The 57,671-nt window shown below is 62.7% G+C and carries 48 protein-coding genes (2 of these 48 only partly in view); 21 read left to right on the top strand and 27 right to left on the bottom strand.

All coding sequences use genetic code 11. The features are described 5' to 3' along the window. From waaA to AWB75_RS03495, 4 genes are all read right to left on the bottom strand, one after another. Positions 1–836, bottom strand: the 5' portion of a protein-coding gene (waaA, locus tag AWB75_RS03510) for a lipid IV(A) 3-deoxy-D-manno-octulosonic acid transferase (protein WP_061122757.1). It extends 496 nt beyond the left edge of the window; only the first 836 of its 1,332 coding nucleotides appear in the window; the start codon lies at positions 834–836; its stop codon lies beyond the left edge, outside the window. A 32-nt stretch (positions 837–868) separates the two neighbouring features. Next, positions 869–1,753 carry a Kdo hydroxylase family protein gene (locus tag AWB75_RS03505; RefSeq protein ID WP_061122672.1) on the bottom strand — a complete coding sequence of 295 codons (885 nt, stop codon included), beginning with the start codon at positions 1,751–1,753 and terminating at the stop codon, positions 869–871. 59 nt (positions 1,754–1,812) lie between these two features. Then, the gene (gene waaC / locus AWB75_RS03500; RefSeq protein ID WP_061122671.1) at positions 1,813–2,808 is read right to left on the bottom strand and encodes a lipopolysaccharide heptosyltransferase I; all 996 of its coding nucleotides are present in this window, start codon (positions 2,806–2,808) and stop codon (positions 1,813–1,815) included. A gap of 128 nt (positions 2,809–2,936) precedes the next feature. Continuing rightward, positions 2,937–4,337 (bottom strand): phosphomannomutase/phosphoglucomutase, encoded by a 1,401-nt coding sequence (locus AWB75_RS03495; RefSeq protein ID WP_061122670.1) that lies wholly within the window; start codon positions 4,335–4,337, stop codon positions 2,937–2,939. A gap of 468 nt (positions 4,338–4,805) precedes the next feature. Between AWB75_RS03495 and AWB75_RS03490 the strand changes: the two genes are divergently transcribed. From AWB75_RS03490 to AWB75_RS03470, 5 genes are read left to right on the top strand one after another with little or no spacing between them, the layout of a single operon-like run. Next, on the top strand, positions 4,806–6,071 hold the full coding sequence (locus AWB75_RS03490) for an oligosaccharide flippase family protein (RefSeq protein ID WP_061122669.1): 1,266 nt from the start codon (positions 4,806–4,808) through the stop codon (positions 6,069–6,071). After that, positions 6,068–6,874, top strand: a complete 807-nt coding sequence (locus tag AWB75_RS03485; RefSeq protein ID WP_061122668.1) for a glycosyltransferase — start codon at positions 6,068–6,070, stop codon at positions 6,872–6,874. The genes AWB75_RS03490 and AWB75_RS03485 overlap by 4 nt, the downstream gene beginning before the upstream one ends. A 57-nt stretch (positions 6,875–6,931) precedes the next feature. Continuing rightward, the gene (locus AWB75_RS03480) at positions 6,932–8,071 is read left to right on the top strand and encodes a glycosyltransferase family 4 protein (RefSeq protein WP_061122667.1); all 1,140 of its coding nucleotides are present in this window, start codon (positions 6,932–6,934) and stop codon (positions 8,069–8,071) included. A gap of 33 nt (positions 8,072–8,104) precedes the next feature. Further along, a complete protein-coding gene (gene galE, locus AWB75_RS03475; RefSeq protein WP_061122666.1) occupies positions 8,105–9,139 on the top strand; it encodes a UDP-glucose 4-epimerase GalE in 1,035 nt (344 codons plus the stop codon). 56 nt (positions 9,140–9,195) lie between these two features. Beyond that, a complete protein-coding gene (locus tag AWB75_RS03470; protein WP_061122756.1) occupies positions 9,196–10,305 on the top strand; it encodes an MraY family glycosyltransferase in 1,110 nt (369 codons plus the stop codon). A gap of 46 nt (positions 10,306–10,351) precedes the next feature. Here AWB75_RS03470 and AWB75_RS03465 read toward each other — a convergent pair whose 3' ends face one another. Continuing rightward, the gene (locus AWB75_RS03465) at positions 10,352–11,047 is read right to left on the bottom strand and encodes a dienelactone hydrolase family protein (RefSeq protein ID WP_061122665.1); all 696 of its coding nucleotides are present in this window, start codon (positions 11,045–11,047) and stop codon (positions 10,352–10,354) included. A 161-nt stretch (positions 11,048–11,208) separates the two neighbouring features. Then, the gene (locus AWB75_RS03460; protein WP_061122664.1) at positions 11,209–12,030 is read right to left on the bottom strand and encodes an alpha/beta fold hydrolase; all 822 of its coding nucleotides are present in this window, start codon (positions 12,028–12,030) and stop codon (positions 11,209–11,211) included. Between the two features lie 701 nt (positions 12,031–12,731). On the opposite strand from AWB75_RS03460, the gene AWB75_RS03455 reads away from it, so the two are divergent. Then, positions 12,732–14,153, top strand: coding sequence for a hypothetical protein (locus AWB75_RS03455; protein ID WP_061122663.1), 1,422 nt, complete (start codon positions 12,732–12,734; stop codon positions 14,151–14,153). Between the two features lies 1 nt (position 14,154). On the opposite strand, the gene AWB75_RS03450 is transcribed toward AWB75_RS03455, so the two are convergent. Further along, a complete protein-coding gene (locus tag AWB75_RS03450; protein WP_061122662.1) occupies positions 14,155–14,619 on the bottom strand; it encodes a hypothetical protein in 465 nt (154 codons plus the stop codon). Positions 14,620–14,700: 81 nt separating this feature from the next. Between AWB75_RS03450 and AWB75_RS03445 the strand changes: the two genes are divergently transcribed. Then, on the top strand, positions 14,701–15,027 hold the full coding sequence (locus tag AWB75_RS03445; RefSeq protein WP_061122661.1) for a hypothetical protein: 327 nt from the start codon (positions 14,701–14,703) through the stop codon (positions 15,025–15,027). A gap of 52 nt (positions 15,028–15,079) precedes the next feature. Here the strand turns inward: AWB75_RS03445 and AWB75_RS03440 are convergent, their stop codons facing one another. The 6 genes from AWB75_RS03440 to AWB75_RS36885 form a co-directional block, all read right to left on the bottom strand. Beyond that, entirely contained in the window at positions 15,080–17,308 is a 2,229-nt protein-coding gene (locus tag AWB75_RS03440; RefSeq protein ID WP_061122660.1) for a polysaccharide biosynthesis tyrosine autokinase, read from the bottom strand. Between the two features lie 84 nt (positions 17,309–17,392). Then, positions 17,393–18,580, bottom strand: a complete 1,188-nt coding sequence (locus AWB75_RS03435) for a polysaccharide biosynthesis/export family protein (protein ID WP_235011949.1) — start codon at positions 18,578–18,580, stop codon at positions 17,393–17,395. Positions 18,581–18,597: 17 nt separating this feature from the next. Continuing rightward, positions 18,598–19,977, bottom strand: a complete 1,380-nt coding sequence (locus tag AWB75_RS03430) for an undecaprenyl-phosphate glucose phosphotransferase (protein WP_061122659.1) — start codon at positions 19,975–19,977, stop codon at positions 18,598–18,600. A 135-nt stretch (positions 19,978–20,112) separates the two neighbouring features. After that, entirely contained in the window at positions 20,113–21,642 is a 1,530-nt protein-coding gene (locus AWB75_RS03425; protein ID WP_087086458.1) for a mannose-1-phosphate guanylyltransferase/mannose-6-phosphate isomerase, read from the bottom strand. Between the two features lie 142 nt (positions 21,643–21,784). Continuing rightward, the gene (locus AWB75_RS03420) at positions 21,785–22,783 is read right to left on the bottom strand and encodes a GlxA family transcriptional regulator (RefSeq protein WP_061122753.1); all 999 of its coding nucleotides are present in this window, start codon (positions 22,781–22,783) and stop codon (positions 21,785–21,787) included. Positions 22,784–23,427: 644 nt separating this feature from the next. Next, on the bottom strand, positions 23,428–23,898 hold the full coding sequence (locus AWB75_RS36885) for a hypothetical protein (protein ID WP_143746399.1): 471 nt from the start codon (positions 23,896–23,898) through the stop codon (positions 23,428–23,430). Between AWB75_RS36885 and AWB75_RS03410 the strand changes: the two genes are divergently transcribed. The 4 genes from AWB75_RS03410 (at position 23,887) to AWB75_RS03395 (ending at position 27,366) form a co-directional block, all read left to right on the top strand. Next, a complete protein-coding gene (locus AWB75_RS03410; protein WP_061122752.1) occupies positions 23,887–24,339 on the top strand; it encodes a GDP-mannose mannosyl hydrolase in 453 nt (150 codons plus the stop codon). The two genes, AWB75_RS36885 and AWB75_RS03410, sit on opposite strands and share 12 nt — an antisense overlap. Before the next feature lie 326 nt (positions 24,340–24,665). Beyond that, a complete protein-coding gene (locus AWB75_RS03405) occupies positions 24,666–25,733 on the top strand; it encodes a GlxA family transcriptional regulator (protein WP_061122657.1) in 1,068 nt (355 codons plus the stop codon). A gap of 39 nt (positions 25,734–25,772) precedes the next feature. Beyond that, positions 25,773–26,360, top strand: a complete 588-nt coding sequence (locus AWB75_RS03400) for a phosphatase PAP2 family protein (protein WP_061122656.1) — start codon at positions 25,773–25,775, stop codon at positions 26,358–26,360. A gap of 88 nt (positions 26,361–26,448) precedes the next feature. After that, positions 26,449–27,366: a LysR family transcriptional regulator gene (locus tag AWB75_RS03395; RefSeq protein WP_061122655.1), complete on the top strand. Its 918-nt coding sequence runs from the start codon at positions 26,449–26,451 to the stop codon at positions 27,364–27,366. Here the strand turns inward: AWB75_RS03395 and AWB75_RS03390 are convergent. The 5 genes from AWB75_RS03390 to AWB75_RS03370 all read right to left on the bottom strand — a co-directional run bounded on the left by AWB75_RS03390 (position 27,353) and on the right by AWB75_RS03370 (position 33,337). Further along, entirely contained in the window at positions 27,353–28,399 is a 1,047-nt protein-coding gene (locus AWB75_RS03390) for a glycosyltransferase family 9 protein (RefSeq protein WP_061122751.1), read from the bottom strand. The genes AWB75_RS03395 and AWB75_RS03390 overlap by 14 nt on opposite strands. A gap of 16 nt (positions 28,400–28,415) precedes the next feature. Next, positions 28,416–30,311, bottom strand: coding sequence for a polysaccharide biosynthesis protein (locus AWB75_RS03385; protein ID WP_061122750.1), 1,896 nt, complete (start codon positions 30,309–30,311; stop codon positions 28,416–28,418). A 12-nt stretch (positions 30,312–30,323) separates the two neighbouring features. Further along, entirely contained in the window at positions 30,324–31,349 is a 1,026-nt protein-coding gene (locus tag AWB75_RS03380) for an MraY family glycosyltransferase (RefSeq protein ID WP_061122654.1), read from the bottom strand. Between the two features lie 150 nt (positions 31,350–31,499). Next, positions 31,500–32,486 carry an NAD-dependent epimerase/dehydratase family protein gene (locus AWB75_RS03375; protein ID WP_061122653.1) on the bottom strand — a complete coding sequence of 329 codons (987 nt, stop codon included), beginning with the start codon at positions 32,484–32,486 and terminating at the stop codon, positions 31,500–31,502. Then, positions 32,483–33,337 carry a glycosyltransferase family 2 protein gene (locus AWB75_RS03370; protein WP_061122652.1) on the bottom strand — a complete coding sequence of 285 codons (855 nt, stop codon included), beginning with the start codon at positions 33,335–33,337 and terminating at the stop codon, positions 32,483–32,485. Before AWB75_RS03370 ends, AWB75_RS03375 begins: the two co-directional genes overlap by 4 nt. Before the next feature lie 252 nt (positions 33,338–33,589). Between AWB75_RS03370 and AWB75_RS03365 the strand changes: the two genes are divergently transcribed. The 9 genes from AWB75_RS03365 (at position 33,590) to AWB75_RS03325 (ending at position 44,344) form a co-directional block, all read left to right on the top strand. Beyond that, a complete protein-coding gene (locus AWB75_RS03365) occupies positions 33,590–35,011 on the top strand; it encodes a UbiA family prenyltransferase (protein WP_061122651.1) in 1,422 nt (473 codons plus the stop codon). A gap of 71 nt (positions 35,012–35,082) precedes the next feature. Continuing rightward, complete coding sequence (locus tag AWB75_RS39400; protein ID WP_407642113.1) at positions 35,083–35,826, top strand: haloacid dehalogenase-like hydrolase; 744 nt, start codon at positions 35,083–35,085, stop codon at positions 35,824–35,826. 17 nt (positions 35,827–35,843) lie between these two features. Further along, complete coding sequence (locus AWB75_RS03355; RefSeq protein WP_061122749.1) at positions 35,844–36,206, top strand: DMT family transporter; 363 nt, start codon at positions 35,844–35,846, stop codon at positions 36,204–36,206. Between the two features lie 300 nt (positions 36,207–36,506). Beyond that, positions 36,507–37,613 carry a glycosyltransferase family 87 protein gene (locus tag AWB75_RS03350; RefSeq protein ID WP_159462765.1) on the top strand — a complete coding sequence of 369 codons (1,107 nt, stop codon included), beginning with the start codon at positions 36,507–36,509 and terminating at the stop codon, positions 37,611–37,613. A gap of 212 nt (positions 37,614–37,825) precedes the next feature. Continuing rightward, a complete protein-coding gene (locus AWB75_RS03345) occupies positions 37,826–38,188 on the top strand; it encodes a DMT family transporter (RefSeq protein WP_061122649.1) in 363 nt (120 codons plus the stop codon). A gap of 25 nt (positions 38,189–38,213) precedes the next feature. Beyond that, positions 38,214–39,560: a glycosyltransferase family 87 protein gene (locus AWB75_RS03340; RefSeq protein ID WP_235011947.1), complete on the top strand. Its 1,347-nt coding sequence runs from the start codon at positions 38,214–38,216 to the stop codon at positions 39,558–39,560. Positions 39,561–40,218: 658 nt separating this feature from the next. Next, a complete protein-coding gene (locus AWB75_RS03335) occupies positions 40,219–41,379 on the top strand; it encodes a DegT/DnrJ/EryC1/StrS family aminotransferase (protein WP_087086456.1) in 1,161 nt (386 codons plus the stop codon). Between the two features lie 17 nt (positions 41,380–41,396). Then, complete coding sequence (locus AWB75_RS03330; protein ID WP_143746398.1) at positions 41,397–43,109, top strand: glycosyltransferase family protein; 1,713 nt, start codon at positions 41,397–41,399, stop codon at positions 43,107–43,109. Beyond that, positions 43,106–44,344, top strand: coding sequence for a glycosyltransferase (locus AWB75_RS03325; protein ID WP_143746397.1), 1,239 nt, complete (start codon positions 43,106–43,108; stop codon positions 44,342–44,344). The genes AWB75_RS03330 and AWB75_RS03325 overlap by 4 nt, the downstream gene beginning before the upstream one ends. Before the next feature lie 194 nt (positions 44,345–44,538). Here the strand turns inward: AWB75_RS03325 and cysC are convergent, their stop codons facing one another. From cysC to AWB75_RS03280, 9 genes are all read right to left on the bottom strand, one after another. After that, entirely contained in the window at positions 44,539–45,159 is a 621-nt protein-coding gene (gene cysC / locus AWB75_RS03320; RefSeq protein ID WP_061122645.1) for an adenylyl-sulfate kinase, read from the bottom strand. A 49-nt stretch (positions 45,160–45,208) separates the two neighbouring features. Next, positions 45,209–46,441, bottom strand: coding sequence for a glycosyltransferase family protein (locus AWB75_RS03315; RefSeq protein WP_061122644.1), 1,233 nt, complete (start codon positions 46,439–46,441; stop codon positions 45,209–45,211). Then, positions 46,438–48,102 (bottom strand): glycosyltransferase family protein, encoded by a 1,665-nt coding sequence (locus AWB75_RS03310; protein WP_061122643.1) that lies wholly within the window; start codon positions 48,100–48,102, stop codon positions 46,438–46,440. Before AWB75_RS03310 ends, AWB75_RS03315 begins: the two co-directional genes overlap by 4 nt. 273 nt (positions 48,103–48,375) lie before the next feature. Further along, positions 48,376–49,839: a hypothetical protein gene (locus AWB75_RS03305; protein WP_061122642.1), complete on the bottom strand. Its 1,464-nt coding sequence runs from the start codon at positions 49,837–49,839 to the stop codon at positions 48,376–48,378. A gap of 356 nt (positions 49,840–50,195) precedes the next feature. Next, a complete protein-coding gene (locus AWB75_RS03300; protein ID WP_061122641.1) occupies positions 50,196–51,281 on the bottom strand; it encodes a glycosyltransferase in 1,086 nt (361 codons plus the stop codon). A gap of 75 nt (positions 51,282–51,356) precedes the next feature. Next, complete coding sequence (locus AWB75_RS03295) at positions 51,357–52,436, bottom strand: glycosyltransferase family 2 protein (protein WP_061122640.1); 1,080 nt, start codon at positions 52,434–52,436, stop codon at positions 51,357–51,359. Further along, positions 52,433–53,518, bottom strand: coding sequence for a DegT/DnrJ/EryC1/StrS family aminotransferase (locus AWB75_RS03290; RefSeq protein WP_061122639.1), 1,086 nt, complete (start codon positions 53,516–53,518; stop codon positions 52,433–52,435). The genes AWB75_RS03295 and AWB75_RS03290 overlap by 4 nt, the downstream gene beginning before the upstream one ends. Positions 53,519–53,626: 108 nt before the next feature. Further along, positions 53,627–54,262, bottom strand: a complete 636-nt coding sequence (locus AWB75_RS03285) for a NeuD/PglB/VioB family sugar acetyltransferase (protein ID WP_061122638.1) — start codon at positions 54,260–54,262, stop codon at positions 53,627–53,629. A 1-nt stretch (position 54,263) separates the two neighbouring features. Further along, a complete protein-coding gene (locus AWB75_RS03280) occupies positions 54,264–56,885 on the bottom strand; it encodes a glycosyltransferase (protein WP_159462764.1) in 2,622 nt (873 codons plus the stop codon). A gap of 219 nt (positions 56,886–57,104) precedes the next feature. On the opposite strand from AWB75_RS03280, the gene AWB75_RS37600 reads away from it, so the two are divergent. Further along, on the top strand, positions 57,105–57,671 hold the 5' portion of the coding sequence (locus tag AWB75_RS37600; RefSeq protein WP_159462763.1) for a hypothetical protein. The gene runs 21 nt beyond the window's last position; only the first 567 of its 588 coding nucleotides appear in the window; it begins with the start codon at positions 57,105–57,107; its stop codon lies beyond the right edge, outside the window.

Here is a 57,671-nt window from a genome sequence, read left to right as displayed (position 1 = left end):
GAGACTTCATCGAAACGCTGTGGATGACGCGGCACCAGTATCAGCAACGCATCGGGCACGTTCAGCGCCGCGAACGCGCGCAAGACCAGCGTCTCCTCGCCTTCGCGCGTGCTCGCCGCTACCCACACGGGCCGCTCGCCGATCGCCGTGCGCCACGCCTGGCCGCGCGCGACGAGTTCGGGCGGCGCAGTCATGTCGAACTTCAGATTGCCGAGCACCGCGACGTTGCGCGCGCCGAGCGCGGTCAGCCGCTCGGCGTCGGACGGCGTCTGCGCGAGCACGCGCGAAAAACCGCCGAACACTTCGCGCGCCGCGCGCCCGAACTTCGCCGCGCGCCGGTACGAGCGTTCCGACATGCGCGCGTTCGTCAGCACGAGCGGCACGTCGGCGCGTTTGCATTCGTCGATGAGCGTCGGCCAGACTTCGGTCTCCATCACGATGCCGAGCGACGGACGCCACGCGCGCAAAAACCGCCGCACGAGAACGGGCAGATCGTAGGGAAGATAGCTGCGCAGCACGCGATCGCCGAACAGCTCGACGCCGGTCGCGCGGCCGCTCGGCGTCATGTGCGTGAGCAGGATGCGGGCTTCGGGATGCGCCTTCAGCAAGGCGTCGATGAGCGGCTGCGCGGCGCGCGTCTCACCGACCGACACCGCATGCACCCAGATGAGCGGCGCGAGGTCGTCGGCGCTTCTGCCGCGATGCGGCGGCACGCGCCCGAAACGCTCGCCGATATGCTCGCGGTAGCCGCGCTCCCTGCGCGAACGGATGAGGAGCCGCAGCACCGCGAGCGGCGCGACGATCCACCAGAGCGCCCGGTAGACGAGCCTCAGCATCGCGGCCGATGCGCTCGGGGAAGCCGCGCCGCTCAAACGAGCGCCCTGCCCTTCAGGCGCTCGAGAATGCCGAGCGGCGCGCATTCGGGACGCGCCATCGCCTTGACGGGCAAAAAGAACGTCTGCTCCATCATGAACTGGCCGGACATCACCGCGTGCGACGCCTGATCGGAGAAGCAGACCCACACCGAGCCGGGCGGGAACGGCATCGTTTCCTGCGGCGAAGTCTTCTGATAGGCGAGATCGGCCTTCATCGCGTCATGCAGATGCAGCATCAGATGGTCGTACGCCGAACGCTTCGACTTCGTGATGTGCAACAGATTCATGAGCCACGCCGAGCCGGGCGTCTGCGCCTTGATGCCGGGCAGGAAGCGCTTCGCCATGTCTTCGAACGGTTCGCCGACGCGCCACACGCGCGGCGCGCCTTGCGGATTGATGTTCGTGAACACGCGCAGGATGCGCTCGCCGTAGTTCGGGCGCGACGGGAAGGCATCCACGTGCAGGCGGCTGTCGTCCCTGCGCCACGACGTCTCGCGCGTTTCGACCTGATGCAGCCGCAAGCTGGTAGGCGCGACGCGCAGGTTGCCGTCGTACTCAGGGAAAAGCCCGTCGACGAGCGAGCGCGCATGATCCTGATATCGCTTGATGAGCGAGCGCACCGCCGACTGCATCACGTCGTCGCCGAGCACGCCGGCGAGCACGCCGCCATTGGGCGCGAGGCTGATGTTCTTGCGTTTCGGGTCCGCGATCTTCGGATCGAGCAGCGCGATCTCGCCGCCTTCGATCGGAAAACGCAGATTGGGAAAGTACAGCACCTTGCCGTTTTCGACGCCGGCAAGCAACGCCTCACGCGGCACGGACAGATTCTTGCCCTGCCAATCGCCCGATGCGACTTCGATGATTTGAGATTCCGTCATGTGTCTACGACCTTGAGTTACCGCGCATGACGCGCGTCGGGCACGCTATCACGGGCGCGCTACAGCAGGCCGAAGCCCGCGAGCGCGGTCTTGACTTCAGACAAAGTGGGGTGCCGGCTGGCGTCGCCCAGATTGACGACTTGCGGCGACCAGTAGCCGCCGGTGCGCCATGCGGTCGAGAAATTGTACAACTCGATGGTCGGGCGCTTCAGCGCCGCGGCAATGTGCACGAGGCCGGTATCGACGCCGACGGTCGCGGCCGCGCCGTCGATCAGGCCGACCACCGCCGGCAGCGAGAGCTTCGGCGGCACGATTGCGGCAGCGCCGAATTCCTTCGCGAGCTTTTCGCTCGTCGCGCGTTCGGCGTCGCTGCCCCACGGCAGCACGATCGACGCGCCGCGCGTCACGAGCGCCTGTCCGAGTTCGATCCACGCGGCTTCGGGCCATTGCTTGTCGGCGCGCGAGGTGGCGTGCACGAACACGACGTACGGCACCGGCAGGTTCAGCCCGAGTTCGGAGACGGCGAGCGCCGCGCGGCGCGTGTCGATGCCGAAGTCGATGTCGTCGGTCATCTGCGGCTTCGGCAAATCAAGCGCGGCCGCGACGAGCTGCCGCGTGCGCTCGACGACGTGCGTACGCGGCTCGATCGGCACGCGCCGGTCGTAGAAGAAGCGCACGGGCCATTCGTAACCCGCGCCGTCCGTGCGGTTGCCGAGGCCGGCCAGCGGCCCGCGCGCCCAGCTCGCGACCCACGCGGTCTTGATGAGCCCCTGGCAGTCGATCACGAGATCGTATTTCTCGGCGGCGAGTTCGCGCTTGAACTTGCCGATCTCGCGCCAGTTCGCGGGCGATGCGAACCCCTTGCGCCAGCGTCTGAGCGAGAACGGGATCGCGCGATGAACGCCGTGAACCAGTTCGACGAGACTCGCGAAGCTTTCCTCGACGAGCCAGTCGATTTGCACATCCGGATAGCGGCGGCGGATGTCGGCGATGGCCGGCATGTTGTGAACGACGTCGCCAAGCGACGACACGCGGACGATCAGGATCTTTTGCACGCTGGGATGGGGAGGCGCGGACGGACGCGCGGCGGTGTGAGCGGGAAAACGGGGATTTTAGCGCGGCGCGTGCGAAAAAGCGGCACGGTGAAAAACCGTGCCGCTTTGTCATCAACCGCCGAACCCGCTCAGAACGGCAGCTTCGCGTCCGGCTTCTCCGCCAGGATCACCCGGCGAAAATCCTCCTGAATCCGCTTCAGCGCCGCGTCGTTGTCCGCTTCGAAGCGCATCACGACGACCGGCGTCGTGTTCGACGAGCGCGCAAGCCCGAACCCATCCGGATATTCCACGCGCAAACCGTCGATGGTCAGCACGTCGTCCGCGCCGGTGAACTTCGCCGATTTCTGCAGACGCGCGATCAGCTCGAAGTTCTCGCCCTCTTCCAGCTTCAGTTGCAGTTCGGGCGTCGACAGCGAATTCGGCAGATCGTTGAGCAGCTTGCTCGGATCGGCCACGCGCGACAGGATTTCGAGCATGCGCGCGCCGGTGTAGAGACCGTCGTCGAAACCGTACCAGCGGTCCTTGAAGAACACGTGGCCGCTCATTTCGCCCGCGAGCGGCGCGCCGGTTTCCCGCAGCTTCGCCTTCACGAGCGAGTGGCCCGTCTTCCACATCACCGGCTCGCCGCCCTGCTCGCGCACCCACTTCGCGAGATTGCGCGTGCACTTCACGTCGTAAATGATCTGGCCGCCCTTGTTGCGCGACAGGACTTCCTGCGCGAACAGCATCAACTGACGGTCCGGATAGATGACCTCGCCGTCTTTCGTGACGACGCCCAGGCGATCGCCGTCGCCATCGAACGCGAAGCCGATTTCGGCGTCGGTTTCCTTGAGCGCGCGGATCACGTCCTGCAGGTTTTCAGGATGCGCCGGGTCCGGATGATGGTTCGGGAAGTTGCCGTCGATGTCCGTGAACAGCTCGACCAGCTCGCAGCCGAGCGCCTTGAACAGCTTCGGTGCGAGTCCGCCGGCCACGCCGTTGCCCGTATCGATGACGATCTTCATGCCGCGCACCGGCTTCACGTCGGACACGATGCGATCCAGATACATCTGCGACACGTCGAACTCGGTGTAGCTGCCCTCGCCCTGCGTGAGATCGTTGTCGACGATGCGCTTGTACAGGCCCTGGATCTGCTCGCCGTAGATCGCGGCGCCGCGCAGCACCATCTTGAAGCCGTTGTAGTCGGGCGGATTGTGGCTGCCCGTCACGACGATGCAAGAGTCCACGCGGCGCTCGCCCGACGGCAAGGGCAGCGGCACGCTCGCCGCGAAGTAGCCGACGGGTGTCGGCACCATGCCGATATCGACGACATCGACGCCCGCCGAGCGCAAGCCGTCCGCCAGCGCGCCGACGAGCTCGGGGCCGGAGAGACGGCCGTCGCGCGCGACCACGACCGAATCGCCGCCCTGCTTCCTGATTTCGCTGCCGAATGCCTGCCCGATGCTTTTCGCGACATCACGGTCGACCGTCTTGCCGACGATGCCGCGAATGTCGTATGCCTTGAAGATGGATTGGGATATTTGGCTCATGAGATGGCTACCTCTTCTGTATTAATTGATGTTTTCCGGCGATGCAGCCATGAGGCATGCAGGTCGTGACTGTCGGCGCGCCGGTCTTGCTGCGGGTAAGCGCGCGAACGGCTGCCAGATGACGTATCGAATTTTGCCTATGCGTGTGTCAAATCAATACGAAAGAAACAATTCGAAGCAAGTCGAAGCAAAATGAAGCGGAACCGCGGCAGCGGGCGGGCGTCGGATCGCACTTATAATCGCTGTCTTTCGTTGCTTTTCGCGGTCGCGCGCGCCGGGATCGAAACCCGGTTCAAGCCTGCGCGTTCATTCTAATCCAATGCTTAAACGCCCTTTCGCCTCGATGCCTTCGGATGAGGCGCGTCCGCGCGCAAACACACAAAACTTCACCGATGACGCGCGCCTTTCAACAGTCGATCAGGCTCGGGAAGCACGCGGCGTGCCCGGCACCTTGACAGGATCGGCCGAATGAAGGCGCTGACGCGCTCCGGCAATCCGGACGTCGCGCGGGCGCTCGCCAACATCGTATGGCTCGGCCTGGAGCGGCTGACGCAGATCGCGGTCGCCATCGTCATTTCGGGATTGCTCGCGCGCTACTTCGGCCCCGACGATTTCGGCAAGTGGCAATACGCGAACACGCTGCTGCTCGTGATCGCGCCGCTCACCTGGATGTGCGGCGCGGAGATTCTCGTGCCGACGATCGTCAACCGCCGCACCCCCGCCGACACCGGCGCGGTGCTCGGCAGCGCGTTCGTGCTGCGCATCGGCATGTCGGTCATCGCGCTCGCACTGACGTGGAGCTGGATCGCGGCCGGCGGCCCTGATCCGATGGTCGGCCTGATGCTCACCGGCCTCGTCGTCACGTTGCTGTTTCGCGATCCGCTCATCGGCGTGGTGAATTGCTGGCTGCAGAGCATGACGTACAGCAAGCCGCAGCTCATCGCGAGCATGATGGCCGCGATCGTCAAGGCGATGCTCGTCTTCGCGCTCGTGCGCCTGGCGGCGGCGCCGCAAAGCTTCGGCTGGCTCTGGGCGCTCGAAGCCGCGGCGATCGGCGGCGCGCTCGTCGTGTATTACATGCGCCGGCATGGCGGCAAGCTCGACTGGCGTTTCGATCGCGCGCTCTTCAGACATTTCGCGAGCGCGGGCACCGTGTTCTGGCTCGGGCTCATCTGCATGTATCTGTTTCTGAAGCTCGACCGGCTGATGCTCGCGCATCGCGTGTCGTTCGCGGAGCTCGGGCTGTATTCCGCCGCACAGCAGCTCAACGAAAACTGGATCACGCTCGCGCTGATGCTGTCGCAGACCATCGCGCCGGCGTTCGTCTATCGCGTGCAGGACGCCGCACGGCTCAAACGCAACCTCGTGCGCCTTTTCGCGATGACCGCCGTGCTGATGATCGCGGGCGCGGCCGTTCTCGACGCGCTCGCGGGCTTCATCATCGCGCGCGTGTTCGGCCCGAATTACGTGGGCGCCGCCGATATTTTCCGCTGGGCCGTGTGGCTTTCCGTGCCGGCGGGCATCGAGGCGATCGGCAATCTCGTCGTGCTGAAATATCAGGCGAAATACGTGCTGCTGGCGAAATGGCTCTTTGCCCTCGCGGTCGCGTTCGTCGTGAACGGGATCGCGATTCCGCGCATGGAAGGCTACGGCGCGCTGATCGGGCTGGCGGCCGGTTATCTCGCGGCGGCGGCGGTGAACTTCTACTACATTCGATACCGGCTGCGCGCATGAACGATCTATCCGACGTTGCGGTGTTGATGCCCGCGTTCAACGGCCAGGCCGATGTCGAGCGCACGCTCGCGTCGCTCAGGGAAACGAGCATGGTCCACGTGCTGATCGTCGATGACGGCAGCGCACCGCCGATCGTCGCGCCCGCGATCGGCGGCATGAACATCGACATTCTGCGGATGCCGAAAAACGGCGGCATCGAGCGCGCGCTCGAAGCGGGCATGACGGCGCTCGCCGCGCGTGGCATACGTTACGCGGCGCGCATCGACGCGGGCGATCTCGCAACGCCTGGCCGGTTCGCGAAGCAGCGCGCGTATATGGAAGCGCATCCGCGCGTCGCGGCGCTGGGCATGTGGACGCACGTGGTATCGACCGAAGGCGCGCCGCTCTTCGATCTGACGCCGCCGACCGAGCCCGCCGCGATCCGCCGCACGATGCTCGCGCGCACGTGCTTCACGCATCCGTCGCTGATGCTGCGTGTCGACGCCGTGATCGAAGCGGGCAACTATCGCGCGCAGTATCGCGCGGCGGAAGATCTCGATCTTCTGCTGCGCCTCATGCAGCGTCACGACGGCGCGAATCTGCCCGAGTTCGGCCTCTTCTACGAGCTGAACGAAAGCGGCATCAGCGCGACGAAGCGGCGCGCGCAGGTGATGTCGACGCTGCGATTGCAGCTTCGCTACCTGCGGGTGACGAATCCGCTCGACTGGGCGGGCGTCGTGAAGAGCGTCGCGCATCTGCTGCTGCCGTATCGCGCGTTGCGTGGCCTGAAAGCGCGGCTGCTGAAGCCTGCGTCGTCGGCATGACACTTTTTTTGTTTAGCCTGGCGTGTCATCGGGCGCGCGGTGAACCATGATTTCCGAATGACGAAACAACGGTCGAATCTTCGCATCGCCCTCGTGTGCAACACGGCGTGGGCGATCTACACCTACCGGCGCGGCGTGCTGCGCATGCTCACCGCGCTCGGCGCGCAGGTGACGATCATCGCGCCGCGCGATCGCACCTTCGAGCCGCTCATCGAAATGGGCTGCCGCTGCGTGGAACTGCCGGTGGCTTCGAAGGGCACGGACCCGCGTCAGGATTTGAAGACGCTCGGCGCGCTCTATCGCGAATATCGCGCGACGCGCCCGCATATCGTGTTTCACTACACGATCAAGCCGAACATTTACGGCTCGCTCGCCGCGATGCTCGCGCGCGTGCCGTCGATCGCAGTGACGACGGGCCTGGGCTACGTCTTCATTCAGAAGAGCCGCACGGCGCAGGTCGCGAAGCTGCTGTACCGTTTCGCGTTCCGCTTTCCGCGCGAAGTGTGGTTCCTTAACAAGGACGATCATCACGCGTTCAAGCATGAGAAGCTGCTCGCGCATCCGGATCGCGCGCGGCGTCTGCATGGCGAAGGCGTCGATCTCGACGAATTCGCGCTGGCGCCGCTGCCCGCGCGCGAGGATTTCGTGTTCATCCTGATCGGGCGTCTGCTGTGGGACAAGGGCGTGGCGGAATATGTCGAAGCCGCGCGCAGAATCCGCGCGAAGTTTCCGCACGCGCGTTTCCAGTTGCTCGGGCCGGTCGGCGTGGACAATCCGAGCGCGATCAGCCGCACCGACGTAGAGAGGTGGGAGGCCGAGCATATCGTCGAATATCTGGGCGAAGCGAACGACGTGCGGCCGCTCGTGGCCGCGGCGGATTGTGTCGTGCTGCCCTCGTATCGCGAAGGCGTGCCGCGCACGCTGATGGAAGCCTCGGCGATGGGCCGCCCGATCGTCGCCACCGATGTGCCCGGCTGCCGCGAGGTGGTCGAGCATGGCGTGAACGGTCTGCTGTGCGAGGTGAAGAGCGCCGACAGCCTCACGGACGCGATCGAGCGCATGCTGACCCTCTCCGCCGCCGAACGTGAAGCCATGGCGCAGCGCGGCCGCGAAAAGGTCGCCCGCGAATTCGACGAAAAAAATGTCGTCGAACGCTACAAGGGCACAATACATGCCATCACCGGCATTTCACTCTGATTTCAGCAATTTCAGCAATACGGAGAGCACAAGATGAATGACAACCAGTCGATGAAGGGCACGATTCTCGTCACGGGCGGAGCCGGCTTCATCGGTTCGCATACGTGTGTCGAATTGCTCGATGCGGGCTACGGCGTCGTCGTCATCGACAATCTCGTCAACAGCCGCGCGGAATCCCTGAAGCGCGTGGAGCGCATCACGGGTAAAAGCGTCGCGCTGTACGAAGCGGACGCGCGCGATGAAGCCGCGCTCAACCGCATCTTCGACGCGCACCCGATCACCGGCGCGATTCACTTCGCCGCGCTGAAAGCCGTGGGCGAATCGGTCGCGAAGCCGATCGAGTACTACAGCAACAACATCGGCAGCCTGCTCGCCGTGCTCGAGGTGATGAAGGCGCGCAACGTGCGCAACTTCGTGTTCAGCTCGTCCGCGACCGTGTACGGCGTGCCGAAGAGCGTGCCGATCGACGAATCGTTCCCGCTTTCCGCGACCAATCCTTATGGACAGAGCAAGCTGATCGCCGAGCAGATTTTGCGCGATCTGGAAGTCTCCGATCCGTCATGGCGCATCGCGACCCTGCGTTACTTCAATCCCGTCGGCGCGCATGAAAGCGGGCTGATCGGCGAAGATCCGGCGGGCATTCCGAACAACCTGATGCCGTATGTCGCGCAGGTGGCCGTCGGCAAGCTGGAGCGCCTGCGCGTGTTCGGCAGCGATTACGATACGCACGACGGCACCGGCGTGCGCGATTACATTCACGTCGTGGACCTGGCGCGCGGGCATATCGCGGCCATCGGCGCGCTGAAGACGCTGGATCGCAGTTTCGTCGTGAATCTCGGCACGGGGCAAGGCTACAGCGTGCTGGATGTCGTGAAGGCGTTCGAGAGCGCGTCGGGCAAGCGCGTGCCGTACGAGCTCGTGCCGCGCCGCCCCGGCGATGTCGCCGCCTGCTACGCCGACCCCGCTGCCGCCGCCGAACTGATCGGCTGGCGCGCGGAGCACGGCATCGAACGCATGTGCGCGGATCACTGGCGCTGGCAGTCGCAGAATCCGCAAGGGTTCGCGTAACAACGTCGCGGCGCTCGCGTTCGATGCGGCGCCGCTTTCTTCATCGGTTCCATTTCATGCTTAGTTTCGCGCTTGCTTTTCTGGTCTCGCTCTTCGTGACCTTGTTGATCGTGCGCTTCGCACACTTGCAGGAAGGCGTGCTCGGCGACACCGATCTCGCCGGCGTGCAGAAGTTTCACGCGCGTCCGGTGCCGCGCATTGGCGGCGTGGGCATCATCTGCGGGCTGACCGCTTCCGCCGTGCAATTGCGATGGGGCTATCCCGCCGTCTCGGGCGGCATTCTCGGCATCATCGCGTGCGGCTTGCCGGCTTTTCTCTCCGGGCTCGTCGAAGACCTGACCAAGCGCGTCTCGCCGCTCGCGCGCCTCATCTGCACGATGGCGGCCGCGGGCCTCGCGTACGCATTCCTCAACATCGCCGTGACGCGCATCAGCGTGCCGCCGCTCGATTTCCTGCTGTCCTACGCGGTCATATCGTGCGCGGTGACGGTGCTCGCCGTCGCGGCGCTCGCGAACGCGGTGAATATCATCGACGGCTTCAACGGCCTCGCGTCGATGGTCACGTTCATGATGTTCGCCTCGCTCGCCTATGTGGCGTTCCAGGTTCACGATCCGGTCGTGCTGTCCGGCTCGCTCATCATGATGGGCGCGGTGATGGGCTTCTTCATCTGGAATTTCCCCGCCGGGCTGATCTTTCTCGGCGACGGCGGCGCGTACTTCGCCGGCTTCATGCTGGCCGAGCTGGCGATTCTGCTCGTGATGCGCAACCGCGATGTCTCCGCGTGGTATCCGGTGCTGCTCTTCATGTACCCGATCTTCGAGACGTGCTTCTCGATCTATCGGAAGAAATTCATTCGCGGCATCTCGCCCGGGATTCCGGACGGCGTGCATCTGCACATGCTCGTCTACAAGCGTCTGATGCGCTGGGCCGTGGGCGCGAAGAACGCACATGAGCTGACGAGGCGCAATTCGCTCACGTCGCCCTATCTTTGGCTGCTGTGCCTCATCGCCGTGATTCCCGCGACGCTCTTCTGGCGGCACACGCTGCATCTGTTCTGTTTCGTCGTCGTGTTCGCGGCGACGTACGTGTGGCTCTACATGAGCATCGTGCGCTTCAAGTCGCCGCGCTGGCTGGTGTTTCGCCGGCCGCATCAAGCGAAGAAGTAAGCCGACGCCGCCCTCTTTCCGGGCGGCGTTTTTCTTTCCGCGCCGCTTACTTCAGGTGCTTTCTGAAGAACTCGGCGGTGCGGCCGTTGGCGAGTCGCGCGGCCGCCGCATCGTAATGCACGCCCTGGTTGCGCGCGAACGCGTGATGGCAGCCGGGATAGGTGAACGCCTCGACATTCGCGTGCCCCTGCACTGCGGCGAGCACGCGATTGCGCGCCTCCTCGTTGATGAACTCGTCGGCTTCGGCGAGATGCAGCATGAGCGGCACCGTGATCTTCGGCAGTTCGGCGAGGTATTGGTCGGTGCCGCCGCCGTAGTAGGAAACCGATGCATCGACATCGGTGCGCGCGGCGGTCAGAAACGACAGCAAGCCGCCCAGACAGAACCCGACGGAACCGATCTTGCCCTGCACTTGCGACAGCCCGCGTGCGAAGCCGATGGTCGCCGCGATATCCTCGACGCCCGTGTTGACGTCGAACCCGTTGTAGTACTTCATCGCCTGTTGCCATTCGGCTTCGGTCTTGTCGGTCAGGACGACGTTCGGCTCCTGCCGCCAGAAGAGGTCGGGGCACAGCGCGACGTAGCCCTGGCGCGCGTACTCGTCGCAGGTTTCGCGCATGTCGGCGTTGATGCCGAAGATCTCCTGAATGACGACCACGGCAGGCGCGGGCGTTTGCGCAGGATAGGCGACGTAGGCGTCGAAATTGCCGTCGGGCGTGGAGATGCTGAGCATGTCGGACATGGGGTCTCCTGTGTGGGTGAAGTACAGGGTCGCGGTATCGCATCGCTCCCAAGGACTCTATCGACTTCGCATTTCATGTTCAACGCGGATCATCCGGATAGCGGGGCGGGCAAGAACACCGGCATGCCTTCGCGAGTCCCTCTCGCTCCCGCTTTCCTGTCTCACGACTCGATGAACGCCAGCAAGTCCGCATTCACCTTATCCGCTTCCACGGTGCACATCCCGTGCGACCCGCCCGGATAAACCTTCAACGTCGCATTCTTCACGATCTTCGCCGCCTTCTGCGCCGCCGCGCCGATCGGCACGATCTGGTCGTCGTCGCCGTGAAGGAAGAGCGTGGGCACGTCGAATTTCTCGAGGTCGGCTGTGTAGTCCACTTCCGAAAACTGCTTGATGCACTCGTATTGCCCCTTGATGCCGCCGCGCATGCCCTGCAGCCAGAACAGGTCGATCACGCCCTGCGAAATCTTCGCGCCGTCGCGGTTATAGCCGTAGAACGGCGTCGTCAGATCCTTGTAGAACTGCGAGCGGTCGGCGGCGACACCCTTGCGGATGCCATCGAACACGTCGATCGGCAAGCCGTCCGGATTCGCCTCGGTCTTGAGCATGAGCGGCGGCACCGCGCCGATCAGCACCGCCTTCGCGACGCGCTTCGTCCCGTGCCGGCCGATGTAATGCGCGACTTCGCCGCCGCCCGTCGAATGGCCGACGAGCGTCGCGCCCGTCACGTCCAACGCGTCGAGCAGCGCGGCGAGATCGTCGGCATAGGTGTCCATGTCGTTGCCTTCCGAAGGCTGATCCGAGCGGCCGTGTCCGCGCCGGTCGTGCGCGATCACGCGATAACCCTTGGCCGACAGAAACAGCATCTGCGCGTCCCACGCATCGGCGTCGAGCGGCCAGCCGTGCGAGAACACCACGGGCTTGCCGCTGCCCCAGTCCTTGTAGTAAATCGCGGTGCCATCCTTCGTCTTGATCGTGCTCATCCGTTGAAATCCCTGGCTATCCAGCAGTTGGGAAATACGCCCCGTCCGGCGAGCGCGCTCGAACGAGCGTGCGTCAGAGCGGCAGTCGAAGTGTGAAACGCTTGTGTGACGGTGAGACGCGCGCCGGGCATGAAAGGCGCGCCTTGCGGCAAGAGCTTATTTGATACGCGAAAAACGGCGCGCGCGCCAGCATTGAATCGCCGGACGGCAAGGGATGAGAGACAGCACAAAGCAGCAGGTGACGGACGACGGCTCGTCACGGCGATGATCGCGAGTCCCCGGATGATCGAGCTAGTTCGATCGATCGGGTTCCCGGCATGCGTGTCGCGCCGAACAAGCCCATGCCGTTTCCCTTCTGCGAGGGCCGCTCGTTGACGTATGGCCCGCGCGGCTGACGCCGCGCGTCCTCGTGGGCTTGCTGTCCCGCAATCGCGGGTCACCTCGTATCGGCACGCGCACGCACATCGCACCTGTGGATTGGTCTCGCCGGATCATGCAGCATCCGGCCATTCGATCTTCGGTCCTCAAGTGCGGGGCGATCCGCCAGAATCACGTCCTTTGCGGACAGCGCAACACACGCACGCGTCTCTCTCCGCACATCCGATCGAAGCGCTCCCCGCGCAGCGTTATTTGGCGCACACGTGCACAACAGGGCCGCTGATATATTCGACGCACAAATAAAAGGGGTGCCCGGGGGCGTCATGCGCAACAAGTTCGCCGTCGTCTGGATCTGGCTCGTTCTGCTTCCGCTCGCCTTCGACATCAAGGGCGTCGCAACCGTCGACAAAATCATTCCGATTCTGCTCACCGTGACCTCGATGGGCGCGGCCTGCGCGGTCTTGCTGATCGCGCCGCGCTTCGCGCGCCGCTCGCGCATGCGCACGCTCGTCACTTCGCTGCTGCTGCTCACGGTCTTCGGCAGCGCCGCCACGCACGCGCTGCAAGGCAACGACGCGGGCAACTACGCGCGTGTGATCTTGCCGTTCCTGCTGATGCTGCTCGGCTACTTCGTCGGCTGCCGTCCGTGGGATTCGCAGCGTCTCGCGCAGATCGAGCGCGCGCTGGCCGGAGCGATGATCGCCTCGCTCGTCGTGAGCGTCGGCTTCGACGTGGCGATGGGCGACGGCATCGGCTACGCGGACGCTGGCAGCGTCCCTGTCACGTTCCTCTGCCTGCAGGCGCTGCTGCTGCATGAACTCGTCTTCGCGAAGCACTTTCCGAAGCTCACCGTCGCGCTGTTCGTCGCGACCATCGTCATCGAGTGGCTGTTCGTCACGCGCAGTCTGTTCGTCGGCACCTTGCTGCTCTTCGTGTATGCGACGTGGCTCGCCGCGCCGTCGATCCGGCATTTCTTCGGCGCGAGCCTGCGCGCCGTCACGATCGTGACGCTGCTCGGCGCGATGGCGGCGGCGTCGGCGTCGTTCTTCCCCGCCGTTGCCGAGCGCTGGTTGCCGGAGGTCTCGCTCGCGCAGGACGACGCCGCCATCGCGCGTCTCGCGGAGATGAAGGCTCAGGTGGATCAGGCGACGTCGTCGGCGCTATCGACGCTCGTCGGCATGGGCTACGGCCACGACTATCGTTACTCGCCTTCGACGCTGCGCGAGCCCGGCGAAGACAATGTCCCTGCGATCAAAAACTGGACCGCCGGCCACGACTTCTGGGTTTATCAGTTCTTCGCGGGCGGACTGCTGTTCGGTCTTGCGTTGCCGATCGCCGTGCTGTTGGCGCTATGGCGCGCCTCGATGGCTTATCGCGCGTGGCGGCATAGCGCGCCCGATGCGCGCCATCTTCCCGAACTCGGGCGCGCGCTGCTGATGCTCGCGGCGCTGCCCGCGACGTCGATCGGCGGCAATCCGCTCGGCAACGGCTTTGCAGCGATCGTGTTCGGCGTCGCGCTGGGCGTAGCCGTCGCAACGTATGCGCGCATCTCGAACGCGATGCAGATTCGCGCAGCCGGCGCGGCGGGCAAACAGCCGCAGCCCGCCTATCCGCACTATGGCGTGCCGCCGGACCCGCGCGCGCACGACGAACCGCTAACCGAGTTGCTGCCCGCGGCTACGTTGCCAGCGCAAGGTCCTGCTCAGAAACCGCCGGAGCGCGACTCGCTCGCGCCCAACGCCTGATTCACTGCGCGGGCAAATGCGCCCGCAGATACGGCGCGAAACCGTTCTGCACGGAAATGATCTTCGTCGCGCAGTCGTCGAAATCGGAGCCGCGCGCGCGTTCGTCTTCATACATGCCCTTGCATTGCGCGAAGAGCGAGATCGTCGCGCCCATGCCGTTACCGCTCGCGATGCGCGTCGCGGAGAACACCGGCTTGCCGGTGCCCGAAGGCACGTCCGTTTCGATCGCGGCATCGTCGGCGCGCGTCAGGCGTTCCTTCGAATTCTGCTCGACGTAGGTCTTCGTGAGCTTCCAGGCCGCATCGCACTGCGCGGCGTCGCGGCACGCGATGGTCGCATTGCGTTGCGCCGTATCGAGCGACTCCTGCGAGAGCAGGAACGTGCGTTCCTTCTGCTGCTCCTTCTCGACGGACGAGCATGCGGTAAGGACGATCGAAGCGACTGCGAGAGCGATGAGCTTTTTCACGGGCGGAAAGCAGAAGAACAGGTCGGACGGCGATTATAACGACGCCCGCTTTCACCGCGCGGGCAAACATCGGAGGGAACCATGAAACATGCGCTATGCAAGGCGCTCCTGCCGCTGCTGCTCGCGGCATCGTCGGCCGCGAATGCAGACGATCTGGCCGATGCAGCGTCGGCTGAACTGGCGTTGTCCGGCAGCCGATCGCCGACGGCGCAACTGCTCGCACAGCAAAACGGATATGTGGGGAATCCCGCGGGAAGCGCGCGGCTTCGTCCGGGCGGACGAGCCGACACCAAGTCGATGACGGCGCCGAAGAGCGCCGCCGCGATACTCTATCCGCCGCCGCCGGGCTTCAAGACGCCGAAGACCAATCCGGCCCGCGCGCACGACATCTACAAGTCGCCGTATTGAATACGTGAGGGAGAAAGCGCCGGCATCGCAGTGCCGGCGCGCGATGCCGTGCTTATTCCGCGATGCTCTCGTAGCTGTAATAGCCGGCGTACGTGCTGCCCATCAACACCTTCGATTGCGGCACGTCGGTGAGCAGCACGCCTTTCATCTGCACGCCGCCGTTGTGCAGGCGCTTCATCGTTTCGCCGATCTCCTGCACCTGGTTCTTGCCGTGCCGCACGACGAGCAGGCTGGTGCCGGCGTGCTTGCCGATCACGGTCGCGTCGGTGACCGCGAGGACCGGCGGCGTATCGATGACCACGAGGTCGTAATGCCGCTTCAATTCCGCGAGCACTTCGCCGAAGCGGTCGCTCGCGAGCAATTCCGAAGGATGCGAAGGCAGCGAGCCTTTCGTGATGAGATCGACGCCCGGCAACACGTCGTGAAGGATCGCGTCCATCACGTCGGCGCCCATCAGCACGTCGGAGAGACCGGGCGAATGACGCACGCCGAAATGCGAGTGGATGTCGCCGCGTCGCATGTCGCCATCGATCAGCAGCACGCGCTTTCTCGTCGAGGCGACGAGCGTCGCGAGATTCGCCGACAGGAACGACTTGCCCGCTTCCGGACGCGAGCCCGTCAGCATCACGACGTTGTTGCGCGCATCCGTGAGCTGCAACTGCAGCGACGTGCGCAGGCTGCGGATGCCTTCGACCGCAGCGTCTTCCGGCGCCTGCGCGGCAAGCACATGCAGCCCTTCGCGGCGCATCCCGACCTGGCGTTGCAGGCGAAGCTGCTGCGTGCTGCGCGGCACGATCGCGAAGACGCGCGTGCCCAGTTGCCGCTCGATATCTTCCGGACGCTCGACGCCGCCATACAGCGACTTGCGGATGAACGCGACAATGACGCCGATCACGAGGCCGATGCCCGCCGAAATCAGGATCACGAGCATGCGCTTCGGACGCACGGGATCGTCGGGGACTTGCGCGAAGTCCACGACGCGCACGTTGCTGCCCTGCCCCGCCTTCGTGATGCGCATCTGCTGCACGCTGCTGAGCAGGTTCGTGTAGAGCTCGGTGTTGACGCGCACGTCGCGCATGTAGCGCAGCGCGGTCTGCTCGGTGTCGGGCAGCGTCGACACGTTCTTGCCGAGGCGCGTCTGGGCGTTGGTGAGCGATGCGATCTGCGCATCGAGCGCCTGCACCGACGGATGATTCGCCGTGAAGCGCAGCGACAGTTCGGTGCGCTGCTGTTGCAGGTCCGCGAGCTTCGTCTTGTTATCGACGATCTGCTGCAGCAACATGCGGCTTTCCTCGTTCAGATCGACGCCGCCCTGCCTGTTGCGGAACGCGCTATAGCGCTGCTCGGCGTCGTCGAGTTGCTTCTTGGCGACGGGCAACTGCTGCTCCAGAAAAGAGAGCGTGTGCTCCGCATCGGACGCGCGGTTATCCGCGTCCTGCTGCACGTAACGGCGCGCGATGTTATTGACGATCGCCGCAATTTCATTCGGATTACTACCTTCCAGCGACACACCGATGATGCCGGACTGCAATGCGGTCTCCGCCACGGTCAGGCGCTTTTGCAGACGGTCGATGGTCGTGACCGTCGAGAAGCGCTGCAGTTCGAACTGCACGCCGGGCTTGCCGTCGAGCTTGTCGACCTTGAGCGTGACCGCGCCTTGCGGCGTCATGCCGGACGCTTCCCTGCCGACGTGGCCGGTGAGCACCGCGAGGCCGTCCGGATCGTTCAGCGCATAGGTGCCGTTCTGGCCCGCGACGAGCGTGAACTTTCTGTCGTAGAGCTCTTTCGGCGTGTCGAAGAGCGGCACGTCGATCTGCTCGCCGCCCCACGCGAAGCGCGACAGATAGCCCTGCGGAACCGGCTTGCCGAGCATCGGGAACGCGCGGCCGATCAGACCGCCCACGACGGGCATCGAACGCGGCGACGCGCTGATGTCGAGATGAAAACGCCGCACCGCATCTTCAATGACGAGACGCGAGCGCAGCAGCTCGATCTGCGCGGCGGTGACGGACTTTACTTCGGAATTCTGCGGGACGCCCTGCTGTCCCGCACTGGCGGGCGCGTTCGCGTTGGTCTTGCTGTGCTCTTCCACCTGGATCACCGCGTCCGCCTTGTACGTCGGCGTCGCGAGGAAGGCGTAGACGGTCCCGATTGCGACCACGGCGAGCATGACGGCGGTCACGAGCTTCCAGTTGCGCATCACCGCCGCCAGATAGTCGGACAGCCGCAACTCGTCGCCCGTCGATACGTCCACGTACCGTGAATCGAAGTTCATCGCCATGATCTCGCTCGCTTGCTTTTTTTTAAGTCGAACAATGATTACCCGGCGCGCCCCCGCGCGCGCCGGTCAGACGCTTTCAGACGCTTACTTCGTCAGCACGGCGGCCGTCAGACCCGCGTTGATCGCCGGCAGGAGCAGGTTCAGGACGCGCGAGAAGCGGACGAGCCCGTTGTTGTCCACGTAGACGACGTCCTTCGGCTGCAGCTCGAAACCGTTCGCGAGCAGCATCGACACCGGCGAACGCGCGTCGAGGTGATACACCTCCGGCTGGTCCGTCTGGCCGTTGCGGATCACGTAGACCTGTTTCGGGTCCGACGTTTCCGCGTTGAAGCTGCCGCCCTGCGAGATCGCATCCGACAGCGTCATCTTGCCGTTGCGCATCGGGATCACGGTGGCGGGACGCGTCACTTCGCCCATCACGTAGACGCCGTTGTCGTCGCGCGAATCGACGCGCACCGCATCGCCCGGCTTCAGCATGATGTCCGACGGGCTGCGGCCCTTCGCGGTCATGCCCGCCATGTTGATGTGATACGTGACGCCGTCGCGGATGAGCGTGACGCGGCTCTGGTCCGCCGTCAGCGCGAAACCGCCCGCGCGGCCGACCGCCTCGGTGAGCGTCATCGGAATGTCGTTGATCTGCTGCGCGCCCGGTGTGCGCACGTCGCCGTCGATATACACCTGCGCCGCGCGGAACGATGCGACGCGCACCGTCACCTGCGGCTTCACGAAGACCTTCGACAGCTCCGAATAGAGCTCGCGCTGCACTTGCGTCTCGGTCTTGCCGGCGACATGCAGCGGCTTGTTCACGTACGGGAACTGGACGTTGCCGTCCGCATCGACGACGAAGCCAGGCGCGGCGTCCGAAGTGCGCGACTGAGCCACCGGCTGGCCCAGCGCGGCGACGAGCTCGGGGTGATCCCAGACCGTGATCTGCAGCACGTCGCCGATGCCGAGCTTGTACGGCGTGGGCTTGCCGTAGAGCGACGCGTTCGGATCGTTCGCGTCCGAGGGCATCGCCGCGCGCATCTTCTTGATGAGCGTCAGGTCGATCGGCGTGATCGGAATGTTCACCGTCGAGGCCGGATCGCCCTTATCGTTCGATGTCTCGACGAGTTGCGGCGGCTGCTCGAAGTGCATGCCCGGCGCGAGCCCGCAGCCCGTCATGACGATACAGATGGAAGCTGCCGCGGCCAGGCTCGTGAGGCGGAAGATACGCGACACGTTGGTGTTGGCGGCCAGTGAGGTGGTGCCCGGTTGTTGTTGGTTGTGCATGATGGTCGTCCCCTGCATCAGTAAGCGTTGGTGTGGCGTAGTCCCTTGAAGATCGTTGCGGCGATGATTCTCATATCGAGTCCGAACGACCAATTACCCAAATAGTACAAATCGTGAGCGACGCGTCCTTCCATCTTTTCGATCCGATCAGTTTCCCCACGAAAACCGTTGACCTGGGCCCAGCCGGTGATGCCTGGCTTGATCCGGTAACGATGGATGTACCCCGATACGACCTTCTGATAAAGGTCGTCATGTTCAAGCGCGTGTGGACGCGGGCCCACGACCGACATGTCGCCTAGCAGAACGTTGAAGAACTGCGGCAGCTCATCGAGGCTGGTGCGGCGCAGGAACGCTCCGACACGGGTCACGCGCGGATCGTTGCGCGTGGCCTGCTGGAGCACTCCGGCTCGTTCCGTGTGCATGCGCATCGAACGGAACTTGTAGATGGTGAAGACGCGGCCGTCCGCGCCCTTGCGGCGTTGCCTGAAGAATACCGGCCCGCGCGAGGTCAGCTTGATGGCGAGCGCGATGCAGATCAGGAGCGGCGAAACGGCGATGATCGCGCCGAGCGCGAACGCCCGGTCGAAGAGTTCCTTCTGCAACTGCGCCGACGCCGACAGCGGCGACGCAACCAGGTCGATCGCGGGCTGGCCGAGCAGATCGGTCACGCCGCTTTCGAAGAGTGCGAGGCTGCGCACGTCGGGAATGAAGCGCACGTTGACGAGATCGTCGCGGAATTCGTTCACGAAGCGCAGGATCGTGCGCTCCTCGGAAAGGGGCAGCGCGAGCCACACTTCGTGCACGTTCTGCGAGCGCACGAAGCTGATGAAGGCATCGTAGTTGTCGTAGACCGGCACGCGCGTGGTCAGACGCGCCTTGGCCGGAGCCGCGTTGAACGCCGCGGTCATGCGAAAGCCGGTGTCCTGCGAGCGTTCGATCTTGCGGACGATCGAATCGCAATGTCTGCCGCCGCCGACGATCGCCACCTGCTGCAGGTTCAGGCCGGCGTTGCGCATATGCGCGAGGATCGCATGCGTGATCAGGCGGCCGGCGATCATGAGGCCGCCGGACATCGCGGTCCAATATGCGAACCAGAGGCGCGACACATAGTCGAGCCGATGCAGCGAGAACATCAGCGCGAGCGCGCAGCCCTGCACGACGAGCCAGCCGAGCGAGACCTGACAGGCAAGCTGCAGCTTGCTGCGGCCACGCCACGACTGATAGACGCCGAAGCCGGGAAAGAGCGCGAGCGAGAACGCCGCCGCGAACGCGACGAACGCCACCGAATAGGTGTGAGCCTCGATGTACTCGAACCTGATTTGCGACGCTACCGCCGCGCCGCCGACGATCATTACGACGTCGAACAGGCGTGCCAGCAACCCTTGTAAATCGCGCATGTCATCTCCCCGAAACGCAATCAGCCCTTTACCGCTCCGCTTCGTCTCCTCCGTCGCCAGTGCCCGTCTTTTCGAATGAAAGCCGTTGCAAAAACGCTGCTGCCTCAACCCGTCATGCCGTCGCCCTTCGCGCGCTCAATGGCGCCCGTAGGTATCGTCGAAGCGCACGATGTCGTCTTCGCCGAGATAGCTGCCGGACTGCACTTCGATGATCTCGAGCGGCACCTTGCCCGGGTTCTCCAGGCGATGCCGCACGCCGAGCGGAATGAACGTCGATTCGTTCTCGCTCAGCAGGAACTGCTCTTCGCCGCGCGTGACGAGCGCCGTGCCGCACACGACGACCCAGTGCTCCGCGCGATGGTGATGCATCTGCAGCGACAGCTTCGAGCCCGGCGACACCACGATGCGCTTCACCTGGAAGCGTTCGCCGTGCTCGATCGAATCGTAGAAACCCCACGGACGGCGCACCTTGCGATGCGTGTCCGCTTCGGGCGCGTGCTGCTCGCGGATGCGCGCGACGAGCCCCTTGATGTCCTGCACGCGCGAGCGGTCCGCGACCAGCACGGCGTCGTCCGTCTCGACGACGATCACGTTGGTCGTGCCCACGCACGCGACGAGCCGTCCGCCTTCGGAGCGCGCATAGCTCGAAGTCGCGCCTTCGAACACCACGCGCCCGCTCGCGACGTTGCCGGACTCGTCCTTGTCCATCGCGTCCCACACGGCGTCCCACGAGCCGAGATCCGACCAGCCCGCGACGAGCGGCACGACCACGCCGTCGCACGGCTTGCTCGGCGTGCCGATGTGCTCCATCACCGCGTAGTCGATCGAATCCGACGGCGCGCGACCGAACAGCGCGGCCTGCGGACGGAAGAACTTGCCGTCGTGCTCGCCGTCTTTCGCGGCGGCCGAGCACGCGGCGTGCATGTCGGCGTTGAGCTGTTCGAGCGCCGCGAGCCACACGCTCGCGCGCACGATGAAAATGCCGCTGTTCCACCAGTACGTGCCCGCCGCGACGTATTGCGCGGCCAGCTCCGCCGCGGGCTTCTCGACGAAGCGGTCGATACCGTATGCGCCGTCTTCCAGCGCCTCGCCCAGGCGGATATAGCCGAAGCCGGTGTCGGGGCGCGTCGGCGGAATGCCGAGCGTCGCGATCACGCCGCGCTCCGCATGCTCCGCCGCAATCGCGATCGCGCGATGCAGCGCCGGAATATCGGCGATGGAGTGATCGGCGGGCATCGCGACCATGATCGCGTCCTCGCCGTCCTTAATCGCCGCGAGCGCCGCGAGCGTAAGCGCGGGCGCCGTGTCGCGGCGCGCGGGCTCGACGATGATGCGTGCATCGACGCCGCTCTCGCGGGTCTGCTCCTCGGTGGTGAAGCGGTGTTCCTCGCCACATACGATGATGGGCTCGCCGTCCACCTTGAAATCGCCCGAAAAGCCCTTCAGGCGCGACACCGTGGCCTGAAGCAACGAGTCACGCCCGACGACGCCGATCAATTGCTTCGGGAACTGTTCACGCGACATCGGCCACAGGCGTGTGCCCGAGCCGCCGGCGAGGATGACGGGAACGAGGCGTCGGCAAGGTCCGGCCGCCCTGGCCGGACCTGCCTCCCCACCTGCCGCCCCTTGCGCCACCCCACCTTCCGTGCGTGCTTCATTCGTCATAGAGAAACTCCTGCCTGCGTATTCGTCGAACGGCAATGCCGCCCGAGAATGATTCAGTCCCGGACCGATCGGGTCCGGCCAATAGTCCGACGCTTTACGCCATCGTTGGCGCTTGCGCGGCCCGCGTCACACTTCGCGCGGCTCAGCCGTTCGCTTCGCGCCTGCTCTGCATCCGGTATTCCGTCGGCGAGATCAGAAGACGCTTGCGAAAAATCTTGGCGAGCCTGTCGCCGTTACCCATGCCACTCCTGCGCGCGATCTTGTCGACCGGCAGTTCCGAATCCGTCAGGAGCGCGCAGGTGACGGCAAGACGCGCCTGCAACAAATAGTCGGATGGCGTGATGCCCATCTCGATCTTGAAGCGGCGCAAAAAGTTGCGCTCGCTCATCGCGGCCACCTGCGCCGCATCGACGACCGAAATCGGCCGTTCGCAGTTGTCCTGCAGCCAGCGCGCCGCCGCGCGGATCTTGTCGCCCGCGGACGCCGCGCCGCTCTCGCCGAGAATCGACACGAGCTTCGCGGCGGAACCCGGCATCAGGCGCTCGGCCACGCTGCGCGACACGTCGATGCCCAGATCGCGCTTGACGATGACGAGCGCGCCTTTCATCGATTCATAGCGGTCGCCCGCATCGCCCTGCTGCTCGTCGCGCACGAGATGAATCGTCGCGTTGCCGTAGCGCTGCGCGTCCTGCGCATGGCCAATGCCGGCGGCATCGAGCACCTTGCGCCCTTCGGAGATCGCGCGCACGACCGTGGTCTTCGACTGCACCCGGCGCAGCCATTCGACGATGCGATCGTCCTTCGCGGCGGCGTCGGCGCCGCGGCCGCCCGCGACGAAGAGCGCGTCGAAGCCGCCGTAGTGGCGCGCATCGAGACCGTCGGTCCACACGCGCACCGACGACGAGCACGCCACATTGCCGCCCTCGACCGACAGAAAACGCACGTCGTACTGCACTTCCGCGCGGGACTTCGCCGACGACAACTCGTTCGCCATATGGAAGACCTCCGCGACGATCCCCGCGCCGAGCAGGGAAAAGCCGTCGAACAACAGAATCGCGATGTTGCGGACCTCGGTCTGCGAGGCTCTCGTCGCGGTGGGCGTCCAGCCCACCGCGGCGGTTTCTACATTGGCGTAAGGCATGGTCATCCTCTGCTGCTGTTTCCTGGAAGGCGCGGAAGAATTTCGGCCATTGCGGCGCATCAAGGAACTATCCCGAACTTCGCCGGGTTGCCGTGACCGATTGGAACGAAGTGTTGGCGGAATCGATCCGCTGGGATGAATAATAAGCAGACAATCTTTTTTGTGCTTCGGATTTTCGCGCTTAAACCACAATTTCTGTTCCGCTGTGAGGGTGACCGCACATTTGCATATGCTATCTCGAATTGGCTTCGTCGCGTTTTTCAGCAGGTGAAAAACAAAATCGGTCTTGTCATACAAACTTCCATACGTTGTGTTAGCGCATTTTGCTATCCATGCCGCCGAATCGGCCAGTCTGCCGCGCGCAGAGGCCCGGTGCGCGGCCATCCGCGGGTTTCCGGGAAGTTATGGCGTTTGTCTGACAAAGCAAATTGATTCATTAATGAAACATCTATCGCCGCGAGATCGATCGTTCGGTCCGGCTGAATCGGAAATTTTTGGTCCCGCAGTTACATTTTAAAACTTTCTGTAATCCGCCGCGCAGACGCGTGCGTAACAGTGGAATTAGATTGCCCGTTAATTAATCCTGATTTTCCAATAATCCGATTCAGCCGCCGCGAATTGATTTTGATTATCCGATTCAGCTTTTATTCAACGGCATAATGCGGTAGTTTCATATGAGGGTGATGCTGCGATGCAGCGTGCGCATGAAGGCGCTGAAGCTGCGCGCACGCGGGACTCGGGAGGCGATCGCAGCGAAACTCGTCTCGCCGGTTTGCGGCGGCGCACGCGTCGACGCCCATTTCAGTGTCGACGAATTCCGACTTTGTAATCATCGGTGGATTGAGATTAATTCCGCGTGAGGGAATTGTGTCCGCCAAACAGCCGTTTTGTGCGGCCAGCGCGGTTCGCAAATCGGTCAGCTTTGCCGGATTTGCAACGATGCGGCCGGCGCACCGCGTCGCCGCGCACGATGTTTCAATCGTGAGAAAAAGGTCGGGCGTGCGCGCGCGCACGGTCGGCTGGGGCGCGGCGACGGCATCATCGTTTGCGCCCGGCGCGCATGCAGGCCGATGAAGCAGGCCGGCACCAGACACGGAGAGACGATGCTCAGCCACGCTGATTTTTTGACGGTGGTGCGGCTCACGCCGCTCGTGGCGATCGACCTGATCGTCACCGACGGCAACCGGCGCATTTTGCTGGGGCGTCGGCGCAACCGGCCGGCGCAGGGCACCTGGTTCGTACCGGGCGGACGCATCAAGAAGGATGAAACGCTCGACGCCGCATTCAGGCGCATCGTCAGCAACGAACTCGGCGTCGCGAGCGCGGCGCGTTCGGCATCGCGCTTCTTCGGCGTCTACGAACATCACTACGACGACAACTTCGCGGGCGCCGACGGCATCGGCACGCATTACGTCGTGCTCGCCCACGCCATGACCCTGAGCGGCACCGTGCCGATCGGCCGCTTCGACCAGCACAGCGGCTATCTCTGGCTCCCGCCCGACGAACTGCTCGCACGCGACGACGTCCACGAAAACACGAAGGCCTATTTCCGCTGAGCGGATGACACGCGCGAAGCGCACGCCGCAAAGACGAGCGGCGCGCATCGCTGCGCGCCGCCCGCCCTCCCGCCAAGAATCCAGTGCATCGCATGCCGTCGAAGCGCCCCGTTTCATCAGACGACATCAATGATGTGAGCTTATCCCGCGGGTATCGAGATCATCTGCCAACAGTTCGTCAATTTCGGCCTCGGCGCGCGGCGACTGTGGGCTGCCGCGTATAGTGCGACCCATGTAACTCGCTTTCCCGCTACTTGCGTTCCTTCATGGATCGGACCGGAACGAGGCGCCGAACGCCGGCTCCGGTCCGCACAGGGGAGAAGTCGATGGTGTACGCCAATGGCACGGGCAGGCTCCAGGTCGTGCGGGCAGCCGCCGAACCGCCGCCCGCCGACACGGCCAGCGCGGCGAAGCGGATCGGCATTCTGATCTTCGAGGAGTTTTCGCTCGTCGAAGTCAGTTCGATCTCCGAGGTCTTCGCGCTTGCGAATCAGGTTCGTCTGCCTGCGGAAGCCGGGCAGCCCGCTCGCGCACCGAATTACTCGCTGATGTTTCTGTCGAGTGAAGGCGGCAGCGTCGCGAGCACCTGCTCGATGCGCATCTGGACCGAAGGCCTCGAAACTCGCTGGATGAACGAGTGCGACGCGCTCTTCATCGCGGGCGGCGCGGGCGCGCGGCAGGCGCGGCACGACGCGGTCCTGAGAAAGCGCCTCGGCCGCGTGGCGCCGAAAATTCCGTTCGTCAAGGCGATCGGCGAAGGCGCGCACATTCTCGCCGCAGCCAATCTGAGCGTTCTGAACCGCTCGCTGGATTTCGTCGGCGACACCGACGAGCGGGCGACCTCGCCCGCGCTGATGTCCACGTTGTCGAACCCGCTTTTCATCGCCGAGCAGACGCTCACGCTCGACGACCCGAAAGGGCCGATCGCGGCGGCGCTGTCGATCATCAAGCGCGATCATGGCTCGGCCGTCGCGCGCGAAGTGTCGGAGCGCTCGATTCCCGGCGCGTGGCAAAAGCTCGCCACCGTGCTGGACGACACCGAAGGCGGCGGCGTGCGTCAGAAGATCGAAGCCGCGGCGCGCTGGATTCGCGAGAACTATGTGCAGCCGATTTCGATCACGGATGCCGCACGCGTCGCCGCGATGAGCGAGCGCAATTTCCTGCGCCGCTTCAAGGCGCAGATCGGGCTGACGCCATCGGAATATTTGCTGCGCGCGCGGCTGGATGCGAGTTGCATGCTGCTCGCCGCGACCGATTTGCCCGTCGACAAGATCGCACGGCGTTGCGGCGCCGGCAGCGGCGACGGCCTCGCGAAAATCTTCCGCAAGCGGCTGTCCATTTCTCCGACCGAATACCGGATGGCGGGCCGCCGAAAACAGGGCGACACTTCATAAGCGGGTTCGACGACGCCCGCGAGACCTGAACGGACACGCATGGAATCAAAGGTACTCTGGGCGCTTTCTAATCTCGGCGACGCGGCGTTTCTACTGCCGCTCGCGCTCGTCTGCGCAATCTGGCTGCGCTCGGTCGATATGCGCCTCGCGCTGCGCTGGGCCATGTTGCTCGCGCTCGGCATGGGGCTCGTCGGCCTTTCGAAGATTCTGTATGCCGGCTGCGGCCTCGAATTCGCCGCCATCGAATTGCGCATGATCAGCGGTCACACGATGCTCGCCGCTTCCATCTACACGGTTGCGGGCGGCTTGCTGCTCGGCGGCTTCGGCGGCGGCTGGTATCGCCTGGGCGCGGCGGGCGGGCTCGCGCTCGCGGCGGCCATCGGTGCGAGCCGCATCATGCAGGACGCGCACACGCCCGCCGAAGTCGTCGCGGGCTGGATGCTCGGCGCGGCCATCGCCGCCCTGTTCCTCGCGCGCGTCTTCGACCGGCCGCGCAAGATGCCGGGCGCGCTCGCCGCGGGCCTCGGATTTCTCGCCGTCTCATCGATCGCCTACGGCCATCACGCGCCGTTTCAGCGGATGATCGAACACTACTCGTGGTGGTTCTGTCAGGGAATCGGGCTCTGAAAGACCGACGTGCTCCGTTCCGGCGCGCGTCCGGCGATCCCTAGTATGATCGTCGCTTAAAAAATCACCTTCGTTCCGGACCCCGAGCATGGATCGCTTCCTTGCAATGAAAGTGTTCGCGCGCGTCGTCGAGGCGGGCAGTTTCTCCAAAGCCGCCGACGCGCTGCGGCTGCCTCCCGCGAGCGTCTCGCGCACGCTCCAGGCGCTCGAAGCGCATCTCGGCGCGCGCCTCATCAACCGCACGACGCGCAGCATCAGCATCACGGAAGACGGCGAAGCGTATTACGACCGCTGCGTGCGCGTGCTCGGCGAAGTGGACGACATGGAAGCGTCGCTGTCGCATTCGAAGCTGAGTCCGAAGGGCAACGTTAAAGTCAGCCTGCCGCAAGTGATGGCGAAGAACACGATCATTCCCGCGCTGCCGGAATTCTTCGCGGCGTATCCGGACATCGGCGTCGAACTGCTGCTCACCGACCGGCAAGTGGATCTCGTCGAGGAAGCGGTCGATTGCGTCGTGCGCGTGGGCGCGGTCGGCGATGTCGGGCTGGTCGCGAAGCGCATCGGCGCCTATACGCAGATCACGTGCGCGGCGCCGAAATACATCGAGACGCATGGCGAGCCGACCTCGCTCGACGATCTCGACGATCACCTTGCCGTCGGTTACGTGCTGAACAACTCGGGGCGCGTGCGCAACTGGGAATTCGTCTCCGATGGCGAAACGCGCACCGTCGCGATGAAGCACAAGATCGCCGTCAACGATGGCGATTCATACATCGCGGCGGGCGTGAACGGGCTCGGGCTGATCCAGAGTTCGAGCTATACGCTCGATCCGCTCATCAGGAGCGGCGCGCTCAAGGAAGTGCTCAGGGATTATCCGTCTCACCCGCGTGTGGTGTCGGTGCTGTATGCGGCCAATCGCCATCAGCCGCGCCGGGTGCGCGTGTTTATCGACTGGGTCGCGGAGCTGTATAGCCGGCTGCCCATCTTTCAGGTCAGGCCGAACTGAGCGTCACTCGCGGTCCGACGCTCGCGAAAGGCATCGCGCGCCAGTCGAATTCGCGATAGGCGCGTTCCAGCGCGTCGAGGTCCGCCGGGCGCGCGCTCGCGTGCATGCCTTGCAGATGCGGCACATTCATCTCCACCGCGACGCAGTCCGCGTAATCGCGCGCGCGCATCGACGCGGGAATCGTCGAGAAGAAGGCGGTCGTCGGCACGTCGAAGCCAGCCGCGGCATGCAGCGCCGACGTGTCCGCCGTCACGAGATAGCGCGCGTGCCTGATCCACGCGAGGAAGTGGTCGGTATCGGCGCAAAGCAGCGCGATGTTGCGATAACGCGGGTGATCGACCGCGCCGAAGCCCGCCACCGGCAGACCGGTTTCGTCCGCGAGCCGCGCGACGATGCGCGCGCGCGCCGGCGCGGGAATGCTGCGCACCGGCGTGCTCGCATCGGGACAGAAGAGCGCGTAAGGCTCGCTGCGAGGCGAAGGCAGCGGGACATCGGCAAGCCAGCGATTGCGCTTGTCGGCGGCGGCGATGCCGTCGGGCGCGACGCCCATCGCCCAGAGGAAGAAATCGATCATCGGCATCGAGGCGAAGCGCGGCCAGAAAAGCTGATTGCCGATGTCGATGCGAAGTTCATCGCACGGAAGGCTCGCGAGCGGCACCGGCAGATCGACGAGATCGCACATGTGACGCGCGAGCTCGTAGAGACGCTGCACGTAGCGCGGCGCGCGCGCCGGACGATACACCGTGAACGCGAGATGCGGATGACGCCGCATGATCGCGGCGAGCGCCGACAGTCCGATGATCGAATCGCCGAGCGTGACGCCGAACGCATTGATGAGATGAACGCGGCGCGCACGCGCATAGTCCGCTTCGAAGGGCTCGCGGTCCGCGTTGAGAATGCCGGCGGGCAAGGCAGTGAAGCCCGCTGCATCGGCGTGCGTCACTTCGAGATCGTACGGTGCGACGATCTCGCCGCTTCCCGACAGCAGCGAGCCCGCGTGGGTCAGCGCATGAACTTCGTCGAGCGTCGTCATGCGGGAGCCTTCCGTGTCAGCCTGCCGCGCCGTGCCCGCGCGCCGTCTGCGCGTTCGCCACACTCTGCAGCACCGGCAACACCGCCGTCTGATACTCCGGCACCCAGCGGCGCAGATCGCGGCGTACTTCTTCGTCGGACAGCACGCGATGCTGCATGAGCCACGGCAGAAGTTCGTCGATGAAATGATCCGGCACGCCCCGCGCCTGCGCGATGCGCAGCTTCGGATGCGGCGTGCGCGTGGTGGTTTCGTCGTCGGCGAGGAGTTCTTCGTACAGCTTTTCGCCCGGACGCAACCCCGTGAACACGATGCGGATCTGCTCTTCCGAGAAGCCGTAGAGACGAATCAGGTCGCGCGCGAGATCGACGATCTTCACGGGCTGGCCCATGTCGAGAATGAAGATTTCGCCGCCGCGCCCCATGCTCGACGCCTGCAACACGAGTTGCGCGGCCTCGGGAATCGTCATGAAAAAGCGCGTGATCTCCGGATGCGTGACCGTCACCGGCCCGCCCTTCGCGATCTGCTGCTGGAACTTCGGGATCACGCTGCCCGCGCTGCCGAGCACGTTGCCGAAGCGCACCGTCTCGAACTGCGTGCGCGGCGCGGATTGCTGCAGCGCCTGACACGCCATCTCGGCGAGACGCTTGGAGGCGCCCATCACGTTGGTCGGGTTGACGGCCTTGTCGGTGGAAATCAGCACGAAGTGGCGCACGTCGTGGCGGATCGCCGCGCGCGCGACGCGCAGCGTGCCGAGCACGTTATTGCGCACCGCCTGCCACGCGTTCTGCTCTTCCATCAGCGGCACGTGCTTGTAGGCCGCCGCATGGAAGACGATATGCGGCGTGAAGCGCGCCATCGTCTGATCGAGCAGCAACGAATCCTTGGCATCGCCGACGACCGGAATCACCGAGCACTCCGGAAACTTCTCGTGCAACTCTTCGATGAGCCGGTACATCGCGTATTCGGAGAGGTCGTAGGCGACCAGTTGCGCCGGCGAGAACCGCAGGATCTGGCGGCACAGCTCCGAGCCGATCGAGCCGCCGCCGCCCGTGACCATCACGACGCGCCCGTGCAGCAGTTGCTCGACGTGCGGCATGTCGATCTTCACCGGCTCGCGGCCGAGCAGATCTTCGAGGTCGATCTGGCGCACGCGCGACAGGAAGTTGGTGCCTTCGGTGAGCGGCGAGAGCGCGGGCAGCACCATCACCTTCACGCCTGCGCGCACGCACAACGTGGCGACGCGCCGCTGTTCGTCGACCGACGCCGACGGAATCGCGATGATCACGTAGTCCGTCTTCAGTTGCTCGGCGAAGCGCGGCAGATCGCCGAATGCGCCGAGCACCTTGTGCCCGAGCACTTCGCGGCCTTGCTTCGCGGGATCGTCATCGAGCAGGCCGACGAGACGCCACTCGCTCGAGCGCGCCAGCTCGCGCGCGAGCATCGCGCCCGCGGTGCCCGCGCCCAGCACGATCACGGGCTTGCCCTGGCCGACGAGTCCGCCGTACAGATAGAACTCCTTGCCCGCGCGATAGAGCGCGCGCGCGCCGCCCATCGCGAGGAACAGCAGGAGCGGCGAGACGATGAGCACCGAGCGCGGGATGATGGGCGTCGGCTGCGACATCACCGCGCCGATCATGACGACGAGCGCGCCCACGACGACCGACTTGGAGATGCGCATCAGGTCCGGCAGGCTCGCGAACACCCACATGCCGCGATAGAGACCGAAGACGCGGAAGACGACGCCGTAGACAGGCAGCACCCAGATAAGCGCGGCGAGCGCGCCTTCGCGGAAATCGTGCGGCACGGCGCCGTTGAAGCGGATCACGTATGCGGCCAGCCACGACCCGGCGACGGCGACCAGGTCGAAGAAGAACGCACCTGCCGATAGCCATGAAGCTTTTATTCGATTCATCAGCATGGACCCTCAAGATTGTCCGGAATGGCGCGTCTCATGACGCCGCCAACGCGCGTCGATCACCGCGCCCGCTGCCACAACCACGACTGCCCAGCCCGCCACCGCCGCCCACTGCCCGGCGAAGGAAAACCGTAGCGCCCAGTTGGCGAGGATGATGCCTGCCAGCATGAGCAGATACCACGCGAGCGCGGTGCGCGCGTGCCCCATTCCGAGGCGCACCATGCGCTGATAGTAATGCTCCCGGTGCGCTTGCCAAAATTTTTCGCCGCGCGCGAGACGCCGCAACAGCGTCACCGACGCATCCGCGATGAACGGCGAGAATACCAGCGCCGGGAACCAGACCGGCCACGCGCCCCGCTGCCAGCCCCAGTAGCCGAACGCGCCGGCGAGAAAGCCCAGCGGGATCGATCCGGCGTCGCCGAGAAAAATCCGCGCCGGATGGAAGTTGAGCGTGAGAAAACCGAGCGCCGCGCCCGCGACGCCCGCGCTCGCGAGAGCGAGGTCGGCATGGGGCGCGGGCCCGGCCAGCGCCGCGAGGGCGTAGCCGCCGAAGCCGAATAGCGCCATGCCGCCGGCGAGCCCGTCGGAGCCGTCCATGAAGTTGTAGAGATTGACGAGCCACAGCATCAGAAAGCCGACGAGCGCGAGCGCCCACCACGGCACGTCAGCCGGATGCGCGGCGATGACGAGCACCACCGCGACGATATGCGCCGCGAAGCGCACGCGCGCGGGCAAGCCGCGGCGGTCGTCGATCTGCGAGACCGCGGCGAGGAAGACCGCGCACGCAGCGATGAGCCACATCGACGGCGCGGTGACGAGGAGCGCGATGACCGCGACCGGCACGACGCCCCAGCCGCCGACGCGCGGCGTCGGACGCTCGTGCAGGGAGCGCTCGTTGGGGATGTCCGTAGCGAGGCGCCACGCGAGGCCGGTGCGGATGAGCGTCTGAAGAATCAGCGCGCACGCGGCGAACGCCAATACCGCGACCGCCGACGCGGCCAGCAGCGGTGAAGCTTCAAAATACGAAAGCAGCATGCAGTGTTATCGAGTTGTCGAAACGACGCCCTGTTCGTCCTGGCAATTCGTTTGTTTTGTAAAGACCCAAAGGATACGCGAACGCTCGCCGCGTTTTGCTTTAACTGTCTGACGAACAACGAAAAATCGCGATAACACCTATTTTAGCTTTCATGGCTGACGGATTCGAAACCACGCGGCCGTGGCGGCGAGTCCGTCGTCGAGTGATTGCGGCGCCTGCCAGCCGAGCGACTCGCGGATGCGCTGGGAATCGACGCGCAGACTGCCCGTCAGACGATCGACTTGCGCCGTCTTGCCGGCGACACGCGCGAGGCCGCGCAACAGGCCCGCCGGCACCGGCACGAGCCGCGCCGGCTTGCCCAGATGCTCGCCGAGCTTGCGGGCCAGCTCCGTCACACTCGGGTCGTAGCCGTCGGTGACATGGAATATGCGGCCCGCGGCGGCCGGATTGAGCGCGCATTCGATGGTCGCGCTCGCGAGATTGTCGACACTGACGAGACTGCGCCGCGCATCGATCGCGCCGAGCGGCAGCGGCATGCCGCGCGCGATCGCGTTCATCATCGCGAGGAAATTGGCGCGCACGCCGGGACCGTAGACGAGTGGCGGCCTCACGATGGCGATTTGCAAGCCCGTGCGGCTCCCGAATTCGAGCAACCGGACTTCGGCTTCGGCCTTCGAGACGCCGTAGGCATCGGGTGGATGGCGCGCGTCGTCTTCGGTGAAGGGACGGCCCGGATCGCGCTCGCCGAGCACCTTGATGCTGCTCATCAGCACGAAGCGCGCGACGCCGGCGCGACGGGCGGCGTCGGCGGCGGCGAGCGTGCCGTCGACATTGATCGCCCGATACGCGTCCAGCAGGACATCCGCCCGCGATGCCGATTTTTTCTGCGCGGCGGCGTCGCTCATCATGTGGACGCGCGCGGCGAGGTGGATCACCGCGCCGCAGCCCTCGAACGCGTCGGGCGTGAGCGCGTCGAGTTCGTCGATGGCGTGCACGTCGACGCCCGGCTCGCACTGCGCGCCGCGCCGCACGAGGCCCGTCGCGGCGATGCCGCGCGCGAGCAAGGCGCGGCTCACCGCACGGCCGACGAAACCGTTGGCGCCGGTGACGGCGATGCGCCGAGCGGCGTCGCTCATAGCCACTTCCAGCCGAAGCGGTTGAAGAACCGGCAAGCCGACGTCACAAAGAGTTTGATGTGCGTCGAGCCTTTCTTCGACGCGCCGCCGCCGTGATGCAGGATACGCACGGACGGCACATACGCGATGCGCGCGACCCGGCGCGTGCGCAGGCTCAGGTCGTAGTCCTCGAAGTAGAGGAAATAACGCGGATCGAAGCCGCCGAGCGACTTCAGCACGTCGGTGCGAAAGAGCATGAAGCAGCCGCTCACGATCGGCGGGTCCCACACGACGTTCGTCTCGCCGATGACATCGCGCATTTCGTAGCGCGCGAGACGCCGCGCGAACGGCTTGCGCAGCGAGGACGGCAGGAAGCCGCGCGCGAAGAGATCGAGAACGGTGGGATAGCGCCGGCAGAGATACTGCTGCTGGCCATCGTCGCCGCCGATCCACGGCGCGAGCAGGCCCGTTTCGGGCGAGTCGCGCAGGAAGGCGAGCGCGCGGCGCAGACCGTCGGCATTGAGTTCGACGTCGGGGTTCAGGATCAGATGGAAGCGGCTCTTCGCGCGTTCGATCGCGAGATTGTGGCCGCGCCCGTAACCGACGTTGCCGTGCCCTTTCAGCACGACGGTGTCGAATTCGGCGTCGGAAGGCACGGGCAGGGCCGCGAGTTCGCCAGGATTGCCGTTGTCGATCAGATACAGGCACGGGCGGCCCGCGACGTCATGCAGCTCCGCGAGCGCGGTTTCGAGCGTTTCGACCGTGCGCGCGAGCAACGCGGCGTCGGGACGGTAGACCACGATCGAAATGCTGAGCGTGATGGCGGAATCGGACGGCTTCGCCGATTGGCTGTGCGGGGCATTCGCGTTCATCGGACAGAGGGGGTGTCCGCGCCACGAGAGGAAAACGGACCGCATCGACGAGTGAAAAACTCCCAGATTGTCCTCAATGTCGGTCCTTTCGGCAACCACGCGACGTGGCCTGCAGCGCGGTAAGGCGAACTGTTCTTGTTACAAATTGTGCTAAATTCCGCCAGCAAATGGAGCGTTCCGCCGCCCGATCCGCCATCCAGGGGCTCGGACCGGACGCGCCGTGGGCTTAACCGATCACCCCAGGTGAATTGTATGAGCAAGCCCATCGTCGTCGATCTGGACGGTACGCTGATTCGCTCCGATATTCTCGTCGAGAGCGGGTTCGCGTTTCTCAGAGCATTCCCGCAGAAGTTCTACAAGCCGCTGCAATGGCTCGCGAGCGGCGGCAAGCCCGTGTTGAAATCGCGGCTCGCCGAGCATGTGACGATCGATGTCACGACCCTTCCCTACAACCTGCAGGTCGTCAACTGGCTGCGGGACATGCGCGCCGCGGGCCGCACCATCGCGCTCGCGACCGCGAGCCATGAGTCGTTCGCGCAGCGGATCGCGGAGCACCTCGGCGTCTTCGATCGCGTGTTCGCTACCGACGAGCACGTCAATCTCTCTTCGCATCGCAAGCGCGACCGGCTCGTTGCAGAGTATGGCGAGAAGGGCTTCGACTATGTCGGCAACTCGCACGACGACCTCGCCGTGTGGGCTGCCGCCGATCGCGCGTATGTGGTCAATCCGCATGCGGGCGTTGTGCGCGCGGCATCGAAGCACGACAACATCGAGCAGATCTTTGAAAATCGCCAGCCGACGCTCAAGGTCTGGGCGAAGTCGCTGCGGCTGCATCAGTGGCTGAAGAACGTGCTGGTGTTCGTGCCGCTGCTCGCGGCGCATCAGATGAGATCGCCCGCGGCCATCGGGTTCGCCGTGCTCGCGTTTTTCGCGTTCGGGCTGTGCGCGTCGAGCGTGTATCTGCTCAACGACCTGCTCGATCTGCAGGACGACCGCCAGCATCCGGTCAAGCGCAAGCGCCCGCTCGCCGCCGGCACGATGCCGCTCGTCTGGGGCGTGGCGCTGTGCCCTGTCCTGCTCACCGCTTCGTTCGCGATCGCGCTGACCTTCCTGTCCTGGAAATTCATCGCGTCCCTCCTCGGCTACTACGTGATGACCCTCGCCTATTCGCTCGTGCTCAAGCGTCAGGTGATGATCGACGTCGTCGTGCTGGCCGCGCTGTACACGTCGCGCATCATCGCCGGGGCGGCGGCGATCCACGTGCCGCTCACATTCTGGCTGCTGGCGTTCTCGATGTTCGCGTTCCTGAGCCTCGCGCTCGTGAAGCGCTACACCGAGCTCCACTCGATGATGAAGGCCGGGCGCGAAGGCGCGCGCGGGCGAGGCTATCTGGCGAGCGATCTCTCAATCGTGTCGTCGCTGGGCACCTCGTCGGGCTATCTTTCGGTGCTCGTGCTCGCGCTGTATATCCAGGACGGGCATACCACCGTGCTCTACCGGAATCCGCAATTCATCTGGATGGTTTGTCCGCTGATGCTCTACTGGTTCAGCCGGACATGGATCATCACGCATCGCGGCCGAATGAACGACGACCCCATCGTGTTCGCGGCCCGCGACCGCATGAGCCTCGCGGTCGTCGCGCTGTGCGGCTTCTCGTTCTGGCTCGCAATCTGACGATGAGCGCATAGCGCATCGTCCTCTGGAGGCCGGCGCACGGCCGCTCGTTTCTCGCGAAAGCACCCGCGGTGCCTGCATCGAACGCTCCTGCGAGCGAGCCAGGGCGCGCGCTCGATGCGTTCTTTAGCGCACATATACGACTAATTGCTTGCCGTAATCTGCGGCAACTATCCGGCTCCGAGCTTGTCGCCGCTGGCATATCGATACCTAGATCAATATTCCGAGGAAAGGACATGGCGGAAGCGGGCGTTCCCCTTTGCGTCGACTTGGACGGCACGCTGACCGCCACCGACCTGCTTGTCGAATCCTTCCTCGTGCTGGTCAAGAGGAATCCGATCTACGCATTGCTCTGTATCGGCTGGCTGCTGCGCGGCAAGGCTTATCTCAAGGCGCAAATCGCGCAGCGCGTGGCCATCGATGTTTCGGTGCTGCCCTACAACGCGCGTTTCGTCGATTACCTGCGCGAACAGCGCTCGACCGGGCGGGACCTCTACTTGTGCACGGCTTCGAACCAGCACGTCGCCGAGCAGGTCGCCACGCATTTCGGCTTTTTCAAGGGCGTGCTTGCCAGCGACGAGGCGCACAACCTGTCCGGAAACAACAAGGCGGGCGCGCTCACCGAGCAGTTCGGTCTGCATGGTTTCGACTACTGCGGCAACGCGCGCGCAGACGTGCCGTACTGGGTCAGTCGCCTGTGGATGCTGGCGTTTCGCGGCAAGATGACCGACGATCCGATCGCCTACGCGATCAAGAACCGCCTGAGCCTTTTCGTCATCAGTCTGTGCGTGGCGACCGTGGCCGCTGCGATATGACCTCAACGCTTTCCGCCATGTCGTATATCACGCTTGTTTTAAGCGGCACCTTCAGCGCGCTCGCCAGCGTCCTGTTGCGCTTCGCCGGCAAGCTGCCCGCTAGCGGCGAAGCGCTGTTGTTCGGCATGGCCGCGCGTCCGCTCGCCTACCGGCTCGCAGCCATCGGCGCATACGGCGCGGGCTTCGTGCTCTATGCGCTCGCATTGAGGCGCATGGAGTTGAGCATCGCGTATCCCCTGATGGTCGCGGTGACGATTCTGGAGATCATGGCGTTTGGCGCGCTGTCAGGCGAAGCGATGTCCATGCGCACGCTCGCCGGCGCGACGCTCCTGATCGCCAGTGTCGTGCTGCTGTACGCGCCCACCGCGAGCACCGCCTGAGTCGCTTGTGACCGAGACTCTACGGAAGAACCATGCGCAAGGAGCGTGTCCATGTATTCCCGTAAAACGTTGGGGCTTCAGGCAGCGCCTGCCGAGGCTGGATCCGCGACGACACCGGCGCGAACGCAACTGTTTCGTGCAGCGCTCTTCGTGTTCGTCATCTCGCCGATCGCGGATGTCGCGCTCTGGTTCATCGACCGCGTCGTCACGCACCAGGACAACTACTATCCCACCGCGGTTTTCATGCGGCGGTGGTTGCAGTTCTTCGCATCGCCATCGCTGGCGGGCAACGATTCGTGGATGCCCATGCGCGGCGCGCTCGCGTGGTTCGAACAACATCCGGGCGGCAGGATATTCGAGCAGCTGTTCTTCGTCGAGCATGTGAAATTCCAATATCCCCCTAGCAGTCTGTTGCCGCTTCATGCGTTGCATTCGTTCGGGATCGATCCGACCGACGCCCTCCTGAATGGCATTGGCTGGTTCGTCATGCTGATCAATGTGATCGCATCGGGGGCATTCGCGTTCGTGCTGGCGAGCCGTTCGGCGAACCATGCCGGATTGCGCTGGCATTGGGGCATCTTCGGCGGGCTCGCGGCACTGTCGTTTTTCCCTATCCTGATGGCGTTCAGACTAGGACAGGCGCAGGTCTGGATCAACGCCTTGTTCGCGTTGGCGGCGCTTTCGTATGTTCTCCGGCGAAATGCACTGACGGGCGTCTTGATTGGACTGATCTGCTTGTGCAAGCCACAACTCGCACTCTTTATTCTGTGGGGCGTGTTGCGGCGGCAATGGCGCTTCTGCGTGGGCATGCTCGTCACGATTGCAGTGGGCGGCGTGCTGTCGCTGGCCGTGTTCGGTTTGCAGAATCACATCGACTACCTTCACGTGCTGCGGGAGCTGTCACGAACGGGCGAAGCGTACATGCCCAATCAATCGGTCAATGGATTTTTGAACCGGCTGTTACACACGGTTGCCGAGCCTCGCGTTTGGCAGGCGCACGGCTTTCCGGCATTCCATCCGATCGTCTACGCCGGCACGCTGTTGTCCTCGGCGGCGCTGATTGGCTCCGCGCTGTTGCTCCCATTACGTGCGGATTCGAAACCCGGGTTGCTCGACTTCCTGATCGCCGGTTTGACCTTCACGGTCGCGTCGCCGATTGCATGGGAGCATCACTACGGCATCATGCCGGCCATGTACCTTGCGGTGATGTTTGCGATCTTGAGCTTTGGGCCGTCGAAAGGCAAATCGCTTGCTCTGGCGGCTCTCGCTGCATCGTACTTCGTCACCGACCATTGGCTCGGCAGTTCGTGGATGCTTTGCGGCGTACTCGCGGTTCTCGGTCTGATGTACTGGACCGGACCTTTCCGCGACAAGGCTGATAAGCAACCGGCTTCGGCGTTGCGTTGAGGTGAAGCGAAGTCGCGGGGCACTAGCGTTGCCTCGTGCGAAGCGCCCGCCGGCTCGAATAGAACGCTCGTGCGCGCATGCCTGAAAGTGCGATGTCGGTGTGTCCTTCAGCGCACAGATACGACAAATTACTTCCCGTAATCTGCTGCTTCGTCATCAGTCTTTGCGTGGCGACGGTGGTCGCCGCGATATGACTCTCAACGCTTTCCGTCATGTCGTATATCACTCTTGTATTGAGCGGCACCTTTAGCGCGCTCGCCAGCATCCTGTTGCGCTTCGCCGGCAAGCTGCCCGGTAACGGCGAAGCGCTGTTGTTCGGCATGGCCGCGCGTCCGCTCGCCTACCGGCTCGCAGCCATCGGCGCATACGGCGCGGGCTTCGTGCTCTATGCGCTCGCATTGAGGCGCATGGAGTTGAGCATCGCGTATCCCCTGATGGTCGCGGTGACGATTCTGGAGATCATGGTCTTTGGCGCGCTCTCAGGCGAAGCGATGTCCATGCGCACGCTCGCCGGCGCCACGCTCCTGATCGCCAGTGTCGTGCTGCTGTACGCGCCCACCGCGAACACCGCCTGACTGCAACGGCTTTCGCAATACGCCCATGCACGCGCGTCAGCTATGTACTGACCGGCGGCTCCAATCCGAGGACATTCTTATGTCGTCTTCCAGAACGATAGCCAGCAAGTCGGCGTTGAGCCTCGGCACGATCGCAAAAGTGCTTTTGGTGCTCGCAGCATGTCTCCTTGCGGAACGTGTGCCGCGCTCGCTCTACGCGGACTTCCGCGCGAACCCGGCTGATTTGTTCTGCGATTTCAATTACTACCTGTACGCTTTCACCAAGGTGCTGCAGCACCCGGGCGATCTGTCACAGCTTTACGATCACGACGCGCTCGTCGCGTTTCTGCGGTCGATGGGCGCACGCAACACGGGCGAGGACGTCTTCTATGGCTACCCGCCGCAGTTCGCGCTGCTGTTCTCGCCGCTCGCCCGTCTGTCGCCGCTGGCGGCAAAAGCTGTGTGGGCGCTCGGCTCCGTCGTGCTGTTCGGCGCCGGCGTGGCGATGCTCGCGAAGCTGGCCTACCGCGGAGAGAACAGAGCCGTGCCACTGCTCATCGTGGCGATCGCCCTCCTGAGCCGCCCCCTGCTCGACGACTTTTACCTCGGTCAGTCGAACGAGTTGCTGTTCTTCCTGATCGTCGCGACGTTCTTCTTCATCGATCGCGGCAATCACTTTCTGGCTGGCCTGTTTCTCGGTACGGCCATCGTACTGAAGGTGACGCCGCTCGCGATCGCAGGTCTCTTGCTGTTGCGCCGCGAGTGGCGCACTGCGATCGCGACCGCAGTGACTTCCCTGGCGATTACGGCCTTCACCGCATGGCAGCTCGGTTTGCAGGTGATGTTGCATTACCTCGTCTCGGACATGCCGCGGCTCAATGCGCAGAACCTCCTGCTCGGCGGTGCGCCCGCCAACAACTCACTGCGGGGCGCGGTTCAGGCGTTGTCGAAGTTCGCGGGAATGTCACCTTCGCAGTCTGTGCTGGGCGCGATCTGGCTCGCCACTGCGGTCGTGGTGTGCGGAATCGCGGTGGTGTTGGTATATCGCCAGCATGCTGACCGCCGCATCGACTTCGCCCTCGCCTGCACGACGATGCTCGTCGCCTCGCCGATGCTGGAGCCGGTGCATCTCGTCGCGTTGCTGATTCCTCTTGCTGTTCTTTTCGGCACCACGCTGGAGTGGTCGGAGACGCGTCTCTCGGCGATCGGCCCACGCGTTGAACTCGTGCTCGCGTCATGCGCGGTTCTGATTCTGTTCTTCAGGGCGCGCAATGTTGGCTATTTCGCCGCAGTATCGATCGTTTATGCGCTCTGTCTGGCGAGGTACTTTGCGCCACTCGCCGCCGCGCAGCGGGGCCACTGGCAAGGGATTTCGGCGGGAGGGCGGAGCTGAACGGAGGCTGAGCTTCACAATGTTGATGGCGACCTAAGCTGAGGGGAACGATCGCCGGAAACGTTTGGCGAGAAAGTCCCGTTCATCGGCCCGGTAGGTTTCTGCGCCACAAGAAGGCAAACGAACCGGCCGACTACTTCAAGAGGACGCTTTTTGCTTCATCTCGGTCGTTTCGCAACACACCCTATGGCGTCGGAAGCATGCCTCTGGAAAGAGGTTTTATCCGAGCGAGCGTCGGCCGGCCCTCGGCATCAGGCATCTGTCTGAAAACGAAAATTCCTTATCCGATCTCTCGAAGCCTTTTCGGGTGATTGTCGACAGGCCGTGCGCAGCGATGTCGTGGGTGACGACGACAGCAAAACGGAGCGGAATGTAGTTTTACGTCTCCCCGACTGCGAAGAGCTACAGCACAACTCGGCGTTCAATTTACACTTGCTTACCGAACGTAGCCTTATCCGCGTTTCAACGGCAGTCTATCCGGAGTCCCCGATCATTTGCCTTCGGTTCGGCGCTGGTCGCGCTCCCGGAGACCGATCGGCGCCCGCCGTACGAGCTTAAACCGGCATGACTGAAACCTTTTGAAGCACTTGCATATAAGCAAGAAAACACTGCCAAGACGAGTACAATCCCGCCTAGACTGTAATTTTTAGAAAAATCCATGTCAAATTTACCGATTAAAGTACTCGTTCCTTCGCTTCCCTCCGTCGACCAAATAGAACCGTACTTGCGTCGCATCGATTTGGCACGCGTCTATAGCAATTTCGGCCCGCTCGCGACCGGGTTTGCGCAACGACTGGGCGGCTTGACGGGTGCAAACTCGGTGACTTTGACATCGAACGGCACGTCTGCTATCGAGATTGCCTTGCGTCTCAGGGCATTGCCGAATCGCAGACTTTGTGTCATGCCTTCTTTCACGTTCGTGGCAAGCGCTCATGCCGTTTGCAACGTAGGCCTCACTCCAGCGTTTGTTGACATCGATCCCGTGTCGCTCGTCCTTACGCCGGAGATCGTGGAGGCAACCCTGCCGCAACTGCCGGAACTACCGGCTGTCGTCCTGGTGATCAGCGCATTCGGCGCGCCTATCGATCAGGAAAGCTGGGCAAGGTTCCAGACCCGCACTGGAATTCCGGTGGTGTTCGACGCAGCCGCGGCCGTGACGGCCCTTTCGCACGTTGGAGATGCTCCCGTCTGCGTGAGTCTGCACGCCACAAAGGTACTCGGCATCGGTGAAGGCGGCGCAATTCTGAGTTCCGACCCGAAGTTCAGCGAGCGTGCTACCGCGATGACCGGCTTCGGTTTCATGGGCGCGGAGCGCACGTCCGCCATTCGCGGTGGAAACTTTCGTATTTCAGAATATGCAGCGGCTGTGGGCCTGGCGGCACTCGATGCACTTCCCGCAAAGGTCGACATGCTTCGAAACGTCGCTCTCGCATACCGGACAAAGATCGAAGCGACGGGCCGTCGTGCGCGCCTGCAAGAAGGTGCTGGCGATTGGGTCACGATGAGCTTGAATATCATTGTCGAACCGGAAGACGTTCAGGCGACCATCGCAAAACTCGACGCTCAGAAAATTCAGTGGCGTCGGTGGTGGGGCCTGGGTTGCCATCTGCATCCTGCCTTTGCAGATTGCCCAAGCTTCGGCCTTGACTCCACCAATAAGGTCGCTCCGACGGTCATCGGCGTGCCCTGCCATGATGGGCTAAGCGCCGAGGATATCGACCGGATCGTCGCCTGTTTTCCGATTGCGACTCATGCCCCAAAGGTGCACGAAAGATTGCCCGCTGGAGACCTGATCGAGCAAGATGTCTCGATGCTCTGACTTTATCAATAGGCGTCGTGCGAAACGCCAATTTTCACATTACCGTGATGACACAATCAAACGTAGGCCGCGAGCCGGGCTTCTGCGATCTCTTGATCGTGGACGAGATGCTTCCGTGCGACTTCTCCCCTTTCAGAACGATCGAGTATTCGCATTATCTGACTCATTTCGATACGGCACAGCTGATCTGCACGGAAGGGTGGCATTCCTGGGCATCGAATCTGTGCTTTGAAGATCAACTTTCTTCAAGCAAGTTGGATCCGTCGATCAAGGAACGCATTCATCCGTTCACATTCTTTAAAGACACGATCCCGAAGCTCGCCTATATCACGTTCCTGCATAACGCGTGGCAAATGCTTCCCGCGCTCACCGAGCGAAACATTCCGTTCATTCTGCAGCTCTACCCGGGTGGCGGATTCGAATTGAACGTGGAGACGAGCGACCAAAGGCTCATGGCGATCGCTCACTCACCGCTGTGCCGCAAGATCATCGTTACGCAGAATCTTTCACGCGACTATCTGCTCGAGAAAATCAAATGCGATCCGGCAAAAATCGAGCTCATCTATGGCGGCGTGTACGACACGCGCAATGACTTCGACTTTTCTCGCGACAAACAGCGTTACGGCGTACACAAAGATACGGTCGATGTCTGTTTCGTGGCGCATAGGTATGGCGACGACACGAAAAAGAAGGGATACGATCAATTCGTTGCAGTCGCTCAAGCGCTGAGCGAGCGGTTCGAGCAAGTTCGCTTTCACGTCGTGGGAGACTACACGCCGGATCAGATCCCCTTGGGTGCAGCGGAACGAACGATGACGTTCCACGGCAAGCAGCCGAACACCTTTTTCCGCGAGTTCTATCCGCGCATGGACATCATTCTGTCGGTGAACAGGCCGACCGAGGATAGAAAAGGCGCATTCGACGGATTCCCGACCGGCGCATGTATGGAGGCGGGCTTTCGAGGTGTGCTGAACTGTATCAGCGATCCGTTGGGCCTCAACGTAGCGTTCACGGATGACGTGGACTTCGTTTTGGTGGACCTGGACACTCAGAAAACGATCGAACGCTTGTCGAAGTTAATCGGCGACACCGAACGTCTGTACAACGTCGCCTACGCAAACTGGCAGAAATTCCTCGCTGTATTCGACACGGATTATCAGTTGTGGCGCCGCACTCGAATAATCACGACCGAGCTTCTGCGTCCCGAGTATCTCATTGTTCGTCCGGCGCCGAATCGGAGCATGATGGATAGCGAACTTGGCGACAACGGAGCGCGGCATCAGATCGAAGAAGCGAACCGCCACTATCGGAATTTGCAGGCGCAACACCATACCGTTGCGACCGCTTACGAGGCGCTAAGGGCCGACTATAGCCAGGTCATTGAATACTACGAGAAGAAACACAGCGGCCTGCTTGATGATTACAAGATGCTCGCGGAAGGATTCGAAGCATTGAGGCTTGAAAACACGGCGCTACGCGAAAAGATCGATGCGCTCGATGGGACCATTTCGCGCCTCCATGCAGACATGGAGTTGAAGGAGCTCGAGGCATTGCTTCAGAACGAGAAAGCAAACCGCATCGTTCAGGAATTGATCGATGCAGCGCCGTCCGGACGAGTCGAGAAAGGCCTGCTCCGACTACTTAGATCAAGGTCCGCAATGTCGATCCGAGCCGGCTATTCGCGGCTTGGCGGTCAACACTCAATTGTCCAAAACGAAAAGCAGACATGACCACAGCAGTATCTACCTTTTCCATGAGCGCCGTCCGCTCGAGTCCTGCCGGCGCTTACGCGGTCATACTTACTCGTAACGATATCGACCGGCACAAGCACAACGAGACTTTTGCGCGAGAGCTGACAAAAGCGTTTTCTTCGCTCGGTGTGCAACTGTTGTCGCTCGACTACATCCGTGACATACGCCAGATTTCCGAGGCCATGCGCGACGACAACTGCCAGTTCTTCGTCTGCTTCAACGGCTTCGGCTCGGAGCTGGTGCACGCGTCGGGAACGCCCGGCAAGCTCGTATCGGCCTTTGAACTGTGGCGGAAGCCGTTGTTCGATCTCATGCACGATTGCCCTGTGCACGAGACGATGCAGCATCAGTTCAATTCGGTGGGACAGTTCCGCAAGGCCCTCTTCACGGACTATTCGTACGCACATCTGTCACGGATGCTTGGCGCCAGAAGCGTTCGAACCGTGCCGAGCATTACCTTCCCAGAAGCAGTTCCGGCAAAAACAAAGCCGCTCGCTATCCGATCCTTCGAGATACTGCTCCCGGTCGGTCTTTGCGATCCGCAAGTCGTGATCGACAGGTTCAGATCGCCGGTCTCGTATCGGGATAGGCTTTTTCGCGAACTGTTCGACAGCGTGACCGCGATTGCAGTCGATGACTTGACAGTGGATCCGTTGACGCAAACGCTCATCGCATGTCAGGACGGGAATATCGCCGTGGATTTGCGAAATCCGGATATCCGCTTTCTCATCTCGGCCGTTCTCGACTATGTCAAGTTCGCCCGTCGCGACAGGCTGGTACGAGCGCTTTCAGGGCTACCGGTCACGATCGTTTCCGATCGCGATGTGTCGCACCGGTTTTCCGGTTCGAAGCTGACGTTCGTGCAGCACCGCTCGTTCCCTGAACTGATAGACACGATGGGCGATTCAAAAATAGTCTTGTGTCCGTTGCCTCATTACACCGGATTCCATGAACGCGCCTTGGCGGGATTTACTGCTGGCGCAGCTATTTTCGCCGCGCCAAACGAGGTCCTTGAAACGAATTTCTGGCAAGGACGCGATATGTTGACCTACGGGAATCCAGAGCATCTTGCAAGCCTGCTGGATAGTGCTTTGTCGGGTCAACTGGACCTTCAGGCGATGGCATCCAATGGGGAGCGAATTGCCCGCGAGCGCTTCTCCCCCGATCGCCTGGCCAGCATTATCGTGTCGCAATGGGAAGACATGGCACGTTAGCGCGCTGCCCGTAACTCGCCAAGTTGAACCGCGATCCAATGTGCGCAGCGACGCGCACTTCGTTCCTTTAGCGAAGTGCGCAGATAGTCTACATTTGCAGAGATCGGCTTTTCTGCGCAGACGGCTCGGGGCGGCGGATCGGGGGCGACCGTTCTCTCCGAGCCTCAGCGCTTCGAGGCCAGAAGGTTTTACGATCAGCAGCGAATACGCTCGAGCACAAGGCCGCCCAGCCGCTTCACGCAGGTATCCACAGACTCGGTTTCGGTGTCGAGAATGATGTCGGGTGCGAGCGGCGCCTCATAAGGAGACGACACGCCTGTGAATTCCTTCATGCTACCTGCCTTGGCTTTTGCGTAGTGTCCTTTGGGATCGCGCTGCTGGCAGACGGCCAGACGGCATGAGCAGAACACTTCCAGAAAGTCGCTTGTGGATACCGTTCGCCTGGCCTGCTCTCGGGCTTCTTGCAGCGGCGAAACTAGTGCGACGATGACGACCATCCCTCTGTCCAGGAATAGCTTGGCGACTTCCGCCGCGCGACGGACGTTTTCATTGCGGTCTTCGAACGAAAAGCCGAGGTCCGAGCATAAACCTAGGCGCAGCGCATCACCGTCCAGCACGACGGACGCGATTCCTTCACTACTCAGATGGCGATCGAACGCGTAGGCAATCGTAGACTTGCCCGATCCCGGTAGTCCCGTCAACCACACCACCTGTCCTCGATGCCCTTGCTTCCCCTCGCGCTGATCGCGGCTGATGGGCACTGGATGACGAACGAGGTCAGAACTACTTGGGTGAACAAACTGATCGTATTTCATAGAAAATCAATAATTCTTGCTTGAGCCATCGCCGATGTCGCATGTCGCGTCACGTCGAGCGACGCCACACGGAGATAATGGTTTCGACAATCGCAATGGAAGGAAAACGCGCGAGCGCACGCTCGCGTCCGTGACACGCCATAGCATCGAGCTGGAGCCGTCCGGCGAACACATCTTCGAGCATGGCGACGAGCTGATCCTCGGATTGATAGGTGAGCATGTCGCGGCCCTGAACAAAATGCGTCTCCAGAATCTCGTTCGGCCCGGCGATCACGCCCGCGCCCGCTGTGAACGAGGCAAGCGCGCGCTCATGAAACCCCGTGTAATGCGGCAGCGGACAAATTACGCACTTCGCGTCATTCATCGTTTGCAACAAGCTTGGGAACGATCTCTGGCCGATCGATTTTAGACGGGTGTTCGCGTATAACTCCTTTACGTCGTAGTCCGATATAACTGTCACAGGCAAGTGATTGATGGCTCGGACGAGACGGTCGCGTCGCTCAAACTTGACGTAGTCAAGCACGGAGGTAATCAAGAAACGCATGTCGAGATCGCGCATGTCAGTGTGAACTCCCGCCTCCTGACACGCGAGCAGGATTTCCACGAGCGGATCGACTTTCAGACTCTTGAGCGAGGCTTCGACGACGCTCTCAAAGAGTTCTCGGAAGACCCGCTCTTTGTGATTGCGCGCGTGAGTGTACCGCTCACGGGCCTCGCCGGAACGAGACAGGCCGACTGGAAGCAGAACGTCGATGCTGCGCAACGCGTGAGGGCGTTGCGGGTCGGTAATCGTCTCCGGAAAGGTGATACTGGGCACCGCTCGCACGTTCTTCACCCCGAGCATCCGCGCGATGTGGGCGTACGTATAGTCGGTGGAGAGCAGCCAACGGAATTCGCCGACCGAATCGATCTGGTGCGACATCGATTCGTGGATGGGGCAGTCGTGCATGAAATCGAACACGAGTTTGCCGTAATGTTCGAACACCGATTCGAGTGTCCCGGGCTGGCCCGCTGCGTGCAGGAGTTCTGTGCCAAAACCGTTGAAGCAAACAAAGAAAACGCAATGCTCGTCACGAATCGCCTCGGTCACCGGCCGGACATCTCGTAAGTAATCGAGGCTACGAACGCGCAAACCTTCCGCGAGAAACGCGGGTGCGAGTTCATTGCTGAAGCATTCGCTGTGCTTGTGTTTGTCAATGTCACCACAGGTCAGAATGACGGCATAGTCGTCAGGCCCAAACGTTTTCATTCGAAGCGAACCAGCCGCGGCGTCCTCGTTCATTTGATGACCCTGTTCTTTTTCTGTTGCGAGCGCAATGCACGATTGCCCACGCGCGATACCGCCGTGCGAAGCGACATGGCGTAACGCGACCGCAACATACCAAGGGCAGCACGTTCCAACCTGCCACCGGGCATGACTTCGTTCTGCCGCTCCAGATCAGCGGTTGCAGCATTGAGCACTCCCGCTGCTGGCTTGCGCTCTTCCAGCGCGCGCGTCAGTTCCAGCAATTGCAACGACTTTTCGGCGTCCTTCGAGCGCACTTCATCGAGTTCCGCTAGCAGCGTCTTGAGACGCTCACACAGTGAATCATTTTCGGCGCGCACCGCTTCGAATCCTTTGGCGAGCGTGGCATAGGCGCTCGCCAGATTATCGTGACGCATCAGCGCGTCTTGAAGATTTGCATCCAACTGACGCGACACCTCCTTCTGAACGGCAAACGCCTCCGCCCCCTCTGCCCGGATGCGCTCTAAAACTCTGGAATCCATCAGGCTCGTCTGCGGGAAGGGACGCACGATCAACGGTTCAGTATTGAGCAATTCCTCCGAGATGATACGCGTGCGTGCCCACAACTGGCGGTCAGTGTCGAACACTTCCAGGAACCGCCGCCAGTTTGCGTAAGCCAGATCGTAGAGTCTGCCTGGGTCGCCAATAAGTCGCGATAACCTCTCGATGGTTTTATCCATATCAAGATCGACGAGCATGATGTCCTCGCCGTCGGTAAACGCGACATTGAGGTTCAATGGATCGCTCACGCAATTGAGCACACCGCGGAAGCCCGCTTCCATGCATGCGCCTGTGGGAAAGCCGTCAAACGCACCTTCATGCAGTTCGGACGGCCGGTTCAGGGACAGTATGATATCCATCCGCGGGTAGAACTCCTTAAAGAAGCTCCCAGGCTGCTTTCCGTGGAATGTGATGTAATCAGCAGCATGTTCGAGCGGAATCTGATCCGGCGTATAGTCTCCCACTACATGAAAACGCACGGCCTCAAACCGCAGGCTCAGGGCCTTGGCGACGGCTACGAACTTGTCGTAACCCTTCTTCTTTGTATCGTCGCCGTAGCGATGCGCTACGAAGCAAATGTCGATTGTGGACTTATCCCGTCCGCAGAGTTTCTTGTCGCGCGTAAAATCGAACTCATCGCGCGTGTTGAAAACTCCACCGTAGATAAATTCTATCTTCGACCGATCGCAATGAATTTTCTCCAGCAGGTAATCCCGCGAAAGCTTTTGCGTCACGATGATTTTGCGGCATAGCTGCGAGTGTGCGATTTTGCGCAACATCTCATCGCTCGACGCCACGTTAGGCTCGAACGCGCCGCCTGGATAGAGCTGCATGACGAACGGGATACGGCGTTCCGTGAGATGCGGAAAAACCTGCCAGGCGTTGTGCAGGAACGTGACGTAAGCTAGCTTCGGGACTATCGAGGCGAACAAGGAGAACCGTTCGATTTTTGCCTTGATGGATTCATCCAACTCGCTCTTCGCAAGTTGTTCGTCAAAGCCGAGATTCGATACCCAAGCGTGCCACCCTTGAGTCGAAAGAAGCGCCGACGACCTGAAAAAGGTCAGATAATGCGCGTACTCGAGGGTTCGGAAAGGCGAGAAGTCACACGGCAACATCTCGTCAATGATCAATAGGTCGCGGTAGCGCAAGTTCACTGTGAATGGCCCTTTGACTTGGATCCGGAAATCTCATCACGTCCACGCATATGGGAACTTTGAAGCGTCAGGCTCCAATTTTTTCCCGCGTACCTATCAGTACACACACGCACATTGCCACGCGCGCCTCTTGCCGCCGAAACAGCCGCACGCTCATCTGGGTGCAGCGCTTGATTCGTACCGGTATCAAGCGGCCCCTCGAAACGCACGCATCTGGAACCCGCGCGAGCCGGCAAGTGACGCCAGCCGGCAGATCGGATAACGGTGTGCCCCTCAGTCGGTTGGCAACAAGGCAGCGCCACTCCAGCGAATACCGAGCTGTCCATCCATGCCCTCTAAAAACTCGTCCGGAATTGCGCGCCCCTCGATAAGGACCTGTACGCGATCCTCACTTCGTACCACCCGAACCCGCCCACCCAGTGGCATGCCGGATAGGGGCTCCAGACTCTGGACGTCCCAGCGCTGGCCGTCGTGCACCCACCGGGATACGATTCCTTCGCGTTCGTTGGCACCCTGAATGAGCACGGCAACCATATTAGTATCAAAGCCCATGCCTCGATATGCGACCACGGATACGTGACCGCCCGGCTCTTCTGCATTGAGAGCATATTCGAATCCGAACTCGCTCGGAACGTTCGAATCCGTGCCGTTCCGAGTCATCAGGCAGAGATGGTCTTGATCGACCCTCAACGCTTCATCGGCGCCAACTTTAGGCGTGCCGAAAATCACGTTGAACTCTTTCCACACCTCTCTCGAACGCTGCAAGCGCTTGGACGCCCGAATGCGGCCTTCCACTCGTTCCTTGTCCCTGTCTCTCGCGAGAAGTGCTTCCGTTCCGGCGAAAACATGGCCATGATGCGCGTCGTCACTGACATTCAGGAGCCGAACATCATGAACTCCGCCATAGGGTCCCAGTTGGAAAAAATCGATAGGCTGCCACGTTTTGCGGTCGAGCATCCATAGCCCGCTCATCGTGGCGCGCCGCAACTCCCGGGACGACTTCTCGCTTTCGCCGACGAGTACAAAATCCGGCGTCGCGGCGAGGCCGCGAGTGTATATCGGGCAGCCGGACTCCCAAAGAACGGCATCGGAATTCAGTTCGATCAACGATCCGGATTCGCTATGACAAGCGATGCGCTGACCTTCGCTGGTCACCCAAATATTGTGCAGGCCAGTGCGATTCTTTACTGGCTCGACACTCAGCACATTCATGTCGGGATAACTGAAGATGGCGAGCGCCGAGCCGTTGCCGTGCCCGTGCGCAATGACGTATAGCCGGCCATCCTTTTCGAACACCGAATTCAGGTGATCGCCGATGACATGCTGCGGATCGAGCCGATCCCAGCGCGCCGATGAAATGCGTGCCTCCTGGACGATATCCGGTCGGGCGACATCCAGCACGCTGATCGCGTTCCGACCCGTATTCGTGCAAATCACACGGCCGTCAGAGCCACACACGATTTGGTGAGGCTGTGAGAGAAAGCCCTGAGTCTGCCGATCGCCGATCGACAAAATGCCGACTTCGGACTGCGCATATGCCGTCAGATCCAGCAGTTCCGCGTTGTTGACCAGCGAATGGGTCAGAACGAGATGCTCGCTTCGCGGAAACCACGATACGCCATAGTATTCCCCTCGATCCCATTCAAGGGGAGAGACGCGTTTCGAACTAAGTTCGATCAATAACAATGCACGCGTCGTCGTGACGAGCGCATACACCTCTTGCTTGACATCGGTCATCGGACTTTTTCGATCAGATTCTTAAGGAAAGCCTAAAGCTCTTTTCTTTTTAACACACTCGCTACCGGCTCAGAAAAAACAATCGAGCGACATCTGATTCAACCCCAGAGATCGACTGGACTGCCCGCTCATTCCGCAGGATCGGAGCACGTTGCGGGCCAGCCTTCTGTCGAGTTGCCCCTTGTTACAGACCGCGCCTTTCGCATTCTTTCCGAGAAAGAGGTTATCCCACGGACTGAGCCGGCGCCATGGTACGCCGTTGAGAACGGTGATCCGTCGGAACGTCCGATAGCCGCGCGTTCCTTACCAGGCGAGAAGTGTCGGTCCAACCGCCCGTGCTTTTTTCCGTGATCGGGTTAATGCCTTTCGCGCTGATTCACGAAGTTCCGAAATGCCTGCTCGTACCCGTCGAGCATCGCTTCCCGGCTAAAGCGTTTCTGTGCGAGTTCGAGCGAGCTTTCTTTGAGGCGCTGCAAGACTTCGGGATGCTCGATCCATTCGCTCAGATGCTCCGCGATGCGCACCGTGTCACCGGGAAAGGCAAGATAGCCGTTTCGTCCTTCCTCGATCATTTCCGGCACCCCGCCCACCGGCGACGCGATCACGGGCACGCCGCACGCGTTCGCTTCCATGACGATGTTGGGTCGTCCGTCGAACTTCGACGGCACGACGAGCACATCGAGATTGTGCAGCGCTTCGGGCGTGTGCTCGATGAATCCCCGATACTTGATGCGCGAGCGCGCCTCGCTTTCCGCTATTCGTTGACGCACTGCATCGGACTGGTTTCCGGCGCCGTAGAGTTCGAACGACACGTCGAGGCCGCGCGCGACGAGCGCCTCCGCCATCGACACGAATCCGAGCGGATTTTTCTCATCCGACATGCGCCCGATGTAGCCCACCACGGGCAACCGATCGGCAACGCGCAGCTTCGAGCGGCTGAACTTCTCGAGATCGACGCCGTTGTTCACGACTACGACGTTCGGGTCCGGCTTGAGCGAGGAGCTTTGAACGAAGCGCCGCATGTACTCGCTTTCGACGATGACTCCGTCGTAGCAATTCTCGTAGAGAAAGTGATTAACCGTGTGGCCGAACTCGTTGTAAAGAGTATCGACGAGCCGCACGCCCGGGCGGCGCTCCTTGATATACGGCAGTTGGTGATAGAGATCATTCGCGCCAATCTGCAGAATCAGATCAATATGGCGGTCATCGATTTCCTTCAGCAGCATTTGCGGCCGCTGCGGGAGATTCGCGTTGATCAGATTGATGGCACACCCGTCGGCAGCGAAGTCCTCGAGCGCATCCGGCTTGTAGACCGACGACGCGTCGTCGCAGTAAGCGATGGCGATTTCGAAACCGCGGGCTCGCATCGTGCGCATGACGTTGATGGACAGTGCACCCTGAACGAGAAACGGGAGCAGGACGAGTATGTTTGGCTTGTTCATTGCTGCAAACCTAGAGTGGCTGAAGATCGAACCATTCTTTGCGAGGGTCCCGATCTCAGTTGAGAAGCCACAGCCTCAGGAAGCGCGCGCGACATTCATATATTCGCGCTCCCAGTTCTGTGCGGTCTGTCGCCAGTATTCGGCGGCGGCTACTTGCGCGGCGACTTCCCTTTGAAGCGTGCGTACGTCCTGATACGGACCGGCGCCGTCGATGAACATGGCCATTGCGCGGCGCCCTGACGTCGCCCATTTCTCGTCGTTTTCGGGATTCGAAAGCGCAGCCTTGAAGCTCGCGAAATCACCGATCTCCGTGGCCTGCATGAGCATGCCCATCAAGCGATAGCGCTGGATCGGAGCAAGGCGGCTCACTTCCGGATTCCGGCAGACCCACGCCAGGATTCGCTGGATTGTCGGGTATAACGAGCGCTTCTCGGCAAGCGGCATCAGATTGCGCAGCATCGCATAGGAAAGTTCCAGCAACGTGCCGAGCGGGTCGGCGTGCGTCACGCCGCTCGAATGAAGCCGCAGGTACGTGAGCTTTTCCGGCACGGTGGCGATGCCGCAGCCTTCTCGCAGCGCGCGCGTCCAGAGTTCGTAGTCGGGCGCCCGCGCCATGTTCGGATCGTCCAGGCCGATGCGCATGTGGGCCGAACGCCGCATCATCACGGACGAGCGACAAAGATTGTTGGTGCCGACCCAGGTGTCCACGCGACCGAAATCATGCGGCTGGTTCACCGTGTTTTCGAGCACTTCCGCGTTGGGGTGCGGGGCGCCGTCCGCATCGAGAAACGCAACATAGCTTCCGATGACATCCATTTCCGGATGCTTCTCCGCAAACTCGAGTTGAACTTCCGCCTTGTGCGGCGCGATCCAGTCATCTGCGTCCAGATTGACGAGCCACTCGCCCCGCGCCGCGGAAACGGCACGGTTGTAGCTTCCGGCGCCGCCGAGATTGCGCTCGTTGCACAGCAGACGAATGCGCGGGTCGCGAAAGCTTTTCACGACTTCGACCGAGTTGTCCTTCGAGCAATCGTCGACGACCACGATCTCGAAGTCCTGCACGGTCTGCCGCAGAATGCTTCGAATGGTGTGGTCGATGTAATGCTCGTAGTTGTAGGACAGAACGATGTAGGAGAGGAGAGGCGTATCGCTCATGGCAGGCACCGAACTATTCGATCCAGATCGGCGTCAGAAAGAAGATTGTGGAAAGGCAGGCCGATGACCCGTTGCGAAATCGCTTCGGTGGTCGTCAGATCGGCGCGCGGCACGTCGGCGAACGCGGGATGCGTGTGGCAGCCGAAGCCCCACCAACGGCGCCATTCGACCTGCGCTTCGTCGAGGCGCTTCGCCGTCGCCGCCACTGCATCAGGCGGCACGATCACGTTGAGCGTCATCGTGAGCCAGCTCTCGCCGACGCCTTCCTGAAAACGCGATTGCTTGTCCGATCCGATCCGCGCCCGGTAGCCGTCGGTGAGGCGCTGCAATTCCGCCAGCCGTTCGGGCAAGGCGTCGAGCACCGCCAGGCCGACCGCGCCGGCGTATTCGGAAATGCGGTAGTTGCCGGCCCGGATAGCCGAAACCCGCTCAGCACCGAGGAAGCCAAAACCCGTGATCGCCGTCGCTCGCTCGATCAGGCTTTCATCCGAGCACAGTATCGCGCCGCCCTCGCCGATGCCGAGCGCCTTCGTGGCGTGCAGACTGACGCACAACGGCTGCTTACCCACCGACTTGATCGACGTCGTCGCTGCGGCCGCGTCGAAAACGACGGGCACGCCTGTCTCTTCTTCGAACGATCGCCATGCGGCCTGATCGGGCGGCGCTCCGAACGCGCTCACGACCAGCACCGCCGCCGGCTCCTCGTCGAGATCGCGCAGCGCGGCCTTCGCGAGTTCGGGCGTGAGCGTCAGCGTGCGCTCCGACACGTCGAGCAGATAGGGCGTGAGTCCCGCGTTGCACACCGCATGCGCGCTCGCGATGAAGGTATAGGAAGGCATCAGACAGTAACGCGCGCCCGGGCGAGCCCGGATTCGCAGCGCGACTTCGATGGCCGTCGTGCCGTTGCTCGTGATCGTCACGCCCGTCGCGCCGGTCAGCACGCCCAGCCGGTCGCGGAACTCGGTCGCGAGTGGCCCGTAGTTGCTGTAGGTTCGCTTCTCGTCGATACGCCTCATGTAAGGCAGGATTGCATCCGCGAGAGGAAGTTGAGGAATCAGAACCTTGATCTTTTCGGTACTCATGTTTGCTCTGTATCGATAGTCGAGCGAATGCTCGGTCTTCAATGTCTTATCAGGTGGCCGCTCGAACCTCGCGGCCATGAACGAACGCGCGCAGTTCGCCAGAACCGCTCATGCGCCCTGCGGCTCGCGTCTCACGATGGGGCGCGCGGGAACGCCCACTACCGTCGCGCCAGGCTCGACGTTCCGGATCACGACGGCTCCCGCCCCCACTGTCGACCATGCGCCCACGACGACGCCGGGCGCGACCACCGCGCCGACGCCGAGATTCGCGCCCTCTTCGATCGTCACCCTGCCGGCGAGTGACACGCCCGGGCCGAGGCTCGCGAAGTCGCCGACGCTGCAATCGTGGGAGATGTTGCAGCCGGGATTGATCAGCGCATGCCGACCTATCTTGATGTCGGTCGTCATGCTCACACGCCCTATGATCATGGCGCCCGCCTCGATTTCGACGTACGGCCCGATCGTCGCGGCGGGATGAACCACGCTCGCATAATCGGCCTGCTCGCCGAGCGCCTGCATCAGTCTGCGGCGAGCGTCGTTGACGCCGACCGCAAGCACGTAGCGCGCGTCGTCTCGCGCGACCCCTGCGCCTTGTGCGATCTCGCGGACGGCGATACCGCGAACCGGCTCGCCCGCAAATCCCGGCTCCACGAGGAAGCACTGGACCTCTTCGCCGAGCGCGCGTAACGCGGCAAGGGTTTCGCGACCCAGCGCCCCGGCGCCCACGATCCTGACGGGATTCATATCAGCCCTCGAGGTCCGACGCCGACGGCATGCCGGTCCGGAATTGCACATCGGTCAGCAGCCCGTGGAACGCGGCTGCGTAAGCGTCCAGCATGACATGCATGTCCAGACGCTGTTCGGCGTAGCTGCGCGCCTTGCGCTTGAACTCACCGAGCAACCTCGGATTCATCGCGAGTTCATGAACGCGGTTGGCGAACGCCGCGTAATCGCCGGGTTCGCACAGATATCCGGTGACGCCCTCTTCCACCATCTCTGGCAATCCGCCCACACGGGACGCGACGACTGCTGCGCCGCTCGCGAGCGCTTCCATCACGGCATTGGGCCGTCCATCGACACGTGACGGAACGAGCAGCACGTCACAGGCGGCCATGTACCGCTTCACGTCGTCGACCGGTCCCACGATGATCAGCCTCTCCGGTGCAAGCCCGGCGTTCTGCGCAGCATCACGCACGGCGTTCTCCAATGCGCCGGCGCCGAGCATGATGAACGTGACGGGCAAATCGGCCGGCATTCTCTTAGCGATTTCCACTACCGCGAGCGGATCCTTTTCTTCCGCCCAACGTCCCGAGAATGCCACCAGAACCGCGCTCTCCGGAGCGCCGAGTTCGCGAATGAGCACACGATCTTTCGTCGCCGGACGGAAAGCATCGAGGTCGACGCCGCTCGGGATGAGCTTGATCCGTTCTGGCGCTTCTCCCGCCTCGATCAGCCACTGACGCGCTTCGTCGTTCTCGACGAAGTGCAGGTCGATCACGTTGGCATAGCGCCGATTGTTCGCCGTGTGGCCCACGGTGTTGAAGAGCAGATCGGTAACTTTGAGGCCGGGAAACCGCTGCGTCAGCGCGGGCAGATAATCGTAAAAGAAGATGCTGCCCGCATTCCACAGAACGCTGACATGACGGGTGGCGAACAGATAGTCGACGAAGTCCTTCCAGCGATCTTGCGGCAGGAATCGCGGCAAGTGATAGATCTCGCTCGTGTACGGCTGGAACCAGTCTGTCGTGTCCCCATGGATCGCGTCGACGGGCACCGTCGAAACGATGATGATGCGCCAGCCCTGCCCGGCGAGATGTCCGACGATCTTGCTCAAGAGACGCTCCGCGCCGCCGAGAATGAGGCACGGCACCGTCAGCACGATGGCTGGACGCTGGTCGTCCGCCATCGCTTTGCGCAGCAGATTGTCGAGCGGCCTCGGCGCGCGGCGATCTTGCAAACTGCGCTGCCGCGAGGCCGCAAGCGCATCTGGCGAAAGCACGTCCGCGTTGAACTCGCTGACGTAACGCGCCTGCGTTTCGTTGTCTATGACCGAGCTGCCCCTGCTCAACGTCTCGCCATGTGTCCGATACAACAGCAACGGTTCCCGGAAATTGAAGAATCGTGCTCCGAGCGCGGCAAGACGCGTCCAGAAAAGCCAGTCTTCGTGTATGTGCCCGTATTGCGGGTCCGAATCGCGGAAACCGCCGGCCGCCTTCCATAGCGAGCGCGAATAGACCGAGCAGGTGAGGACGGAGTTTGCCTTGAGCAGGTTGCCCAGATCAGGTTGCTCGATCGGCGCGAAAACGTCGCTACGTTCGCCGAAGTATTTCATTCCGGGCGAGACGACGTCATAGCCGTAGTATTCGAGCAGAAAGACTGCCTTCTCGAGGAACGTCGGAGCGAGCCGGTCGTCCGCATCGAGGCAGCACACATATTTGCCACGCGCCTGGCTGATGCCGTAATTGCGATTCGCGCCGGCACGCTGTGCCTTGTCTTGCAACAGCACGCGAACCCGGTCCGATGCGCCTTCGATGAGCGACTCGAAGTACTGCCGCGACTGGGCGTCAGTCGAGCCGCCTTCCACGACGATGATCTCGATATCCTGAAAGGTCTGAGCCTCTACGGACGCAATCGCCTCGCGCACGAGATGACCGTAGTTGAAGCATGGAATGACCACGCTGACGAGCGGCCGCTCCGGCGGCCAGGCAAGACCGCGCACTTCGCTTTGCAGTTCGGGGCTGAAATTCTCGACGGGCAGCAACTTCACCGCAGGCAGGTCGCCCCTTGCCGAAAGACGCGCCGCAGCAGCCTGCTCTTCGGCGAATGCGAGCCGGCGACGCTTCACCTCGCGCAGGTTCGCGCGCAGCTTCAACTTGGCGGTCCACCACATGACGCGTGCGAACTGGCGCGCGCGTCGTGCGATCTGCGGATGCCGAATGAGGATATTGCGCAACGGCGCAGTCAGGCGCCAAAAGGAACTATTGCGCATCGCCTCATATTCGCCGAACACCGCGAGCAGCCGTTGTTCCGCCTGAATGGCCCGCAGTTCAGCGCCGTTCGCGCGGGCCTCGAGCAACGACGACCGCTGCATCTCATAGACAACCGCCCTATTCGCCTGCGCGACGTTCAACTTTCCGTCGCGCACAGCGACATCGAGCTTGGCAGCCAGGCGTCCCGTCTGAGCTTCCAGTTGCTCCGACTTCTTCCGCCACGACTGCTCCCATCGCAGCGCGCGATCGGACTGCTCGTCCCGGCTGGTCTTGAGCGATTCGATTTGCGCGGCATTGTCGCGTAGCAGATGCAGATCCGACGCCCACAAACGCGCGGCGTTTTCAAGCAGCTCACGGCTTATTTCGGCTTGATGCACGTGCGCAAGATCGTCGACAAACTGGCTGTCCGCGTGACGCAAATGATTCGCGTTGAAATGTAGCCGCGCCAGCCGTTCTTCGCGCCGAAGGTTCTCTGCATTTGTGGACAGCAGTTTGTCGAAGACACTTCGCAGTCGTCCAACGTAGTCGGAATTCGCAGTCAGAAAACCGACGAAAGCAGGTAAATAGCGGTCTTGAGGCAACTCGGCATGAATTAATTGACACCCGCGCTCGGCAGCAATGCGCTGAAGGCAAGCGGTGGTGGGATAGAAGCGTTGGAGCGGAGCAGGCCGGTGTTCCTTCAGCACGGGCAGCGTGGCGAGACTCAGCAGTGCAATGCCGTCTGGCCGAATGCTGTCTACCAGTCGTCCGAAAGCAGCGCCGAACTCGTCGGCATGCTCGAGCACGCCCGTCGAAACGATGATGCCGCCGTCGTTCCCCGAATCAGTTTCTTTCGTCACAGGCTGCGCTTCGTCGACGATCTGCCCCCCACCGTCGAGATCGCGACGGGTGCCTTCCAGGTCCGCATTCGCCGGCGAACGAGTGCAGGATGCCCCGATGCTTGTCAGTCCAGCAACCGCGTCTGCACCGGCGGCCGCGTTATCGCCTCGACGGACAGGGCCGCCGACGAGCGCCAGAAGCCGCTCGATCCATTCCGACCGCTTGACCGACTCAGAAGGCGCCGCCTTCGTGCGGACGCCTTCCGCGACGCCAAGACTACACGTCCGGCATTGCATGACCTGCGCACCATCCGCTCTGACGGCGAACGGGGCGAATTGACGGCC

Source organism: Caballeronia catudaia, assembly GCF_001544755.2.
In the GTDB taxonomy this organism is placed as follows: Bacteria; Pseudomonadota; Gammaproteobacteria; order Burkholderiales; family Burkholderiaceae; genus Caballeronia; species Caballeronia catudaia.
Note: the sequence above shows the minus strand (reverse complement) of the source record. Positions and strands in the feature narration are given on the sequence as shown.

Coding starts and splice junctions, on each gene's coding strand:
- AWB75_RS03445 (WP_061122661.1), top strand. CDS start 14,701: ATGAAACATGCGCTATGCAAGGCGCTCCTGCCGCTGCTGCTCGCGGCA.
- AWB75_RS03465 (WP_061122665.1), bottom strand. CDS start 11,047: ATGTCCGACATGCTCAGCATCTCCACGCCCGACGGCAATTTCGACGCC.
- AWB75_RS03485 (WP_061122668.1), top strand. CDS start 6,068: ATGAACGATCTATCCGACGTTGCGGTGTTGATGCCCGCGTTCAACGGC.
- AWB75_RS03470 (WP_061122756.1), top strand. CDS start 9,196: ATGCTTAGTTTCGCGCTTGCTTTTCTGGTCTCGCTCTTCGTGACCTTG.
- AWB75_RS03405 (WP_061122657.1), top strand. CDS start 24,666: ATGGTGTACGCCAATGGCACGGGCAGGCTCCAGGTCGTGCGGGCAGCC.
- AWB75_RS03355 (WP_061122749.1), top strand. CDS start 35,844: ATGTCGTATATCACGCTTGTTTTAAGCGGCACCTTCAGCGCGCTCGCC.
- AWB75_RS03325 (WP_143746397.1), top strand. CDS start 43,106: ATGACCACAGCAGTATCTACCTTTTCCATGAGCGCCGTCCGCTCGAGT.
- AWB75_RS03425 (WP_087086458.1), bottom strand. CDS start 21,642: ATGACGAATGAAGCACGCACGGAAGGTGGGGTGGCGCAAGGGGCGGCA.
- AWB75_RS03300 (WP_061122641.1), bottom strand. CDS start 51,281: ATGAACAAGCCAAACATACTCGTCCTGCTCCCGTTTCTCGTTCAGGGT.
- AWB75_RS03370 (WP_061122652.1), bottom strand. CDS start 33,337: ATGAACGCGAATGCCCCGCACAGCCAATCGGCGAAGCCGTCCGATTCC.
- AWB75_RS03435 (WP_235011949.1), bottom strand. CDS start 18,580: ATGCACAACCAACAACAACCGGGCACCACCTCACTGGCCGCCAACACC.
- AWB75_RS03315 (WP_061122644.1), bottom strand. CDS start 46,441: ATGAACGAGGACGCCGCGGCTGGTTCGCTTCGAATGAAAACGTTTGGG.
- AWB75_RS03410 (WP_061122752.1), top strand. CDS start 23,887: ATGCTCAGCCACGCTGATTTTTTGACGGTGGTGCGGCTCACGCCGCTC.
- AWB75_RS03335 (WP_087086456.1), top strand. CDS start 40,219: ATGTCAAATTTACCGATTAAAGTACTCGTTCCTTCGCTTCCCTCCGTC.
- AWB75_RS03295 (WP_061122640.1), bottom strand. CDS start 52,436: ATGAGCGATACGCCTCTCCTCTCCTACATCGTTCTGTCCTACAACTAC.
- AWB75_RS03290 (WP_061122639.1), bottom strand. CDS start 53,518: ATGAGTACCGAAAAGATCAAGGTTCTGATTCCTCAACTTCCTCTCGCG.
- AWB75_RS03305 (WP_061122642.1), bottom strand. CDS start 49,839: ATGACCGATGTCAAGCAAGAGGTGTATGCGCTCGTCACGACGACGCGT.
- AWB75_RS03420 (WP_061122753.1), bottom strand. CDS start 22,783: ATGCCTTACGCCAATGTAGAAACCGCCGCGGTGGGCTGGACGCCCACC.
- AWB75_RS03490 (WP_061122669.1), top strand. CDS start 4,806: ATGAAGGCGCTGACGCGCTCCGGCAATCCGGACGTCGCGCGGGCGCTC.
- AWB75_RS03480 (WP_061122667.1), top strand. CDS start 6,932: ATGACGAAACAACGGTCGAATCTTCGCATCGCCCTCGTGTGCAACACG.
- AWB75_RS03390 (WP_061122751.1), bottom strand. CDS start 28,399: ATGACGACGCTCGACGAAGTTCATGCGCTGACCCACGCGGGCTCGCTG.
- AWB75_RS03505 (WP_061122672.1), bottom strand. CDS start 1,753: ATGACGGAATCTCAAATCATCGAAGTCGCATCGGGCGATTGGCAGGGC.
- AWB75_RS03380 (WP_061122654.1), bottom strand. CDS start 31,349: ATGCTGCTTTCGTATTTTGAAGCTTCACCGCTGCTGGCCGCGTCGGCG.
- AWB75_RS03430 (WP_061122659.1), bottom strand. CDS start 19,977: ATGCGCGATTTACAAGGGTTGCTGGCACGCCTGTTCGACGTCGTAATG.
- AWB75_RS03340 (WP_235011947.1), top strand. CDS start 38,214: ATGCACGCGCGTCAGCTATGTACTGACCGGCGGCTCCAATCCGAGGAC.
- cysC (WP_061122645.1), bottom strand. CDS start 45,159: ATGAAATACGATCAGTTTGTTCACCCAAGTAGTTCTGACCTCGTTCGT.
- AWB75_RS03395 (WP_061122655.1), top strand. CDS start 26,449: ATGGATCGCTTCCTTGCAATGAAAGTGTTCGCGCGCGTCGTCGAGGCG.
- AWB75_RS03385 (WP_061122750.1), bottom strand. CDS start 30,311: ATGAATCGAATAAAAGCTTCATGGCTATCGGCAGGTGCGTTCTTCTTC.
- AWB75_RS03350 (WP_159462765.1), top strand. CDS start 36,507: ATGCCCATGCGCGGCGCGCTCGCGTGGTTCGAACAACATCCGGGCGGC.
- AWB75_RS03375 (WP_061122653.1), bottom strand. CDS start 32,486: ATGAGCGACGCCGCTCGGCGCATCGCCGTCACCGGCGCCAACGGTTTC.
- AWB75_RS03440 (WP_061122660.1), bottom strand. CDS start 17,308: ATGGCGATGAACTTCGATTCACGGTACGTGGACGTATCGACGGGCGAC.
- AWB75_RS03365 (WP_061122651.1), top strand. CDS start 33,590: ATGAGCAAGCCCATCGTCGTCGATCTGGACGGTACGCTGATTCGCTCC.
- AWB75_RS03455 (WP_061122663.1), top strand. CDS start 12,732: ATGCGCAACAAGTTCGCCGTCGTCTGGATCTGGCTCGTTCTGCTTCCG.
- AWB75_RS03285 (WP_061122638.1), bottom strand. CDS start 54,262: ATGAATCCCGTCAGGATCGTGGGCGCCGGGGCGCTGGGTCGCGAAACC.
- galE (WP_061122666.1), top strand. CDS start 8,105: ATGAATGACAACCAGTCGATGAAGGGCACGATTCTCGTCACGGGCGGA.
- AWB75_RS03345 (WP_061122649.1), top strand. CDS start 37,826: ATGTCGTATATCACTCTTGTATTGAGCGGCACCTTTAGCGCGCTCGCC.
- AWB75_RS03460 (WP_061122664.1), bottom strand. CDS start 12,030: ATGAGCACGATCAAGACGAAGGATGGCACCGCGATTTACTACAAGGAC.
- AWB75_RS03400 (WP_061122656.1), top strand. CDS start 25,773: ATGGAATCAAAGGTACTCTGGGCGCTTTCTAATCTCGGCGACGCGGCG.
- AWB75_RS03495 (WP_061122670.1), bottom strand. CDS start 4,337: ATGAGCCAAATATCCCAATCCATCTTCAAGGCATACGACATTCGCGGC.